The organism is Actinomyces sp. 432 (assembly GCF_009930875.1).
GTDB lineage: Bacteria > Actinomycetota > Actinomycetes > Actinomycetales > Actinomycetaceae > Actinomyces.
Window position 1 is genome coordinate 1,152,473 of the sequence record NZ_CP025249.1, and the last position, 57,671, is coordinate 1,210,143.

General features: G+C 68.4%; 44 protein-coding genes, 3 rRNA genes and 3 pseudogenes (2 of these 50 running past the window's edge). 39 read left to right on the top strand and 11 right to left on the bottom strand.

The features are described from left to right. The 18 genes and pseudogenes from gatA to CWT12_RS04795 form a co-directional block, all read left to right on the top strand. Window positions 1-1,180, top strand: partial view of an Asp-tRNA(Asn)/Glu-tRNA(Gln) amidotransferase subunit GatA gene (gene gatA / locus CWT12_RS04715; protein ID WP_161925300.1) — the 3' portion only. Its footprint begins 344 nt before the window's first position; the window shows 1,180 of its 1,524 coding nt (coding positions 345-1,524); its start codon lies beyond the left edge, outside the window; it ends in the stop codon at window positions 1,178-1,180. A 1-nt stretch (window position 1,181) separates the two neighbouring features. After that, complete coding sequence (gatB, locus tag CWT12_RS04720; RefSeq protein ID WP_161923898.1) at window positions 1,182-2,678, top strand: Asp-tRNA(Asn)/Glu-tRNA(Gln) amidotransferase subunit GatB; 1,497 nt, start codon at window positions 1,182-1,184, stop codon at window positions 2,676-2,678. Between the two features lie 201 nt (window positions 2,679-2,879). Further along, window positions 2,880-4,265 (top strand): NAD-dependent malic enzyme, encoded by a 1,386-nt coding sequence (locus tag CWT12_RS04725; protein ID WP_161923899.1) that lies wholly within the window; start codon window positions 2,880-2,882, stop codon window positions 4,263-4,265. 658 nt (window positions 4,266-4,923) lie between these two features. Beyond that, window positions 4,924-6,489: ribosomal RNA gene (locus CWT12_RS04730) — 16S ribosomal RNA — on the top strand. A gap of 420 nt (window positions 6,490-6,909) precedes the next feature. Next, window positions 6,910-10,154: ribosomal RNA gene (locus CWT12_RS04735) — 23S ribosomal RNA — on the top strand. Between the two features lie 374 nt (window positions 10,155-10,528). Further along, a 5S ribosomal RNA gene (gene rrf, locus CWT12_RS04740) occupies window positions 10,529-10,647 on the top strand. Together the 16S, 23S and 5S rRNA genes form the textbook arrangement of a ribosomal RNA operon. Window positions 10,648-11,020: 373 nt before the next feature. Further along, window positions 11,021-11,875 carry a hypothetical protein gene (locus CWT12_RS04745; protein ID WP_442862547.1) on the top strand — a complete coding sequence of 285 codons (855 nt, stop codon included), beginning with the start codon at window positions 11,021-11,023 and terminating at the stop codon, window positions 11,873-11,875. Then, the gene (locus CWT12_RS04750) at window positions 11,868-12,956 is read left to right on the top strand and encodes an HAD-IIA family hydrolase (RefSeq protein WP_161923900.1); all 1,089 of its coding nucleotides are present in this window, start codon (window positions 11,868-11,870) and stop codon (window positions 12,954-12,956) included. Before CWT12_RS04745 ends, CWT12_RS04750 begins: the two co-directional genes overlap by 8 nt. A gap of 288 nt (window positions 12,957-13,244) precedes the next feature. After that, a pseudogene (locus CWT12_RS04755) lies at window positions 13,245-14,152 on the top strand (TlyA family RNA methyltransferase). Window positions 14,153-14,249: 97 nt separating this feature from the next. After that, complete coding sequence (locus CWT12_RS04760) at window positions 14,250-15,134, top strand: NAD kinase (protein WP_161925301.1); 885 nt, start codon at window positions 14,250-14,252, stop codon at window positions 15,132-15,134. Then, a pseudogene (gene recN, locus CWT12_RS04765) lies at window positions 15,131-16,950 on the top strand (DNA repair protein RecN). The gene CWT12_RS04760 and the pseudogene recN overlap by 4 nt, the downstream one beginning before the upstream one ends. After that, window positions 16,947-18,260: a putative cytokinetic ring protein SteA gene (gene steA, locus CWT12_RS04770; RefSeq protein WP_161923901.1), complete on the top strand. Its 1,314-nt coding sequence runs from the start codon at window positions 16,947-16,949 to the stop codon at window positions 18,258-18,260. The pseudogene recN and the gene steA overlap by 4 nt, the downstream one beginning before the upstream one ends. A gap of 18 nt (window positions 18,261-18,278) precedes the next feature. Beyond that, window positions 18,279-19,201, top strand: a pseudogene (locus CWT12_RS04775) (copper transporter). Window positions 19,202-19,221: 20 nt separating this feature from the next. Beyond that, window positions 19,222-20,145 carry a hypothetical protein gene (locus CWT12_RS04780; protein WP_202616279.1) on the top strand — a complete coding sequence of 308 codons (924 nt, stop codon included), beginning with the start codon at window positions 19,222-19,224 and terminating at the stop codon, window positions 20,143-20,145. 47 nt (window positions 20,146-20,192) lie between these two features. After that, window positions 20,193-21,227 carry a murein biosynthesis integral membrane protein MurJ gene (murJ, locus tag CWT12_RS14530; protein WP_337247910.1) on the top strand — a complete coding sequence of 345 codons (1,035 nt, stop codon included), beginning with the start codon at window positions 20,193-20,195 and terminating at the stop codon, window positions 21,225-21,227. A 26-nt stretch (window positions 21,228-21,253) separates the two neighbouring features. Beyond that, the gene (locus CWT12_RS14535; protein ID WP_337247911.1) at window positions 21,254-21,877 is read left to right on the top strand and encodes a hypothetical protein; all 624 of its coding nucleotides are present in this window, start codon (window positions 21,254-21,256) and stop codon (window positions 21,875-21,877) included. After that, on the top strand, window positions 21,874-23,025 hold the full coding sequence (locus CWT12_RS04790; RefSeq protein ID WP_161923902.1) for a glycosyltransferase family 4 protein: 1,152 nt from the start codon (window positions 21,874-21,876) through the stop codon (window positions 23,023-23,025). Before CWT12_RS14535 ends, CWT12_RS04790 begins: the two co-directional genes overlap by 4 nt. A 29-nt stretch (window positions 23,026-23,054) precedes the next feature. Continuing rightward, entirely contained in the window at window positions 23,055-23,726 is a 672-nt protein-coding gene (locus tag CWT12_RS04795; protein WP_161923903.1) for an NUDIX domain-containing protein, read from the top strand. 8 nt (window positions 23,727-23,734) lie between these two features. On the opposite strand, the gene CWT12_RS04800 is transcribed toward CWT12_RS04795, so the two are convergent. From CWT12_RS04800 to CWT12_RS04830, 7 genes are all read right to left on the bottom strand, one after another. Further along, the gene (locus CWT12_RS04800) at window positions 23,735-24,307 is read right to left on the bottom strand and encodes a beta-sandwich lipoprotein (protein WP_202616280.1); all 573 of its coding nucleotides are present in this window, start codon (window positions 24,305-24,307) and stop codon (window positions 23,735-23,737) included. Between the two features lie 453 nt (window positions 24,308-24,760). Continuing rightward, on the bottom strand, window positions 24,761-25,423 hold the full coding sequence (locus CWT12_RS13845) for a hypothetical protein (RefSeq protein ID WP_237564312.1): 663 nt from the start codon (window positions 25,421-25,423) through the stop codon (window positions 24,761-24,763). A gap of 143 nt (window positions 25,424-25,566) precedes the next feature. Continuing rightward, window positions 25,567-27,723: a DUF6571 family protein gene (locus CWT12_RS04810; protein ID WP_161923904.1), complete on the bottom strand. Its 2,157-nt coding sequence runs from the start codon at window positions 27,721-27,723 to the stop codon at window positions 25,567-25,569. After that, the gene (locus CWT12_RS04815) at window positions 27,720-28,010 is read right to left on the bottom strand and encodes a hypothetical protein (RefSeq protein WP_161923905.1); all 291 of its coding nucleotides are present in this window, start codon (window positions 28,008-28,010) and stop codon (window positions 27,720-27,722) included. Before CWT12_RS04815 ends, CWT12_RS04810 begins: the two co-directional genes overlap by 4 nt. Window positions 28,011-28,200: 190 nt before the next feature. Further along, complete coding sequence (locus CWT12_RS04820) at window positions 28,201-28,896, bottom strand: hypothetical protein (protein WP_237564313.1); 696 nt, start codon at window positions 28,894-28,896, stop codon at window positions 28,201-28,203. A 372-nt stretch (window positions 28,897-29,268) separates the two neighbouring features. Further along, window positions 29,269-30,012: a hypothetical protein gene (locus CWT12_RS04825; protein ID WP_161923906.1), complete on the bottom strand. Its 744-nt coding sequence runs from the start codon at window positions 30,010-30,012 to the stop codon at window positions 29,269-29,271. A 143-nt stretch (window positions 30,013-30,155) separates the two neighbouring features. After that, complete coding sequence (locus CWT12_RS04830) at window positions 30,156-30,461, bottom strand: hypothetical protein (RefSeq protein WP_237564314.1); 306 nt, start codon at window positions 30,459-30,461, stop codon at window positions 30,156-30,158. A gap of 332 nt (window positions 30,462-30,793) precedes the next feature. On the opposite strand from CWT12_RS04830, the gene CWT12_RS04835 reads away from it, so the two are divergent. Genes CWT12_RS04835 through CWT12_RS04890 form a run of 12 tightly spaced genes read left to right on the top strand, consistent with a single transcriptional unit; the run spans window position 30,794 to window position 44,294 of the window. Next, on the top strand, window positions 30,794-31,504 hold the full coding sequence (locus CWT12_RS04835) for an SAF domain-containing protein (RefSeq protein WP_161923907.1): 711 nt from the start codon (window positions 30,794-30,796) through the stop codon (window positions 31,502-31,504). Continuing rightward, on the top strand, window positions 31,504-32,253 hold the full coding sequence (locus CWT12_RS04840; RefSeq protein ID WP_161923908.1) for a hypothetical protein: 750 nt from the start codon (window positions 31,504-31,506) through the stop codon (window positions 32,251-32,253). The genes CWT12_RS04835 and CWT12_RS04840 overlap by 1 nt, the downstream gene beginning before the upstream one ends. Next, window positions 32,250-33,578 carry a CpaF family protein gene (locus CWT12_RS04845; protein WP_161923909.1) on the top strand — a complete coding sequence of 443 codons (1,329 nt, stop codon included), beginning with the start codon at window positions 32,250-32,252 and terminating at the stop codon, window positions 33,576-33,578. The genes CWT12_RS04840 and CWT12_RS04845 overlap by 4 nt, the downstream gene beginning before the upstream one ends. Then, window positions 33,575-34,444 (top strand): type II secretion system F family protein, encoded by an 870-nt coding sequence (locus CWT12_RS04850; protein WP_161923910.1) that lies wholly within the window; start codon window positions 33,575-33,577, stop codon window positions 34,442-34,444. Before CWT12_RS04845 ends, CWT12_RS04850 begins: the two co-directional genes overlap by 4 nt. Then, window positions 34,441-35,364, top strand: coding sequence for a type II secretion system F family protein (locus CWT12_RS04855; protein WP_161923911.1), 924 nt, complete (start codon window positions 34,441-34,443; stop codon window positions 35,362-35,364). The genes CWT12_RS04850 and CWT12_RS04855 overlap by 4 nt, the downstream gene beginning before the upstream one ends. 55 nt (window positions 35,365-35,419) lie before the next feature. Continuing rightward, window positions 35,420-35,638 carry a hypothetical protein gene (locus CWT12_RS04860; protein ID WP_161923912.1) on the top strand — a complete coding sequence of 73 codons (219 nt, stop codon included), beginning with the start codon at window positions 35,420-35,422 and terminating at the stop codon, window positions 35,636-35,638. Window positions 35,639-35,642: 4 nt separating this feature from the next. Further along, complete coding sequence (locus tag CWT12_RS04865) at window positions 35,643-36,059, top strand: TadE family protein (protein WP_161923913.1); 417 nt, start codon at window positions 35,643-35,645, stop codon at window positions 36,057-36,059. Continuing rightward, window positions 36,056-36,496: a TadE/TadG family type IV pilus assembly protein gene (locus CWT12_RS04870; protein ID WP_237564315.1), complete on the top strand. Its 441-nt coding sequence runs from the start codon at window positions 36,056-36,058 to the stop codon at window positions 36,494-36,496. Before CWT12_RS04865 ends, CWT12_RS04870 begins: the two co-directional genes overlap by 4 nt. Beyond that, complete coding sequence (locus CWT12_RS04875) at window positions 36,493-36,921, top strand: TadE/TadG family type IV pilus assembly protein (RefSeq protein ID WP_161923914.1); 429 nt, start codon at window positions 36,493-36,495, stop codon at window positions 36,919-36,921. Before CWT12_RS04870 ends, CWT12_RS04875 begins: the two co-directional genes overlap by 4 nt. After that, window positions 36,918-37,928: a LysM peptidoglycan-binding domain-containing protein gene (locus CWT12_RS04880; RefSeq protein WP_161923915.1), complete on the top strand. Its 1,011-nt coding sequence runs from the start codon at window positions 36,918-36,920 to the stop codon at window positions 37,926-37,928. The genes CWT12_RS04875 and CWT12_RS04880 overlap by 4 nt, the downstream gene beginning before the upstream one ends. 8 nt (window positions 37,929-37,936) lie before the next feature. Continuing rightward, window positions 37,937-39,637, top strand: a complete 1,701-nt coding sequence (locus tag CWT12_RS04885) for a hypothetical protein (RefSeq protein WP_161923916.1) — start codon at window positions 37,937-37,939, stop codon at window positions 39,635-39,637. A gap of 16 nt (window positions 39,638-39,653) precedes the next feature. Beyond that, entirely contained in the window at window positions 39,654-44,294 is a 4,641-nt protein-coding gene (locus tag CWT12_RS04890; protein ID WP_161923917.1) for an FtsK/SpoIIIE domain-containing protein, read from the top strand. Here the strand turns inward: CWT12_RS04890 and CWT12_RS04895 are convergent. Then, a complete protein-coding gene (locus CWT12_RS04895; RefSeq protein ID WP_161923918.1) occupies window positions 44,291-46,834 on the bottom strand; it encodes a DNA gyrase/topoisomerase IV subunit A in 2,544 nt (847 codons plus the stop codon). The two genes, CWT12_RS04890 and CWT12_RS04895, sit on opposite strands and share 4 nt — an antisense overlap. Before the next feature lie 81 nt (window positions 46,835-46,915). Here CWT12_RS04895 and CWT12_RS04900 point away from each other — a divergent pair, with 81 nt between their 5' ends. Further along, the gene (locus CWT12_RS04900; protein WP_161923919.1) at window positions 46,916-47,518 is read left to right on the top strand and encodes a DUF5998 family protein; all 603 of its coding nucleotides are present in this window, start codon (window positions 46,916-46,918) and stop codon (window positions 47,516-47,518) included. Further along, window positions 47,515-48,759 carry an alkaline phosphatase family protein gene (locus tag CWT12_RS04905; RefSeq protein WP_161923920.1) on the top strand — a complete coding sequence of 415 codons (1,245 nt, stop codon included), beginning with the start codon at window positions 47,515-47,517 and terminating at the stop codon, window positions 48,757-48,759. The genes CWT12_RS04900 and CWT12_RS04905 overlap by 4 nt, the downstream gene beginning before the upstream one ends. A 27-nt stretch (window positions 48,760-48,786) precedes the next feature. Here CWT12_RS04905 and sepH read toward each other — a convergent pair whose 3' ends face one another. Continuing rightward, window positions 48,787-49,860, bottom strand: coding sequence for a septation protein SepH (gene sepH, locus CWT12_RS04910; protein ID WP_161923921.1), 1,074 nt, complete (start codon window positions 49,858-49,860; stop codon window positions 48,787-48,789). A gap of 319 nt (window positions 49,861-50,179) precedes the next feature. Between sepH and CWT12_RS04915 the strand changes: the two genes are divergently transcribed. The 4 genes from CWT12_RS04915 to CWT12_RS04930 are packed head-to-tail and all read left to right on the top strand — an operon-like array spanning window position 50,180 to window position 52,405. Then, entirely contained in the window at window positions 50,180-50,485 is a 306-nt protein-coding gene (locus tag CWT12_RS04915; protein ID WP_161923922.1) for a DUF4193 domain-containing protein, read from the top strand. Between the two features lie 41 nt (window positions 50,486-50,526). Beyond that, window positions 50,527-51,264 carry a DUF3710 domain-containing protein gene (locus CWT12_RS04920; protein ID WP_161923923.1) on the top strand — a complete coding sequence of 246 codons (738 nt, stop codon included), beginning with the start codon at window positions 50,527-50,529 and terminating at the stop codon, window positions 51,262-51,264. Next, window positions 51,261-51,662, top strand: a complete 402-nt coding sequence (locus CWT12_RS04925; protein ID WP_161923924.1) for an OB-fold nucleic acid binding domain-containing protein — start codon at window positions 51,261-51,263, stop codon at window positions 51,660-51,662. The genes CWT12_RS04920 and CWT12_RS04925 overlap by 4 nt, the downstream gene beginning before the upstream one ends. Further along, window positions 51,659-52,405, top strand: coding sequence for a DUF3159 domain-containing protein (locus CWT12_RS04930; RefSeq protein ID WP_161923925.1), 747 nt, complete (start codon window positions 51,659-51,661; stop codon window positions 52,403-52,405). The genes CWT12_RS04925 and CWT12_RS04930 overlap by 4 nt, the downstream gene beginning before the upstream one ends. On the opposite strand, the gene CWT12_RS04935 is transcribed toward CWT12_RS04930, so the two are convergent. Then, a complete protein-coding gene (locus CWT12_RS04935; protein ID WP_161923926.1) occupies window positions 52,354-53,082 on the bottom strand; it encodes a potassium channel family protein in 729 nt (242 codons plus the stop codon). The genes CWT12_RS04930 and CWT12_RS04935 overlap by 52 nt on opposite strands. 2 nt (window positions 53,083-53,084) lie before the next feature. Continuing rightward, window positions 53,085-53,750, bottom strand: coding sequence for a potassium channel family protein (locus CWT12_RS04940; protein ID WP_161923927.1), 666 nt, complete (start codon window positions 53,748-53,750; stop codon window positions 53,085-53,087). A 95-nt stretch (window positions 53,751-53,845) separates the two neighbouring features. On the opposite strand from CWT12_RS04940, the gene CWT12_RS04945 reads away from it, so the two are divergent. From CWT12_RS04945 to acnA, 3 genes are all read left to right on the top strand, one after another. Beyond that, window positions 53,846-55,897 (top strand): APC family permease, encoded by a 2,052-nt coding sequence (locus CWT12_RS04945; RefSeq protein WP_161923928.1) that lies wholly within the window; start codon window positions 53,846-53,848, stop codon window positions 55,895-55,897. Beyond that, window positions 55,894-57,363 (top strand): class I SAM-dependent RNA methyltransferase, encoded by a 1,470-nt coding sequence (locus CWT12_RS04950; RefSeq protein WP_161923929.1) that lies wholly within the window; start codon window positions 55,894-55,896, stop codon window positions 57,361-57,363. Before CWT12_RS04945 ends, CWT12_RS04950 begins: the two co-directional genes overlap by 4 nt. Window positions 57,364-57,562: 199 nt before the next feature. After that, window positions 57,563-57,671, top strand: the beginning of a protein-coding gene (gene acnA, locus CWT12_RS04955; RefSeq protein WP_161923930.1) for an aconitate hydratase AcnA. Its footprint extends 2,588 nt past the window's final position; only the first 109 of its 2,697 coding nucleotides appear in the window; it begins with the start codon at window positions 57,563-57,565; its stop codon lies beyond the right edge, outside the window.

The window sequence follows — 57,671 nt, forward strand, 5'->3', positions numbered from 1 at the left end:
GCGGGCGGCCCATCTCCCGATTCTGGGCAAGACCAACCTGGACGAGTTCGCCATGGGTGGCTCCACCGAGTACTCGGCCTTCGGCCGTACCGCCAATCCCTGGGACCTGGGCCGCATCCCGGGCGGCTCCTCGGGTGGTTCTGCGGCCGCCGTCGGCGCCTTCGAGGCTCCAGTCGCCGTCGGCACCGACACGGGTGGCTCCATCCGGCAGCCGGCCGCCGTTACCGGCACCGTAGGCGTCAAGCCGACCTACGGCACGGTCTCGCGCTTCGGCGTGATTGCCATGGCCTCCTCCCTGGACACGCCCGGTCCCATGGCGCGCACCGTGCTCGACGCTGCGCTCCTGCACGACGTCATTGCCTCGTACGACCCGCTCGATTCCACGTCGCTGCCGGACGCTCCGCGCGGCATGGCAGACGTGGTGCGCGCTGCCCGGGAAGGGGCTGATTTGAGCGGGCTACGCGTTGGCGTCGTCGCCGAGCTCGACGGCGGCGAGGGCTACCACGCCGGCGTAGTCGACTCTTTCCACCAGGCCCTGGCCCTGCTGGAGGAGGCGGGCGCCGTGGTTGAGACCGTCTCCCTGCCCCACCTGGAGTACGCACTGGACGCCTACTACCTGATCATGCCGGCGGAGGCGTCCTCCAACCTCGCCCGTTATGACGGCATGCGCTACGGCCTGCGCGTAGAGCCCACCAAGGGCCCGGTAACTGCCGAGACCGTCATGTCCGCCACGCGCGGCGCCGGGTTTGGCGATGAGGTCAAGCGGCGCATAATCCTGGGCACGCACGTGCTGTCCGCCGGCTATTACGACGCGTACTACGGCTCCGCCCAGAAGGTTCGTACCCTGGTGCAGCGTGACTTCACCGCGGCCTGGCAGCAGGCGGACGTGCTCGTGTCCCCGACGGCGCCGGTCACGGCCTACCGCTTCGGTGAGAAGGACGACCCACTGGCCATGTACAAGTTGGACGTGACCACCATTCCAGCCAATCTTGCCGGCGTGCCGGCCATGAGCCTGCCCTCGGGGCTGAGCGATGACGGGCTGCCTGTCGGTTTCCAGATCCTGGCGCCGCAGCGCGCCGATGACCGTCTCTACCGAGTCGGCGCGGTGCTGGAGGAGATGTTGGAGAAGAAGTGGGGCGGTCACCTGCTTGCCCAGGCCCCCGAGCTGGAGGTGAAGTGACGTGAGTGATGAACTGATGGACTTTGAGGAGGCCGTGCGCCGCTACGACCCGGTGATCGGCCTGGAGGTGCACGTGGAGCTCGGAACGGCCACCAAGATGTTCGACGCCGCGCCCAACGTCTTCGGGGCGCAGCCGAACACCATGGTGACTCCGACGAGTGCTGGTCTTCCGGGCTCACTGCCGGTGGTCAACGGCAAGGGTGTGGAGTACGCCATTCGGATCGGCCTGGCCCTGGGGTGCGAGATCGCTGAGACCTGCCGCTTCGCCCGGAAGAATTACTTCTACCCGGATCTGTGCAAGGACTTCCAGACCTCCCAGTCGGACGAACCGATCGCCTACGACGGTGCCGTCCCGGTGGAGCTGGAGGACGGCACGGTGTTCACGGTGCCGATTGAGCGGGCTCACATGGAGGAGGACGCCGGCAAGAACATCCACATCGGCGGTACTGATGGCCGCATCGAGGGTGCCGACCACTCCTTGGTGGACTACAACCGTGCCGGGGTGCCACTGGTGGAAATCGTCACCCGCCCGATCGAGGGCGCCGGCGCCAGGGCCCCGGAGGTCGCCGCGACCTATGTGCGCACGCTGCGGGACATCTTCCGGGCGCTGGGCGTGTCCGAGGCCCGGATGGAGCGGGGCAATGTGCGCGCGGACGTCAACGTCTCCTTGCGTGAGAGTCCTGACTCGCCTATGGGCACGCGCACCGAGACCAAGAACGTCAACACCTTCCGCGGAATTGACGCCGTCGTGCGCTACGAGATCAGCCGCCAGGCGGCGATCCTCGCCGCCGGCGGTACGGTGCAGCAGGAGACCCGGCACGGGCAGGCCGACGGCACCACCCGCGCCGGGCGTATCAAGTCCGACGCCGACGACTACCGCTATTTCCCCGAACCCGACCTGGTACCGCTCGCGCCCAGTCGTGAGTGGGTTGAGGAGATCCGGGCGGGTCTGCCGGAGATGCCGGCGGCAAAGCGACGCCGTCTGAAGGCTGAGTGGAACCTGGCCGACGACGAGATGCGCGACGTCGTCAACGCGGGCGCGCTCGAGCTGATTGAGGCCACGGCTCTGGCCGGCACGACCGGCCAGGCCGCGCGGAAGTGGTGGATGGGGGAGTTGGCCCGAGCTGCCAAGGAGCAGGAGGTCGCCCTGGAGGACCTGCCCATCACCCCCGCGCAGGTGGCCCAGCTGCAGAATCTGGTTGACTCCGGTCGGCTGACGGACAAGCTCGCGCGTCAGGTGCTGGAGGGCGTGCTGGCGGGTGAGGGCGATCCCGAGGCAGTGGTGGAGGCCCGCGGACTCGAGGTCGTCTCCGATGAGGGCGCACTGCTGGCTGCGGTCGACGAGGCCCTGGCCGCCAACCCCGATGTCGCCGAGAAGATTCGCGGCGGCAAGGTCAAGGCGGCGGGTGCCATCGTCGGTGCGGTTATGAAGGCCACTAAGGGCCAGGCTGACGCGCGCCGAGTGCGCGAGCTGGTTATGGAGCGCGTGGGCGCGTGAACGCTGCTCGCGGAGGGCGGCGCAGCACTCGCGGTCGCGCTGGTGCATGACGGGATCTGGCTGTCTCATGGTTCACAACCATGAGACAGCCAGATCCTTGCTCGCCGTGAGGGGATAGGCTCGGATCAGCAGATTCAGCTTTGAAGACCGGCGACCGTCGTTGGTCTGTCCAAGATTTCCACAACGGAGGAACACGCCCCCATGGCACAGCCGAGTCCCAGCTACACCGTCGCTCTCCACCTCGAGGTCCCTGCCTCTCAGAAGGCCGTCACCACGCTCGTTGACACTGCCTCTGCGACCGGGGCCATCGTCAACGGCGTGGACGTCGCCGATACCGACGGAGACACACTGATCGTTGACCTGACTGCCGACACGCGCGATTCCAAGCACCGGGCCGAGCTGGTTGACGCGCTTAAGAAACTCAGCGGCGTCATCGTCCACAATGTCGGCGACTCCACCTTCCTTGCCCACGTGGGCGGAAAGGTTGAGGTTGCCCCCCGTACTCCCATTCACAACCGCCGGGACCTGGCCCGGGTGTACACCCCCGGGGTCGCCCGCGTGTGCAAGGCAATCCATGACCACCCCGAGCGTGCGCGTCAGCTAACCATCAAGAAGAACACGGTTGCGGTCGTCACGGACGGGACCGCGGTGCTCGGCCTGGGGGACATCGGCCCCGAGGCAGCCATGCCGGTTATGGAGGGCAAGGCCGTGCTGTTCAAGCAGTTCGGCGACGTCGATGCCTGGCCGGTTGCGCTGGACACCAAGGATCCCGAGGAGATCATCAAGATCGTCAAGGCGATCGCCCCTGCCTACGGCGGCATCAACCTTGAGGACATCGCCGCACCCAAGTGCTTCGACATCGAGGCGCGCCTGCGCGAGGAACTCGACATCCCGGTCTTCCACGATGACCAGCACGGTACCGCCATCGTCACTCTCGCAGCGCTGATCAACGCGCTCAAGGTCGTCGGCAAGAACATTGAGGACGTGCGTATTGTCCTGTCGGGGGTGGGCGCGGCCGGTTCCGCCATTGCCAAGCTGCTCATGGCTCACGGCGCCACCGACATCGTCGGCTATGGCCGCTCGGGCGCGCTCAACAGCGAGCACACCGAGGGTATGAACGAGCACCGCAAGTGGCTGGCGGAGAACACCAACCCGCGCCACGTGTCCGGCCCCCTCAAGGAGGGACTCAAGGGTGCCGACGTGTTCATCGGCGTCTCTAGCGGGAACCTGCTTGAGCCGAAGGACCTCGCAGCGATGAATGAGGGCGCGATCGTCTTCGCGATGGCGAATCCGACGCCAGAAGTGGATCCCGTGGGAGCAGCCGACTACGCGGCGGTGGTCGCGACCGGACGCAGTGACTTCCCGAACCAGATCAACAACGTGCTGGCGTTCCCGGGCCTGTTCCGCGGGCTGCTGGACACCGGAATCACCGAAATCTCCGTGGAGCTGCTGCGCGCTGCGGCTACCGGGATCGCCGATGTGATTGCAGACGAGGAGTTGAGCCCCGTCTATGTCATCCCCGGTGCGTTCGACAAGCGGGTCGCCGCCGCGGTTGCGAAGGCCGTGCGCAAGTTCGCAGCCGTGTAGGCACCGCGCTTCGCCCCTATGAGGTGAACAAGCGGACTGCGGCGAGGACGAGTCCGGCTTGCCGGTAAGCGGAGCATCAGCAATACAGGCCCGCACAGGGCCGTCGAGGAGGCTGTTGGCAGCGCCCGCAGGGGGTGGCGCCAACAGCCTCCTACCGCATTTACCGCCCGCTAGCACCGCTGCCTGCACGTGTTGGCGCGCTGCACGTAGCGGAGACACAGCCGGGCACAGGAGGTCCACGGAATCGATACCCGGGCCCTGCCTCTGTCCGCGGCCGGGATGCGGTGACAGAGGCGTGGATGCTGCAGGAGTCTTCTTGCAGCAACGTGCTTAGTGGCCTGATTCATAGGCGTCCAGTTTGACTGGTACCGGTATGAAGGCGCTAGAGTACAGCTCGCCGCGTCGGGCTAGCGCTCGAAAAAGCACGGACCGCGCGGCTCCGTGATCGCGAGGGATCGGCTGTGATCGGGGACATGATCCCCGAACTTGACAGTCGAATGTGAACCTCATAAGATAGCGGATGCTGCTCGTCGGAGCGGAGGGTGTCCTAAGGACCTCTCGAGCGCCGAATGGGTGTGTTGTTTGGGATCTCGATAGTGTGTCGTGTTTGTTTGTTTGGTTGGTGTTTTTTGTTGGTTTCTTTGTTTGGTTTTTGTTTTGTTTGGAGAGTTTGATCCTGGCTCAGGACGAACGCTGGCGGCGTGCTTAACACATGCAAGTCGAACGGGCTGGCTCTGGTTTTTGCTGGGGCTGGTTAGTGGCGAACGGGTGAGTAACACGTGAGTGACCTGCCCTCTTCTCCTGGATAACTGCTTGAAAGGGCGGCTAATACGGGGTGGTCTGGCCTGCCTGCATGGGTGGGTTGGTATAGGTTCAATCGTTTGGTTGTTCTGGTGGGGGATGGGCTCGCGGCCTATCAGCTTGTTGGTGGGGTGATGGCTTACCAAGGCTTTGACGGGTAGCCGGCCTGAGAGGGTGGACGGCCACACTGGGACTGAGATACGGCCCAGACTCCTGCGGGAGGCAGCAGTGGGGAATATTGCACAATGGGCGGAAGCCTGATGCAGCGACGCCGCGTGAGGGATGGAGGCCTTCGGGTTGTGAACCTCTTTTTCCGGTGGTGAAGGCCTGCTCCTTTGTGGGTGGGCTGACGGTAGCCGGGTTAGGAAGCGCCGGCTAACTACGTGCCAGCAGCCGCGGTAATACGTAGGGCGCGAGCGTTGTCCGGAATTACTGGGCGTAAAGGGCTTGTAGGCGGCTGGTCGCGTCTGCCGTGAAATTCCCTGGCTTAACTGGGGGCTTGCGGTGGGTACGGGCTGGCTTGAGCGCAGTAGGGGAGGCTGGAACTCCTGGTGTAGCGGTGGAATGCGCAGATATCAGGAGGAACACCGGTGGCGAAGGCGGGTCTCTGGGCTGTTGCTGACGCTGAGGAGCGAAAGCGTGGGGAGCGAACAGGATTAGATACCCTGGTAGTCCACGCCGTAAACGTTGGGCACTGGGTGTGGGGGTCCTTTTCCGGGGCGTCCGCGCCGTAGCTAACGCGTTAAGTGCCCCGCCTGGGGAGTACGGCCGCAAGGCTAAAACTCAAAGGAATTGACGGGGGCCCGCACAAGCGGCGGAGCATGCGGATTAATTCGATGCAACGCGAAGAACCTTACCAAGGCTTGACATGGGCTGGTTGCTGCCGGAGACGGTGGTTCCCCTGCTGCTTGTTGTGGCTGGGGCCGGCCTGCAGGTGGTGCATGGTTGTCGTCAGCTCGTGTCGTGAGATGTTGGGTTAAGTCCCGCAACGAGCGCAACCCCTGTCTCGTGTTGCCAGCACTTCGGGTGGGGACTCGCGGGAGACTGCCGGGGTGAACTCGGAGGAGGGTGGGGATGACGTCAAATCATCATGCCCCTTATGTCTTGGGCTTCACGCATGCTACAATGGCCGGTACAGTGGGTTGCGATGCCGTGAGGCGGGGCGAATCCCTTAAAGCCGGTCTCAGTTCGGATCGGTGCCTGCAACTCGGCACCGTGAAGTTGGAGTCGCTAGTAATCGCGGATCAGCAACGCCGCGGTGAATACGTTCTCGGGCCTTGTACACACCGCCCGTCACGTCATGAAAGCCGGTGACGCCCGAAGCCCGTGGCCCTGTGGGGAGCGGTCGAAGGCGGGGCTGGTGATTGGGACGAAGTCGTAACAAGGTAGCCGTACCGGAAGGTGCGGCTGGATCACCTCCTTTCTAGGGAGTCTTCTTGGCGCCGGCCGGGCAGGCAAGCATCCTTCCTGTGGCTCGTCGTTGTCGTGCTTGGGGTCTTGCTGGGCTGGTGCCTGGTGGGGCCTGGTGGCGGCGGCGGGCTGGGGGTGGGGCTCCTTGGCTGCTTCTTGTCTCCCTGTGCTGGGGGGTGGGGGTGGCTGGGGGTGGCATGCTGTCGGGTTCCGGGGCTGCGCGCCCTGGTTGTGCCTGGGTCCTGCTGGTGCCGGCTTGGCTGGTGGTGGTGGGGCTGTGGGCTGGCTGGTTGTGAACTGTATAGCGGACGCGAGTGTTTCGAGTGTTTGCTTGTTTTGTTTTGTCTTGCTTTTGTGGTTGCTGTGTTTTGCTGTGGCTCGCGTGCGGTCCTGGTGGCGCCGTCTGGTGCTGGCGGGGGTGCGCGGGTGGTTTTGTGTTGTTTTTATGGGCGTTCGGTGGATGCCTTGGCACCAGGGGCCGATGAAGGACGTGGCGGCCTGCGATATGCCTCGGGGAGCCGGCTTGCGGGCTGTGATCCGAGGGTTTCCGAATGGGGGTACCCGGCACGGGTTGTGCCGTGTCACTCGTTCCTGAATTCATAGGGGGCGGGGGGTTACGCGGGGAAGTGAAACATCTCAGTACCCGTAGGAGAAGATATTCCGTTAGTAGTGGCGAGCGAAGGCGGATGAGGCTAAACCGTGGTCGTGTGACTACCCGGCAGGGGTTGCGGCTGCGGGGTTGTGGGGCGTGCCTGGGGCCTGCTGCCGTGGGCCCGCGTGCTTTGCTGGTGGGTAGCCGGATCCTCTGGGAAGGGGGGCCGTAGAGGGTGATAGCCCCGTAGGCTGAACCTGCTGGTGGCGCGTGGGGCGTGTTTTTCCCCTTTTTTGTAGCGTGGGGTCCGTGGAGTCCTGCGTGAGTCTGCCAGGACCACCTGGCTGCCTAAATACTTCCTGGTGACCGATAGCGGATCAGTACCGTGAGGGAATGGTGAAAAGTACCCCGGGAGGGGAGTGAAATAGTACCTGAAACCGGGCGCCTGCAAGCCGTCAGGGCCTGTCCCGCCGCTCTTTTGGGCGTGTGGGGCGGGTGGTGGCGTGCCTTTTGAAGAATGAGCCTGCGAGTCAGGGCGTGTCGCGAGGTTAACCCGTTGTGGGGGAGCCGTAGCGAGGGCGAGTCCTAGGTTGGGCGTTTAGTGGCGCGTTCTGGACCCGAAGCGGGGTGATCTACCCATGGCCAGGTTGAGGCACGTGTAAGAGCGTGTGGAGGACCGAACCCACCTCGGTTGAAAACGGGGGGGATGAGCTGTGGGTAGGGGTGAAAGGCCAATCAGACTCCGTGATAGCTGGTTCTCCCCGAAATGCATTTAGGTGCAGCGTCGCGTGTTCCCGTGCGGAGGTAGAGCACTGGTTGGCTGAGGGGCCTTACTGGGTTACTGATGCCAGTCAAACTCCGAATGCCGTTTTGGGGGTCAGCGCGGCAGTGAGACTGCGGGGGATAAGCTTCGTGGTCGAGGGGGAAACAGCCCAGATCGCCGGCTAAGGCCCCTAAGTGTACGCTAAGTGGGAAAGGATGTGCGGTCGCGGTGACAGCCAGGAGGTTGGCTCAGAAGCAGCCATCCTTGAAAGAGTGCGTAATAGCTCACTGGTCGAGTGGTCGTGCGCCGACAATGTAGCGGGGCTCAAGCGTACCGCCGAAGCCGCGGGCCCGGGTGCCGCTGTTGCGTGGTGCCTGGGCGGTAGGGGAGCGTCCTGCGCCGGGTGAAGCCCGGGGGTGACCGTTCGGGTGGACGGCGTGGGAGTGAGAATGCAGGCATGAGTAGCGAGACCGGGGTGGGATTCCCCGGCGCCGTATGACCAAGGGTTCCAGGGGCAGGTTCGTCCTCCCTGGGTGAGTCGGGGCCTAAGGCGAGGCCGACAGGCGTAGTCGATGGATGACGGGTTGATATTCCCGTACCGGCGGTCCACCGCCAGTGCTGACGCGCGGGTGCTAACCCACGCCCTTGCGTCCCCTGCTTTTTTCCTGCTGCCGGGTGGCTGGTCCTTCGGGGCCGGCCGGCCGGGGCGGGTGTGGGGGGTGGTTTGGGGTCTGGGGGTCCTCCGTGCTGGTAGGCAAGCGTGTTAACAGGGGTGACGCACTAGGGTAGCCCGGCGGGGCTTATGGCTTGTCCGTTCAAGCGTGTGGCCCGGCGCCCAGGTAAATCCGGGCGCCGCGCCCTGCCTCCCTGTTGTGGGGGTGGGGCTGGGTGAGGCGTGATGGTGACCCTGCCTGTTGGGGTGGGGGATAGTGGGGTGATCCTGTGGTGCCTAGAAAAGCCTCGGCGCGAGGTGGTCCGCCGCCCGTACCCAATAACCGACACAGGTGGTCGGGCAGAGTATGCCCAGGCGGGCGAGTTAATCGTGGTTAAGGAACTCGGCAAAATGCCCCCGTAACTTCGGGAGAAGGGGGGCCCGGGCCCTGAAGCCCCGTTGCGGGCTAGGGGTGAGGGTCGCAGTGACCAGGGAGGAGCGACTGTTTACTAAAAACACAGGTCCGTGCGAAGCCGTAAGGCGATGTATACGGACTGACGCCTGCCCGGTGCTGGAAGGTTAAGGGGATCCGTCAGCGCCACGTCCTCGTGGTGTGAAGCGGTGAGCCCAAGCCCCAGTAAACGGCGGTGGTAACTATAACCATCCTAAGGTAGCGAAATTCCTTGTCGGGTAAGTTCCGACCTGCACGAATGGCGTAACGACTCCTCCACTGTCTCAACCACGAGCTCGGCGAAATTGCATTACGAGTAAAGATGCTCGTTACGCGCAGAAGGACGGAAAGACCCCGGGACCTTTACTATAGCTTGGTATTGGCGCCCGCCATGGCTTGTGCAGGATAGGTGGGAGACTGTGAGGCCGGCACGCTAGTGCTGGTGGAGTCGCTGTTGGGATACCACTCTGGCTGTGGCGTGCGCCTGAACCTCGGCCCGTGATCCGGGCCAGGGACAGTGCCTGGTGGGTAGTTTAACTGGGGCGGTTGCCTCCTAAAGAGTAACGGAGGCGCTCAAAGGTTCTCTCAGCCTGGTCGGCAACCAGGTGTTGAGTGCAAGCGCACAAGAGGGCCTGACTGCGAGACCGACGGGTCGAGCAGGCACGAAAGTGGGAGCTAGTGATCCGGCGATCCCGTGTGGGTGGGTCGTCGCTCAACGGATAAAAGGTACCCCGGGGATAACAGGCTGATCCTGCCCAAGAGTCCATATCGACGGCATGGTTTGGCACCTCGATGTCGGCTCGTCGCATCCTGGGGCTGGAGCAGGTCCCAAGGGTTGGGCTGTTCGCCCATTAAAGCGGTACGCGAGCTGGGTTTAGAACGTCGTGAGACAGTTCGGTCCCTATCCTCTGCGCGCGCAGGAGACTTGAGGAGGCCTGTCCCTAGTACGAGAGGACCGGGACGGACGAACCTCTGGTGCGCCAGTTGTCCCGCCAGGGGCACGGCTGGTTGGCTACGTTCGGGCCGGGTAACCGCTGAAGGCATCTAAGCGGGAAACCGTCTCCAAGATAAGGTCTCCGCGCGCCCCCCGCCCGGGGGGCGCGGAAGGCTCCCAGTAGACTACTGGGTCGATAGGCCAGGCGTGGAAGCAGGCAGCCCCACCAAGCGGGTGAACCTGCTGCGAGCTGACTGGTACTAACAACAGCCGAACACAACACAAAAAACCAACCCCACACAAGCAGGCCACGTGCAGGGCAGGCAGCACAAGCACGCACGCACACGCACTCAACCCACCCCCCATGCCCGGGGGGCGTCCGCTGTACGGTCCACGACCAGCCAAGCCCACCACGCCGGGCACAACACACGCCACAACCGAGGCACCCCCAAACCCCCGACAGCAACGGGGTACCCGGGGGGGTGCGGGGGGTGGCGGGACACGAGCATAGAGGAACCACGACACCCAGCAACCAGCCACCCGGCCACCACCACGGCACGGGGGGATGCTGGCTGGGGTACGACACCGGACCCAAACCACCCCGCACAGCGGGGGGCAGGCACGCAGGCTAGTGCGTGTGGCTGGGGGCGGGCGGGTCGTGCCGGTGGTCACAGCGGGGGAGACAACGCCCGGACCCATTTCCGAACCCGGAAGCTAAGCCCCCAGCGCCAATGGTACTGCCCCCGACAGGCGGGCGGGAGAGTAGGACGCCGCCGGCACACCCACCCACCCACAACCACACACACAACCGATACCGCCACCAGGTAGGCTGTTGGAGAGTCGACAGACGTAACAGCACTTGGTGTACGGGTAGAAAGCAGAAGCATGGCTTACGACAGGCGTGATGGACGCTCCGGTCAGCGGGGCTCACACGGTAGGGGCGAGGACCGACACGGGTTCCGCAGGCGCGATGATGAGCGCTCAGGCAACGGTCGCGCAGGCTCCAGCCGATCGGGTAGGCGGGACCACTCACGCAGGGATGAGCACAGCCTCGGCGTTGGGCGCCGCGGTAGCGGGCGCAGGTTCGGCTCGGACCGGGCCGGGGCCGAGCGTCGGCGGGGCGCAGACTCTCGTCCTCCGCAACGTACGCGCGTGCCTGAGCCTCCGGTGTCGGCAGAGGTACAGCCGCAAAACCTGGAGGCGTCCGCGCGGCGCGAGCTGCGCGCGCTAGGCCGGGCGAACGCGGAGAACGTCGCAAGGCACCTGGTCATGGTGCAGCGCCTACTGGATTCGGATCCCGAGCTGGCCTATCAGCATGCCCGTTATGCGGCGTCTCACGCCGGCAGGGTCGCGGTGGTGCGCGAGTCCGCTGGTATCGCCGCGTACCTGGCCGGCCACTACAACGACGCGCTGCGGGAAATCCGGGCCGCCAGGAGACTGTCTGGCCTGGACCTGCACCGCGCGATAGAGGCCGACTGCGAGCGTGCGCTCGGCCGCTACAACCAGGCGCTGAAGGTTGCGCAGCAAGCCGATCCCAAGCAGCTCGACGACCTGGAAGAGGCGGAGATCGCCATGGTGGTCTCGGGGATCCGCCACGACATGGGGCAGAGCGAGCTCGGGCTCGTCGTGATCGAAGAGGCGATCATGATGTTCCGTGGTGACCGTGAGACTCTGCGTCGACTGCACTCCGTACGCGCAGATCGCCTGGAGGAGCTCGGCCGTACAGAGGAGGCGGACAAGATCCGGGAGCGCATCGGACTGAAGGATGATGAAGCGCCGGTCGAGCCGGTCGAGGTCTACGACATCGAGGACGACTACGAGCAGGAGTCCCGTGCCGCAGAACCGACTTCGCCCGATGCCGGGCTGGAGACGAGCCCGGAGGATCGGGACGGTAATGACGACGGCACCCCGGCGGAGTCCGCCGGTCAGGTCGGCGCGGCGCAGGCAGCGTCCAGTAGCCTCACGGACGACGCGCAGGTCGATAACTGGACGGAGCAGCATGGCTAACCAGTCCACCACCAGCGCTGAAGGCAGCCATCCCGCTTTTATGAGCGGCTGTGACCAGCCCTTGGCCGCGGCCTTCGATGTAGCCCTACTGGACCTTGACGGAGTCTGCTTCGCCGGGGACGCCCGGATCCCCCATGCAGCGGAAGGCGCCAACGGTGCGCGTGGGCTAGGGATGCAACTCGTCTTTGTGACGAACAATGCCTCCCGCGCCCCACAAGCGGTGGTGGACAAGCTCGCGGCGAATGATATCGACGCCTCACCCGGTGAGGTGTTCTCCGCAGCGATGGACGCCGCGGCCCTGCTACATGAGCACGTGTCCGACGGCGCCCCGGTATTCGTCATCGGCGGAGAGGGTCTGCGACAGGCACTGACTGATGAGGGATTCACGGTTGTCGCCGGCGCACAGGACTCCCCGGCGGCCGTCGTACAGGGCTGGGACGCCGCCGTGGACTGGGCGATGATGTCAGAGGGACTGTACGCGATCACAAACGGGGCACTGCACGTCGCCACGAACTTAGATGCGACTCTGCCAACCGAGCGCGGCTTCGCGCTCGGCAACGGCAGCCTCGTCGCAGCGGTCGCCAATGCATCGGGGCAGGAGCCACTGGCAGGAGGCAAGCCCTTCCCCGGCATCTACCAACGAGCGCTGCGCCGGGCAGGCGGATCCAGGCCGCTTGCAGTGGGGGACCGCCTCAACACCGACCACGTCGGAGCCCGGGCGGCGGAAATCCCCGGACTGCATGTGCTCACAGGAGTCAGCACAGCTCGCGACGTGCTGCTGGCAGCGCCCGAGGAGCGTCCCACCTTCCTGCACACTGACCTGCGCGGACTGCTGCAGCCCCATCCCGAGCCAAAGCGCACCGTCATTGACGGCGAGGCCTGGTGGCAGGTCGGGGAGCAGTGGTGGCACGTGACCTCCGCGGGCGCGGAGGGCCAGGGAGTCGGATTCCTGGACGCCGACTCCGCCACGGTCAGCCTTGACGCCTACCGAGCCCTCGCCTGCGCGTTCTGGGAGTACACCGATGCACACTCGGGCCGCGCCGACGGCTTGAACGTGCCGGAGCTTAACGTCACCGCTTAGGAACACGATTCGCGCGAACTATTTCTAGCGTAAGTCGCACAGAATTAAAAGACTGAACAATTAGGAAGAACAACGTCTGGTAAGAGTCTCCCGAAAGCGGCCACACCCAAGCCGGGGCCGCAGCCCGTGCAGGCGCCTGGTCCCGCGCCGGACTTGGCGGCACACCTGGAGGCGCTCGCCGGCCTGCCGCTTGAAGAGCGCGCGGCCGGACTGGCAGCTATCCACGATGGGCTCGCCGGCCAATTGCGCCAGACCCAGATCTGAGAGCAGAACCGGGATCCTCACGGCATGGCACGACTTATCCGCATCGACTCCGAGCTGGTCCGGCGAGGACTGGCGCATTCACGTGCCCACGCCGCCCGCCTAATTGCTGACGGCCGAGTGAGTGTCGACGGCGTGCCCGTGCTCAAACCCGCCCGTCAGGTCAATCCGGCGCAGGCGATCGAGGTGACCGCCCCGGACGGGGATGACTACGTATCACGCGGCGCCTACAAGCTCGCAGGCGCACTCGACTCCCTCGCCGAGCGCGGACTGGCGCCGCCTATCGCCGGTCGTCGGTGCCTTGACGCCGGCGCCTCCACCGGAGGCTTCACGGATGTGCTGCTGCGCCGGGGTGCCGCGCATGTGGTTGCGGTGGATGTCGGTTACGGTCAGCTCGCCTGGTCCCTACGCAACGATCCGCGTGTCACTGTGCTGGAACGCACAAATGTGCGCACACTCGACCCGGGGGCGGTTGCCCCGGCGCCCGCACTCGTCGTCGGCGACCTGTCCTTCATCTCGCTGACCACAGTGCTGCCCGCGCTGGTTGCCGCAGCCGCGCCTGACGCGGACCTGCTGCTAATGGTCAAGCCCCAGTTCGAGGTCGGCAGACAGCGCCTCGGCCACGGGGAGTGGTCCGCGACCCCGACCTACACATCGAGTCGGTGCTGAATGTGTGCAGCTGCGCCCACCGCCTGGGACTCGGAATCGATGCGGTCACCGCGTCGCCGCTACCCGGGCCGGCGGGCAATGTCGAGTACTTTGTGAACATGCATGCCGGGCAAGCCGACTCGTCGGCGGACCTGGCGGGAGCTGCGCTAAGGCACGAGGTGCGTCAGGCAGTCGAGGCAGGACCCGCAGGACGCAGCAGCGACCGCAGCCGACGCACGGAAGGAGGCGAACATGAAGACCCGAGTCATCCCCGGGACGACCGCTGACTCAGGCGCTGGCGGCTCCGCCGCACTCCCCGCCTCACCCACGGACGGGCCCGCCGCAGTCGGCGCCGCAGCGGACCAGCCGCGCCTACGGCGCGTCATGGTCCTACAGCGTGACCTCAACGACAAACCGGTACCGCCCCATCGCAGGGCCGCGCCCACCGCCACCGCGGTAGCGCGGGCGGAGGCGGCTTTGCGTGCGCACGGCGTCGAACCCGTCGAGCCCGGATTCGAGGGCGACGTCGACCTGGTGCTGGTCATGGGTGGAGACGGCACCATTCTGCGTGCCAGCGAGGTCGCCCGTGAGCGCGACGTGCCGCTGCTCGGTATCAACACCGGGCACGTGGGTTTTCTCGCCGAGGCCGATCCCGACGCCGTCGAGCAGGTAGTGGCGGATCTCGTGGCCGGCAGGTACGTGGTTGATACCCGGATGACCATTGAGGTGGAGGTGCAGGCCCCCGACGGATCGGTGAGCCGGGACTGGGCCCTGAATGAGGCGGCCTTGGAGAAGCGGGACCGCGCCCGCATGGTCGAGGTAGCCGTCGGGGTTGACGGCCAGGCCGTCTCCTCCTTCGGCTGCGACGGACTGGTGATGGCCACGCCCACCGGATCCACCGCTTACGCATACTCCGGCGGCGGCCCGGTCATCTGGCCCGAAGTCGAGGCGCTCCTGCTGGTGCCGCTGTCCGCGCACGCACTATTCACCCGACCGCTCGTGGTGAGTCCCAACTCACGCCTGGAGGTGGTCATCTACCACGCCGGGTTCGGTGGAGCAGAAGTGTGGTGCGATGGGCGCCGCTGCCTCGATGCTCCGACGGGATCACGCATCAGCGTCACTCGTGCGGACCGCCCGGTGCGCTTGGCACGCTTGAACACCGCACCCTTCGCCACGCGCCTGGTACGCAAATTCGATCTGCCCGTCCAGGGGTGGCGTACCGCGGAGGTCCCGGCAACGCTCCCCGGGCAGGACGGCGATACGCAGTGATTGAATCCCTGCACATTGAGAACCTCGGTGTCATAGAGACGGCCGACCTCCAGCTCAGCCCGGGACTGACCGCCCTGACCGGGGAGACTGGCGCCGGAAAAACGATGGTGCTCACCTCGCTGGGACTGCTACTGGGGCAGCGCGCGGAGGCGACCGTGGTCCGCGTCGGCGCCGACCGGGCCCTGGTCGAGGGAGCGTTTGTCCTCTCGCCGTACTCGCGTGCCGCATCACGTGCGGCGGACGCCGGCGCGGAAATCGACGACGACTTGCTGCTTGCCTCGCGTACCGTTCCCGCCTCGGGCCGCTCGCGTGCCCACCTCGGCGGCCGGGCAGTACCCTCGACCGTGCTGGCAGATGTTGGTGCGCGTCTGGTCTCCGTGCACGGGCAAGCGGATCAGTTGCGGCTGCGCTCTGCCTCCGCCGGGCGTGCGGCGCTCGATGGCCTCGGCGGCCCCCGCCACGCTGCCCTGTGCCGCCGCTACGCCGAGGCCTATCAGGCCAGAAATGCTGCGGCAGCCGCCTTGGAGCAGTGGCATGCCGGAGCTCAGGCACGCCGCGCCGAGGCCGAGGACCTGCGCCGTTGGTTGGAGCAGTTGGAAAAGCTCGCCCCACAGCCGGGGAGGACACCGCCCTGACCGCTGAGGCCGAACGCCTGGACCATGCGGAGGACCTGCGCCGTGCCGCCGCCATTACCCGCACCGCCCTGGCCGGCGATGAGGATACGGCTAGTCCCGAGGTTGCTGACGTGACGGCTCTGATCGCCGCTGCCGAACGGGCCCTGGCCCGGGTCGCCGACGTCGACCCGGCCCTCACGCAGATCGGTCAGCGCCTGCATCGGTTGGGCATCGTTAGCGCGGATCTTGCCGGGGAGCTGTCCGCATACCTTGCCTCGCTCGACGCCGACCCGGCCCGCCTGGCGTGGGTGCAGGAACGCCGCGCAGAACTCGCGCGTGCCTGCCGTGAGATCGGCGGTCCCAGTGCTGCTCTCGACGACGTGGACTCCATGCTCGCCTGGGGCGAGGCCGCCGCCGCCCGCCTGGAGGAGCTAGAAGGATCACATAGTGCCGCTACCGAGCTGACCGAGGACCTCGCCGGTGCGCAAGCTGTGCTGGAGGACCTTGCCACCGAGCTCTCAGGCGCTCGGCATGGCCTGGCCGAGCGCCTGCAGCAGGCAGTCAATGCGGAGCTGGCGGGGCTGGAGATGAAGGATGCGCGGCTCGTAGTCGACTTGAAGCCGCTAGAGGAGCTCGGTCCCACCGGCGCTGAAACCGTTTCCCTGCTGCTCGTCTCCCACCCCGGTGCACCGGAACTGCCTTTGGGCAAGGGCGCTTCCGGGGGTGAGCTGTCCCGGATCATGCTGGCCCTGGAAGTGGTCCTCGCCGAGGCCGCCTTAGATGAGGCGGAGCACGATGACCCGGCCAGGGACTCGGCGCATCACCGCCGTACCTTCATATTCGATGAAATTGATGCCGGCGTGGGTGGCCGCGCAGCCAGGGAGATAGGACGCCGCCTTGCCAGGCTCGCCCGTAGCCACCAGGTGGTGGTAGTAACTCACTTGGCCCAGGTTGCTGCATGGGCGGATACGCAACTCGTGGTACGCAAGGAGAGGGGCCCCGATGCTGCGGGAGACGCTCCCGCACCTCAGCATGCCGGGGACGACCTGCCGACGGTACGAACCCGCGTCCTGGCTGTCACCGGGGACGCCAGGGTCCGGGAGCTCGCCCGCATGCTCTCCGGCCATGATGACTCGGAATCCGCTCTTCGGCATGCCGCTGAGCTGATCGACGAGGCCCGCGTGGCACAATCCCAGTCGTGAGGCTCCCGTTTTCGCTCCGCAAGCAGGCCCAGCCGGCGCCGGACCGTCCCAGCGGCATGGTCCGGGTGGACGCGCGCACCAAGAAACTCACCAAACGGCTCCAGCCCGGTGAGATCGCCGTGATCGACCATGTTGACCTAGACCGGGTGGCGGCCGAGGCGCTGGTGGAGTGCAAGCCAATGGCCGTCCTGAACGCAGCCCCCTCAGTGTCCGGCCGCTACCCCAACCTCGGCCCGGGCATTCTCATCGATGCGGGCATCCCGCTGATCGACGACCTTGGTCCGGACATCATGCGGCTACATGACGGGCAGCGTGTCACCGTTGACCTGGACGCCGACTCCGAGCACGCGGGCAGCGTTCAGGTGGAGGGACGCGCTCACCACCGGCGCGGCCACGGGCACGGCAACGAGGCAGGCGGGGCCGGCAAGTCCGGCAGTGCGGACAAGCCCGATCACGCCGCTGCCCTTGCCGAGGGCACCATTCAGACGCGGGAGAGCATCGACGCGCTCATGGAGGCCGCCCGGGAGGGGCTTGCGGTGCAGCTGGAGGCCTTCGCCGCCAACACCATGGAGTACATGCGGGGTGAACGCGACCTGCTCCTCAACGGGGTGGGTATGCCGGACATACGCACGGCAATCAGCGGCAAGCACGTGCTCGTCGTCGTTCGCGGCTACTCCTACAAAGAGGACCTCAAGGCGCTCAAGCCCTACATTCGCGAGTACAAGCCCGTCATCATCGGCGTGGACGGCGGTGCCGACGCGGTCCTTGAAGCGGGTCTCAAGCCCGACATGATCGTCGGTGACATGGATTCCGTGTCTGACAAGGCCCTGGAATCCGGTGCCGAGGTCATTGTCCACGCCTACCGGGACGGACGCGCGCCGGGCCTGAAACGCGTTGAGGACCTGGGGGTGGAGCACACCGTGTTCGCCGCCACCGGCACCAGCGAGGACATCGCCATGCTGATCGCCGACGAGGCCGGTGCCGAGCTCATCGTCGCCCTGGGTACGCACGCAACCTTGCTGGAATTCCTCGACAAGGGACGCGCCGGCATGTCCTCCACCTTCCTGACCCGGCTGAAGGTGGGCGGGCGCCTGATCGACGCCAAGGGCGTGTCCCGCTTGTACCGGGCGCGTATCTCCGGCTGGCAACTGGGGCTGCTGGCCCTGGCTGGGCTGGTTGCCCTGCTCGTGGCCCTCGCCTCCACCCCGGGGGGCCAGACCTTCCTCGGGCTGTCGGGGGCAGTCTGGGACGACCTGGTCAACTTCTTCCGGTCCCTGGTGGGACTTACCCCTAGCACACCCTCCGTCTGAGCAAGTACAGGACTCTTCATGATCGACTTCCGTTACCACCTGGTCTCGCTCATCTCCGTCTTCCTCGCCCTCGCCGTAGGAGTCGTTCTGGGGGCCGGACCGCTGCAGAACTCACTCGGTACCGCCCTGAATGACCAGGTCACCTCCCTACGGGCAGATCGGAATGACCTCCAATCCCGGCTGGAGCAGACGGAGACGGCCGTAAACGACCGCGACGAGTACATCACGGCCGTCGGTGAGTCCCTGCTCCCCGACACCTTGAAGGACCAGCGCGTGGCCATGGTGGTCATGCCTGGTGCTGAGGGCGGAGACATTGACGACATCATCACCGAGATCGAGACCGCCGGCGCCACGGTTACGGGCCGGGTCACCCTAACTGCGGCGTGGGCCGAAGTCTCCCGGGAGTCCTTCCGCTCGACCTACTCCGGCCAGTTCGCTCCCTACCTGGAGAGCACTGCGGCAGACGGCAATGCCGTCCTCGGCCAGGGCCTGGCCGAGGCACTGACCACCGAGGGAGACAACGCCACCGCCCTGATGGAACTGCTGACAGCATCCGACACCCCCTGGTCACCGTGGATGCGCAGCTGTCCGGCGCGGCCAGCATGATCGTTGTTGTAGGTCCGCGTACTGCTGCCTCCCCCGACGGGAGCGAGCCGACTGCCGCAGCCACGGCCGAGCAGGACTCCGCCGCCTGGACCGCAGCACTGACAGGGGTGGCGTCCGCAGCCACGACCGTCGTCGTCGGCGCGGCCGACGCGCAGGCGGACATCGTCTCCGTTTTGCGCACCGCGCAGTCTCCCGTGACCACGGTGGACTCCGTGGGCCAGGCCACTGCCGCAGTGTCTACCCCGCTTGCGCTCGCCGCCACAGCCGCGGGAACCGTGGGGAATTACGGGTTCGACGCCGGCGCCGACGCGATTATCCCGCCCGTCTCCCGCTGACGCCGACTAGGCTTGCAGCCATGACGCCCATCGTGCCGCCGGGAAGCGCTGCCACAGCCCGCAGCGCGGTGGTGGCATCCCTGGCTTCCGCGCTTGCCGCTGCGGCGGCCTCCGCGGCCCTGGGACGCGCGGACCGCCGGGAGCGGCGCCTTGAACGCACGAACTTCCACGGCCGCGCCGTCAGCCTGCGCGGAGGCGTCGGCGTTGCAGTCGGAGCCACGGCCGCAGGCGCCTGCTCAGAGCGGCTCCTGCGCCGGCCCACCGAGCCGGTGGGAGCCAATGCCGCGATTGCGGCCGTCACGGCGGTGACGGCCGCGGGCGCCGCCGGCCTGATTGACGACTTAGATGCTGGTGCTCACGACGGCGGCACACCCGCCAAAGGGCTGAAGGGGCACCTGACAGCCCTGCGTCGCGGCCACCTGACCACCGGCGTGTTGAAGGTAGCCATTATCGGCGGCGGCGCACTGGTAGCCGGCGGGCTGCTAGCCACCACCAGGAAGCATGCGGATACAGCGCAGGCGGTGGCTGACGCGGCTAACAGCGCCGTCGTGATCGCCTCCTGGGCCAATCTTCACAACCTGCTGGATCTGCGTCCCGGGCGCGCACTCAAGGCAGCGGTACTGGCCAGCGCACCGCTGCTGGCCGATGAGCGCCGGGAGGCTGCCTCCAGCCGTGTTTTCGCCGCGGGTGCCCTGGGCGCGGCTGCTGCGGCACTGCCGGGAGACCTGGGAGAGGTCACCATGCTGGGCGACACCGGCGCCAACGCGCTGGGAGCCCTGGTGGGAACCGCCCTGGCCGCGCACCCGAGCCGCACCCTGCGCGTAGTGGCCGCGATTACCGGGACAGGGCTGGTTCTGGCCAGTGAGAAGGTCTCCTTCACGCGGGTCATCGAGGGCAACCGCATCCTTGCCGCCGTTGACCGTATCGGGCGCCGTGCTCCGTGAACCGCCCGGCCCCCGTGACGCCTCCGTCCGCATCAGCCTCCGCGACCGTGCCCACCACAGTGCGTAATGACTCCGGGGCCCGACGATCCGACACGTCCGGTAGCAGGGGACATGCAGCCCTGGGGGCGGCCGGCGGCGTTGCCGGACTGACCCTGGTTTCGCGGGCGCTCGGCTTCCTGCGCTGGATCGTACAGGCCACCACCGTAGGCGCCGGGACCGTAGCCGGCGCCTACGCCACCGCCAACCAGATACCCAACGTACTGTACGAGGTGGTGGTTGGCGGGGCGCTGGCCGCCACAGTGGTTCCCCTTCTGGCCGGCCCGGTTGGTGCACACCGCGAAGGCGAGGTCTCACGCACCACCTCCGCACTGCTGGGGCTGGTGCTGGTGGTACTTACTCCGCTGGCGCTCTTCCTGGCGGTTTGTGCCGACACGCTTGCCGGTTGGTTCCCGGCCTCGCAGGGTGTGGATCCCGGTATTCAGCGCGACCTGGTGGCGTCCTTCCTGCGCATGTTCGCCCTACAGGTTCCTCTTTACGGGATCGGCGTGGTACTCACCGGTGTGCTCCAGGCGCACGGCCGCTTCACCTGGCCAGCGCTCACGCCCGTTCTTTCCAGCCTGGTGGTTATGGCCACCTACGCTGTGTACGGGTTGCTGAGCACCGGCGCGGATACGGGCTCCCCGGTGGCCCTGCAGGTGCTTGGTTGGGGGACGACGCTCGGGGTTGCGGCCCTGTCACTGCCTTTGTTGTGGCCCGTGCACCGGCTGGGGGTGCGGCTGCGGCCAACCCTGCGCCTGGGGCGCGGGACCGCCGCGAAGGCACTGCGCCTGGGCAGCGCCGGGGTATGGACTCTGCTCGCCCAGCAGCTGAGCGTCGTGGCGGTACTTGCACTCGCCCGGGCGGGCGGGAGCACCGGGACAGTGGCCGTATACCAGTACACGCAGGCTGTCTACGTGTTGCCGTACGCTGTGCTGGTGGTGCCAGTGGCCACCGTGATCTACCCCCGGCTCGCCGCTGCCTTCACGCGGGCGGGGGGGATGACGACGCCCGCCTGCTTACGGCCCGCTCTACCGCGCTGGTGACGGGCGTGGCCGTGGGAGGGGCCGGAATGCTATTCGCCGCGGCGGACAGTGCCGAACGCTTCTTCTCCCTGCTGGCGGACGTCGAAGGCATGGGCACCGCTCTGGCCCTGCTGGCGCCGGGCCTGGTGGGTTATGCACTCATCTATCAGGTCACTCGTGCGCTGTACGCCGCGGATCGGGCCCGGGGAGCTGCCTGCGCCGCTGCCGCCGGCTGGATCACGGTCGCCCTCGCATCATGGGTAGCGGTGCGGCTGCTCGCTCCGCACGGCGGCGACGGGGTGGCCACGCTCAAGGGGCTGGCCCTGGGCACGACTGCCGGGATGTGCGTGGCCGGGGCCGGGCTGCTGGTGGCACTGGCGGGTCGCATGGAAATACGGGTGCTGGCGCCGACGGCGCGTGTACTGGCGGTAACGGTGCCAGTGGCCGCCGTGCTCGGAGGGGCCTGCAACTGGCTCAGCCGTCAGCCGGCAGGTGTTGTCGGCGGGGTGGCGGCGGGAGCCGCCGGGGCGGTGGTGACTGCCGCCGCCACCGGTGCCGCCATACTTGTGGCGGACCGGGAGATGCTGACGGCACTGCGGCGTCGGCGTGCTCGTCCCAGGGCGCACGGCCGCGCCGCTGCGGGCGAGCAAGAGTCACAGGAGATGAGATGAACTCATACGTGGAAGACGCCGAGCGGCCAGGAGCACGGGCCAACTCGGACCGCTTGCGCATCATGGAGGTGTCGGGCAGCGCTGCTGGCGGCATGCGCGCCCACGTAGCCGAGTGCGCCCGAATCCTGGCCCAGGCGGGCCATGACGTGATTGTGGAGGCTCCTGCTGAGGTGATCGCCGGAGCCGACTTCGGGTGTGCCCGCACCGAGCCCCTCACGATCGGAGCTCGTCCCACTCCCGGCGACGGAGCGGTAATTGCCAGGCTGCGTCGGCTCGGGCGCCGCGCTGATGTCATCCACGCTCACGGGGTGCGTGCCGGGGCCCTGGCCGGGCTGGCCCTGGGTAGGCGCCGCCCGGGCCGTGCCCGCCTGGTGGTGACCATCCATAACCAGCCGATCGGCGGACGGCTCACTACCGCCGTCGGCAACCGGCTGGAGCAGCTGGTGGCAGCGCGCGCTGACCACATTCTTGCGGTCAGTCCGGATCTGGCCGAACGCCAGCGCAACCGCGGAGCCGAGCGGGTCGAGCTCGCTGTCATACCTGCGCCGAGGCGAGACGAACAGAACCTGGCACCGCGCGCCTCCTCCGTCGAATCGGCCTGGCGGGGCGCCCCCAGGCGCATACTGACCGTCGCCCGGCTGGCGCCCCAGAAGGGCTTGGAGCTGCTGCTGGATGCCGCGGCGCTGGTGGCCGCCCAGGCCGCGGATGGCTCCGGCAGGACGCCGGACCTGGCCTGGGCGGTTGCCGGTGAGGGACCAGGACGGGCCGCGGCCGAGGCCCGTATCGGCGCCGAGTCGCTGCCGGTAAACCTGCTGGGGCGGCGAGAGGATGTGCCCGCGCTCATGGAGGCAGCCGACGTCGTCGTGCAAACCAGCCTTTGGGAGGGCCAGCCGATCGCCCTCCAGGAGGCCCTGCAGGCAGGCGCAGCAATCGTGGCTACCGATGTTGGCGGCACCGCCGCCACCGCCCGTGGGGGCGCCATTCTGGTGCCCCCGCAGCCGCAGGCGCTTGCGGACGCGATTACTGGGCTGCTGCGAGATGCACAGGCCCGTGACCGCGTGCGGGAACGCGCCCGGCGTGCGGCCGAGCGGCTGCCGCACGGCACCGACCTGGCCGCCCAACTGGAGGCCGTCGTCGCCCACCGCTGAAACAAACCGAATCGTAAGGAGAGAAACCAGTGAATCAGCCGAGTCGGCTCAGGGATGTCCACGACCTGACGCGTCGCGTCGTCAGTCATGAGCGCGCCTGGTCAGGGCCGATCTTCACGGTGGACGATGACGCCGTGATACTCGCAGACGGGCTCGCCCCGGTGCGGCGTCAGACGGTTGCGCACCATGACGCCGTGAACGTCGTGGCACTGCGGGAGGGAAGTGAATCCTCCCAGGCGGATGCGGCCGCCGAGATCCTCATGGTGCGCCAGTACCGTCACCCCGTGCGGGCCATGCTGTGGGAGATTCCAACCGGGCTGCTTGACGTGCCTGGGGAGTCACCGCTGGCGGCAGCGCAGCGTGAGCTGGCCGAGGAAACCGACTACATGGCGGCGCGCTGGGACGTGCTGGTCGACTCCTACGCCTCGCCGGGGTTCACGACCGAGGGGGCACGCACCTTCCTGGCCCGCGAGCTGACTCTGCTGCCGGAGGACGCGCGGACCGTCCGCGAGGCCGAGGAGGCGGAGTTCGAGCCCACCTGGGTGCGCTTCGACGACGCCGTGGAGGCAGTCATGCGCGGCCTGCTGCACAACCCCTCAACCGTGATCGGTATTCTCGCCGCGGCACGCGTGCGCGACCGCGGCTACACGGGTCTGCGCCCCGCCGATGCCGTTTGGCTGCGCAGTCCCGAGAGCCTGTGAGGCGCCTGTTAGTCCTCGTCATCTGGCGCGGTCACATCGCCGTCGCGGTCCAGGGTCGAGTCCTGGGTGGCGCCCCCGGTCGGGTTGGATGCTGACTCCTCCCCGCCCTCGGTCACTGACGCAGCGTCAGCAGCATCGTCACCAGAAGCAGAGGTGTTACCACCCGAGGTCTGGAAGTCGATGTCCGGGATGATCGTCTCGGGACGGTACACCACACGGTAGTGGAACGGGTCCGCAGCCGAGGCGTCGGTCTGCTCGACGAAGTAGGTGACGTTGTCAGACAGACCCAGGAAGTGCTTCTTGAACAGGTAGCCGCCGTCCTCGTCCTTGCCGACCAGGCAGATGACCTCCAGTTGGCTGTCTTCGCTGTCGGCGGTGATGGAGCAGTACCCTTCTATCTCGAGAAGGTACTTGTCCGTGATGCCGTTGAAGAAGACGATGCGACGGTTGATCTCGAAGTTGTCTGATGCCTTGGAGATGTTGTTGGACGCGGTCTCGGCTGCGTCGGAGCAGGCTGCCAGCCCTGCTGAGGCTACGGCGAGTAGGGGCAGGACGGCGAGTTTGCGGATAACGTTCTTCACTTGTCTTCCTTCTTGGAATGGCTCGCCAGAGTGCTGGCGCTGCAGTCTTGGATCTGTTGGATGAGTGCGGGGACGCGATAGGTGATACGTACCGCGCGGGTGTCCTATCGTGCCACGCTTAGGTGCCCCTGATTTCACTGCCCGCATCGTGTCCCGCTGGATAGCCTCCCATGTGCGCCATCATGCGGCTCTTCCGCGGCAGCGTACCGCCACACCTGGGCTCAGGTGGTTATGCCGCTGCGCCGGGAGGTAGAGGCAGCCGGTGTGGCTGTCATCGCCAGCGATGCTGGGGTCTCGCATGCCGGGTATTAGTCATGAGGCCCCTAGGCCCCTGGACGTCGCACAGTACGCAGCGAGCTTGTGGTGGGGCGGGTTGGTCGTGGGCGCTTGGGGACGCATATTGGGTGGTATCTCTTGGCGGATTGGTTGCACTGGTTGTCTGGGCTAGTGGTGTCAGTTGTTTGGGGTGCTTGTGGGGGTGGGTGAGGGTAGGGGTGTGGGGTAGGCGTAGTAGGGGCGGGCTTGTTCCATGGTTTTGTCTAGTCCGGGGATGGGTTGGTTCTGGCAGAGCCAGGGGAGGGCTGATTGGGTCAGGGCGATGAGGTTTTCTCGCATGTCGCCTGCCATGACCGAGGCGTGGTCGATGCGCAGGGCGAGGTAGTGGTCCCCGCAGGTGAACGCGGTGCTGCCGTAGTCGGTTTCGGCGCCGGGGCTGGAGGTGCGGGCCTCGCCTTCCCCGTCTATGCCTTCGAAGGTGAAGGATGACACCTCCGGCCCCCAGGCTAGTGATCCGTGGTCCCATGGGCCGCGTTCGTCGTAGATGTACCAGAACGCAGAGTAGAAGACCATTCTGTCCCGGCCTGGATGATATGCGCGGCACTCGGAGGCGGTGGTTATGTTCTTGTCTGAGGCGGTGATGGTGATGTTTGGGCCGAACATGGCGTGCAGGGCTGTGTTGGGGATGCCGGGGCAGGTGTATTTCTCGTCTTCTCCGGTGGGGGCGGTGGTTGGGACTACTGCTGTTGCCGGGGCCGCGGAGGGCGAGGCCTGGTTGCTTCCGGGTATTAGGGAGCAGCCGACTAGTGCCAGGCACGCTGCCGTAAGCGCTGTGAGCATCGTAGGGGCAGCGCGGTGTGCTAGGAGACGGCGCCGCTTGCCGTTTGCGGGCCTGCGCCTGTGGTGGTTGGTGGGTGTTGGAAGCATGGCTTGGTTTTCTCCGCTGGTGGTTGCGACGTGGCGCTAGTTGTGGTGGGGCTCTGTTAGTCCTCGTCGTCCTGCGCGTCCGTCTCGCCCTCGCCCCATGTGTGGCTAGGCGCGGTGCTGCTGTCGGGGTTAGCGGTGCCCCAGCCGTCGTCGAACCCGTCTTTTCTGGTTTTGGTTAGGTTGTTGAGATCCGGGTTTGTGGAGCTTTGGAGGTTGTTGCCGACCTCGGAAAGGCCGATGCGGGTGTTGGAGTCGGCCAGCTGCTCGGGGGTCATGTTCTGGGTGAGGTTGTTTCCGTCCTGATCGATGATAATGTCCAGGACGTAACCGAGGTTGTCGGCGCGTTCTAGGACGGCTTTAAGGTCCTCTTCGTTGTACAGGCCGGAGTTGAGCAGCGCCAGGGTGAGCTGGCGGTTGTTGGCGGCAGCCGCAGTGCTCTCGATCTTTTCGGCCTGGTTGCGGGCCTGGTCGGTGTTGTCGGTACCGAAGGGCTTGCCCAGGTCGACGCCGAGGGACAGCACTGAGCCGGCCACGGGTATGAGACCGGCCAGGAACGAAGTGACGGAGTTTGCGTCGTCGTGGGCGGAGTCAGTCTGCTCTGCCATGGCCACCAGCTGGTGGGCCGCGGCCCCGGCGAAGAAGGCGTTGGTGCGACTCTGAGACCTGACGGCCTCCTGGAGGGCGGCAGCGTCGCCGGTGTTGTTGTACCGGTTGACGGCGTCCTGGAGCTGCTGGGTGTGGTAGTCGGTCATGGCGCCGCCCAGGGTGGTGGAGGCCCACTCATCCAGGGAAACCTGGCCGATGAGATTGGTCAGCGCCCGGTCGGTGAACAGCGGGTAGTAGCTGGTCCCTCCGTCAGAGCCGGAGCCGATGCCCAGTGGCGCGCCCTCGTTGCCTTTCTCGGTGGAAGCGTCTACGCCTTGGGGGTGGCGGGCCATGACCGCGGCGACGGACCGGCGGGCGTCGGGGGACAGGCTCAGAGGGTCCTCTCCGGAGCCGAGGCCGTTGAGGATGCCGGAGGTGGCGGTGGCGCGGGCGGACTCCTTGTACTGCCTGGCAGGGTCTGCCATGCTGGGGGAGGAGAGCCGGTCGATCCGGTCGGCGAGCATCGCCCAGTCGGTAGTCCATTTCTGATTCTGAAGCCGACCCTGTTCTATGAGTTGCTGTATGCGCTTGGCGTGCTTAATAGAGTCGTTCGCGCTTACTGGGGTGGTGGTGCCGTCCGGGTTGGGGACCAGCCACTCGGTGGCAGCGTCGAGGTTGCCGGTCATGGCATGCACCACCCCGGCCAGCGGATTATCTGTTGGGCCTATGGGGAACTCTTTGTTGTAAGCGTCCCGACCCTGGGGCTGAAAGCTCCCAGGATCGGGGCTGTAGTCCTCCAGTCGGCTGGCCAGGGTGACAAGGAACACGTCGTTGTAGTCCAGGCCGATTTCCTCAGGGGTGCCGTCGGAGTCGATGTCGGCCTGTCGGGAAGCGGCGAGCATCTGGTTCAGCGCACCGATGCGCAGGTTCTTGCCCTTCTCCTCGGCATAGTCCACCAGCCGGTTGGCGTAGGCCTCGGCCTTCGCATCGTCCCAGGTCCTGGAGGCAGTAGCCAGCATGTGGCCCAGAGCGTCGGCCAGATCCTCACCCGCATCAGGCCGTTCAGTGGTGCTGATGCCCTGTGGGTGAGTGAAGGTCAATTGGTCCTGGATGTCGGCGGGTAGGTCCAGCAGGCGGCCGGGTCCGATGTTGGCCAGGATGGTGTTGGCGTAGACCGCGTCATCCTGGTTGGCCTGGACGCGCCCGATGAGCTCGTCCCACTCCTCGGGGGTGCAGCCGTTGATGGAGTAGTCCACCATCTTCTCGGCGTCGGCGCGGGCCTGGTTGACCTTGTCCACCTGGTTGTGCGTTTTGACGTTGTCGTCGGTGTCCTCGGTGCCTTCGGGCAGCCAGTAGGCGATAGTGCCGTCATCAGCAGTGGTAGTGATACCGCCCTCGTTAGCGGCCTTGGCCGCAGCCAGGCGGGCCTTGAGGGACTTGACCTCGTCATCCAGGGCGTCAGCGTGGTTGCCAGCGGTGTTGGAGCGTCCGGCCAGCGACGCGGGATAGTCCTGCATCCGGTTGGTGCTGGTTACCGTCTCCCAGCTGGTCTCGGACTGGTTCTTGTAGTCGGTCAGCTTGTCGATGATGTCCTGGACGCCGTCGGCGTCAAGCGAAACGTAAGTCATTGCTCACTGCCCCACTTTGCACGGTAGTCGTCCTCGTCAACATAGGTAGGCTCGCCCTCCCAGTCTCTGCTGACTTCTACGGTGGCCTTACGCACGTTGGAGATCATGGAGTCGATGACCCCCACCAGCGTGTCGTGCATGGTGTCGGCCAGCGGGGACTGCCACACGGAGTCCTCTCCGCCCAGGCCCTGGGTCAGCAGGGTGGACTTGGGAGTCATACCCTCGGTGGCCGGATCCGCATCCAGATCATCCTGAGCCTGCTCAAGCGCGTCAACCACCCTCTTCAAAGCGATCTTCTTGTAGTTATAGTCTTCACCATCCCCCGGTGGTGTCGTGGGCAACTGATCCACCGGGAAGGGCGCAGGCCCTGGCGACGGGCTGGGGGTCGGACCAGACATTGACAAACATTCCTTTCAAAACTCATTCGACCTAGCGATAGCGACTCTCTGGAAGCCTTTGTAACCTGTCCGAGAATAGCTAGGGTTGTTTGGTTGGTTGAGTGTTGAGGGTTTGGATCTCGGCTACCGGTATGGTGGTGGTTGTGGATGTGGTGTGGGTGTCCATGGTTCCGGTGGCCCCGTCGCTGGCGGTGTAGCTGATCGCGTACGACACCTTGACATCCACCGGAGTGGTGCCTTCCTTGAAGTGGGCGCTGGAGCGGTTGAAGACGATCTTGCAGTCCGTGCCCCTAGAGTCATTGTCCTGGCTCCACGGGACCCCGAACCCCGTGCACTTAGCAGTCCCGTCCTTGGGCTGCAAAGTCAGCATCGAGGCAGTGCCAGTGATGGTGGCGGTTACTGGGCCTGCGGTCGCGGTCACGGTCACCTCCTTGGGGGTGTCGCCCGTGGCCCACACCCAGGTATCCCAGCCCACGATGGTGGCCTGCATGTCCCCGTATGTCGGGTTGTAAGCGATTGTGGCTGTGGGGATGGTTACTGCGTCCCAGGCAGCCCGTGCCAGGGTCGTTCCATCGACCACGGGGTCCGGGGGAGTCCCGCCGGCAGGAACCCACACCGGGCTGTTGTTCGCGAAGAAGTCATCAGCTATGGGTGAAAATACCTTGAGATCATTATTTGGGACGCGGCCCGAAGAGCAGATCGGGAAATACCAGTGTCCCTCGGTGTCGTCGGCGTGGGACTCATAGTCCGGATAGCGTGCGATATGTTCGTCCATTTCTTTGTTGTCGGGATGCATGCCATACTGGTTTGTGATAGTGCGCTGCATGTTGCCGGAGTCAATCCACTCCGCCAGCTCTTCGCCGGTCATCCCTTCGGTGTGCCAACACACAGGAAGAACCGTAGTTGTCACCGTCTGCGACGACACTGCTATTCCGCCTGCCCCAGAGCCATCCGATGCCGCGGGCGTGTACTGTGCGGTAACCGATATTTGCACCGAGCCGTCCTCGCCCGAAGACGCCGAACCAGACGATGAGCTCGCATCGCGCCCATAATCGGCTTGTGCTATTGGCGTGGTCGCCAGAGCCGTGACCAGGCACAGTGTCGCAGCCCAAAAAATTGATGTTGCCCAGTTTGTAGACCGCATCCTTCACGCCACGCATTCGTTGGATGAAATTAGCTCTTCGTTGGAGTCCTTCCAGCTGCCGTGCTCGTATACCATAGTAAAAATGTATTCGTAACGGCCCTGGAGGGTTTCAGGGTTGCTGACGTCATTGCCGTTGGCGTCATATGCGACCAGGTCGGAATGATCGCTACAGACTCGTACTTCTGCATGCTTGTTGGCCGGGTCTGGTGCGGTTACGGCCACCGAGGTAATCGCCACTCGCAGGCTTCCTTCAACGGTTTCGTCCGAGATAGGCTCGTAGTTGTCTTTGAGAGTCTGATATGCCTCTGCGGTCATGAGTGGTTGGGCGTTCTCGACGCCGGTGCCGGTGAACCAGATGTTCCAGGTGACCTGGTCGTAGTTGATGAAGGCCTTGAGTACCTCGGTCTGCTGGGCGTCCAGGTCCTCGGGAATGGAGGTCACTATGTAGCGGTCGGTGGACAGTGACTCCGCGGTCACCACACCCGCCGCCTCCGCCGAGGCCGCAGCAGAGGAGGATGCCGCGGCGGCAGCGGCCGACTCCGAGGCCCTTGCTGAGGCCGCAGCGACCGGATCATAGGCAGGAATGCCCGGGCTGCTCTCGTCCGAGCCCGAGGAACAAGCCGCCAGCGGCGTGCAGCCCAAGAGGATGACTAGTAGGCCTGTTGCTAAGCGGTGGTGACGGCGAGCGTTGGTTGATGGCGGCTGGGTGCCTGTCCCGCCGACTTTGCCGGGGTGGCTTGACATCATTGAGAGCTCCGCAGGGTGAGGGTATGGATCACAAGGAGTGCATGGTGCAGACCTTGAGAAGGGGCCGTTGAGGTGGGGCGGCCGACGCGCCGGACCGTGCAATCCGAGCGTCGGCCACCCCGCGCCTTGGCTCGCCGACAGCCTTAGGCGTCGTAGGAGGCGACGTCCGCGAGGTCTGTAGCGTCCGTCACGCCGTTGGCGGCGGCGATGTTGTTGTGGTTGCGCGCCACGTCGGTCGCGGCGTCTGCCAGCACGGCCTCGAAGGCGGTCAGCTTGGGCTTGAACTCCTCCCAGGCCTCACGGAAGGACTGCGCGTTGGGGCTCTCCCAGTTGGCGTTGTTCAGCGCGGTGTCCGTGTCCGAGTGGATCGAGTGGGCGGACTCCACATCGGCCTTTAGGGTGTTGTAGAGCGCCTCGAGGGTGTCCAGGTCTGCGGTCGTAGTTGCCACTGGATAACTCCTAGGGTTCAGGTGCGGATACATCACTGTCTCACTGTTTTGACAGAGATGGGTACGTGACGAAGCTCGCGTACCGGCGCGCCTTAGACTTCCACGGTTGGCCCTGCGGCGCAAGCTGCCTGGGTAGAACTACCCATATGCGGGCGCTTGTCGGCCCTGTGTCTGATCCGAGGGTACGGCTGGATTCTGCGGATCCACGGGTGTCCGCTCGCTAGAGATGTTGGCATTGCCTCAAAAATTCCTGGAAAGATGCCGTGGCGTAACCGGCGGTCTCGGGAGTACCGTACGGCTGTCCAGCAGTTCTTACTCACGAGGTTCCACAGATGTCTCAACCCCAGGATGGACGCGTCGCCCGGCGCCGCGACCGTGATGCGCGCGGTTCGTCGTCCACCCGCGCCCGGCGGGAGCAGGCGGCGTCGCGCCTGCCCTCCGCGCCCCGTGAACGGCGTCCGCTGCTGGCCGCGCTGGCAGTGCTGCTCATCGTAGGTGGGGCACTACTCGCCGGCCTGCTGGCTACTCGTGCGGACCACCGAGTCGAGGTCCTGGTTGCCGCTCGCACGGTACGCGCGGGGCAAGTGATTACCGACGAGGACCTCGCATCGACTCCGGTGTCTTCCACGCTCGGCACGCTTATTCAGGCGACTCAGGCGGAGCAGGTGATCGGGCACACCGCCCGCGTTGAAATAGCCGAGGGGCAACTGCTCGACACCTCCCAGCTGCTTACGTCGCCGCTACCGGGGGCCGGCAGCCAAGTTGTAGGCGTCTCGCTCGAGAGCGGGCGCTTCCCGGCCGGAGGGCTGGCTGCCGGGGATGTGGTGGACGTCGTTGACATCAACGGCGGCTCAATCACGGTGGGTAGTGCTCAGGTGCTGACTGCGGTCTCCAGCTCCGGCTCGAGCAACGACTGGACATCCGGGTGCGTGCTGTCGCTTATTGTCAGCAGTGCCGATGCGCCGAAGCTTGCGGCCGCTAACGCAAGCGGGAGTATTGCCGTGGTCCTTACCGCTTCCGATCAGCCGATCGGGGAGAGCTAATGCTGCTGTCCGTCGCCTCCGCCAAGGGCTCGCCCGGTGCCACTACCGCCGCACACGTGCTAGCAGCCGTGTGGCCGCGTGATGTACGACTTGCCGAGCTGGACCCGGCCGGCTCCGACCTCATGTACCGGCTGCGTACCCAGTCCGGCCAGCCCATCGACTCCTCGCGGGGACTAGTGTCGCTGGCCGCTGCGGTTCGGCGAGAGTCAGCGGCGTCATTGGAGGAGCACCTGACTACCGTTGACGGTGGGCTGGAGGTGCTGGTCGGCTTGGCGCGTCCCGACCAGGCAGCGGCGATTGGCGCTGCCTGGTCGGCAGTCGCACAGAGCCTGCGCGGCCCGGTAGATGTCATTGCCGATGCGGGACGACTGACCCCCGGTACGCCCAGCCTGGGCGCAGCACTGGCCTCCGATCGCCTCATCCTGGTCACGCGCCCCGGAGTGGACCAGTACGGGCACCTCCGGGAGCGTCTGCGGTGGATCGTCGATGAGACGGCCCACCGTGCCGAGCGGCCCGACCTCGGAGTCCTACTGGTCACGCCCTGGAAGGAGCGCCACGAGGCAGGTGCCCTGAACCGGCTACTGCACTCCGGAGGCCTCGACGTCCCAGTGACGGGGGTGCTCGCCCACGACGACGGAGCGGCGGACGCGCTGGCGGGGCGGCGGCCCCGACCGCTGGACCGCAGCCTGCTGGTGCGCTCCGCCCGAGAACTGGCTGCCGAGCTGGCAGGAGCGGAGGAGTCGCAGTGAGCGTTGACCAGAACATTGTGCGCACCATGCGTGAGGAGGTCGCCGACCTGCTCGCCAAGCAGCGGCATGACGATGCCGCCTCCGGCATCCCGCCCATGACGCCCGAGGACGAACGGCAATTCGCCCGGGCCCTGATTGGACGGGTGCTGGAGCAGTATGCCCGCACGGAGATCGCCGCCGGCCGCAGCCCCCTGGACGCCCAGGCCGAGGAGGAGGTCTCCCAGGGCATCCACGCCGCCCTGTTCGGGGTCGGCCGCCTGCAGCCCCTGCTGGAGGACCCCGACGTCGAGAACGTGGACATCAACGGCTATGACAACGTCTTCATCCAATACGCAGACGGGCGTGAGGAGCGTGGGGCACCGGTTGCCGATTCCGATGACGAGCTCGTCGAGCTAGTCCAGGTGCTCGGCTCCTACTCCGGTCTCGCCTCCCGCCCCTTCGACTCCGCCAACCCCCAGCTCGACCTGCGGCTGCCGGACGGCTCCCGTCTCTCTGCCGTCATGGACGTGTGCTCCCGTCCCGCGGTGTCGGTGCGCCGCGCCCGCCTGGACAAGGTGGGACTGGATGAGCTGGTGGGCCTGGGAACCCTCAGCCCCCGGCTGGCGGCCTTCTGCTCGGCGGCGGTGCGCGCTCGTAAGAACATCATGATCGCCGGCGCCACCAACGCCGGTAAGACCACCTTCCTGCGCGCGCTGGCAAACGAGATACCGCCGTCCGAACGGCTGATCACCGTGGAGCGCGCACTTGAGCTCGGGCTCGGCGAGTTCTCCGACCTGCATCCCAACGTGGTGGCCTTCGAGGAGCGCCTGCCCAACGCCGAGGGTGTCGGCGCCATCACCATGGCCGACCTGGTGCGGCGCTCGCTGCGTATGAACCCCTCGCGCGTGATCGTTGGCGAGGTACTGGGAGACGAGATCGTCACCATGCTCAACGCCATGAGCCAGGGCAATGACGGCTCGCTGTCCACAATCCACGCCAACTCCTCGGCGGAGGTGTTCAACCGCATCGCTACCTACGCCATCCAGTCCGCGGAGCACCTGCCGCAGGACGCCACCAACCTGCTGATCGCGGGCGCCGTCGACTTCGTAATCTTCCTCACCCGCGAGAACCGGTTCTCCGAGGGTGGTTCCATGCGCCGTTACGTGGCCTCCGTGCGCGAGGTGAACGGGGTCGACGGGCGCGTGCTGTCCAGTGAGGTATTCGCCGACGACGGCTCCGGACAGGCGCAGCCCGCTGCCCCAATCGAATGCGTCGAGGATCTGATCGAGGCCGGCTACGACCCTGCCGCCGCCTATGCCGTCCCCAATGCGCGGAGGTCCCGATGAACAGTTCTACCGCCATGGCCGCTGTGCTGGCCGGTGCCCTTATCGGCGCCGGACTGTTCCTGCTGCTCGCCTTCGCCCTGGGCGCAGACCCTCTCCCCGGCCGCGTACCGGGCGCCGGCGGCGGTCGGCAGCTGCTCGCCGGTCGACCGCTGTGGCGGCTCGCCCTGGCCGGCGGCATCGCCGTCGCCTTGCTGGTACTGACTCGCTGGCTCGTGCTGGCGGCGGCCGGCGGTGTGCTGGTGGTCGTATGGCCGCTGCTGTTCGGCGGTGCCCGACAGGAGCGGGAGGCAGCAGCCAGAATCGAGGCGCTGGCGACCTGGGCGGAGTCGCTGCGCGACACGATCGCCGGAGCCGTCGGCCTGGAGCAGGCCATCCCCGCCACCGTCTACGCCGCCGCACCGATTATTCGCGAGGACCTCGCACTACTGGCCGACCGGATGCGCGTGCGGGTGCCGCTCGCCACCGCACTGCGCCAGTTCGCCGACGACCTGGACGACCCAACCGCAGACCTGATCGTGTCCGCACTGATTATGAACTCGCGGCTGCGCGGCCCCGGGCTGCGCCAGCTGCTGGGCTCGCTAGCCGAAACGGCCCGCGCCGAGCTGGACATGCGCCAGCGCGTCTCCGCCTCCCGCGCCGGGACCCGGCGCTCGGCCCAGATCGTCGTCGTGTTCTCAGTGATCGTCATGCTGGGACTCGCGCTATTCAACCGCAGCTTCGTGGAGCCCTACGCCAGCGCGCAGGGTCAGCTGGTCCTGCTGGTGGTGGCCGGGCTGTTCGCCGTCGGCCTGATGTGGATGCGGCGCCTTGCCGGCGTGGTGCTACCGCGCCGTTTCCTGACCGTCACGAACGGGGACGCCGCATGAGCATCTGGATCCTGGTCGGCGGAGCCGTCAGCGGTGCCGGGGTGCTACTGCTGACGCTGCTCATCGCTCCTCCGCGCGTACAGCCCGCACCGGCACTGGCCGAGCTGGACACGCTGCGGGACGAGAGCAGGCTGCGCCGCGACGCCCGGCGCCTCAACCCCGCTGAACGCGCCCTGCCCGACTGGATCGACGTGGTCGGCTTCCGAGCGGCGGCGCTGCTGCGGCGCACTGGAGTCGACCTGGGCTCCCTGAGCGCTGACCTGGCCGTCATGGGAAGGTCCCTGGAGCGGCACCTGGTGACGTCGCTGCTGTACGGGCTGGTCGCGTTCACCGCACCACTGGCCCTGGTGGGTGCCGCAACCGCGCTCGGCGCTATCACCTCCTGGGAGACTCCGGTCCTGGTGTGCACCGTGCTCGGCCTGCTGGCCCTGGTCCTGCCCACTGTCCGCCTGCGCGGGCAGGCCGACGAGGCGCGCCGTGACTTCCGGCACGTGGTGGGCTCCTACCTGGACCTGGTGTCAATGTCCCTGGCTGCCGGCCGGGGTGTGCCCGAGGCCCTCGACGCGGCCTCGACCCTGTCTGACGACCCGGCCATGGTGCGCATCCGCGACGCCCTGGCCGCAGCCCGCCTACGCGGCGAGACCCCCTGGGCCGCCATGGGCGGCCTCGGGGACCGGCTGCGGATTGACGAGCTGCGCGACCTGTCGGCCGCACTCGGGCTCGTAGCCGAGGACGGGGCCAAGATCCGTGAATCCCTGGCCGCCCGGGCCACCAGCATGCGGCGGCGCGAACTGGCCGACGCGGAGGGCAAGGCTGGGGAAAGCTCCGAATCCATGCTGGTGGCCCAGCTCATCATCGCCATGGGCTTCATCGTGTTCCTCGTATACCCGGCCCTCGCCGGGATCATTGGCGGCACGTGAGGCTCTCGGCATGACCCGATCCGTCCGGAAAACAACCCTGTAGAAAGGAACGAACATGCTCCGCCTGATCTGCACACTTCAAGTCATCGCTGGTGACCTCACCACCACGGTCCGAGACCGGCTCAACTCCCACGACGGGGAGAAGGGCGCATCCACGGTCGAGTGGGTCATCATCACCGGATTCCTCATCGTGCTGGCCGCACTCGTCGGACGCGCCGTCTACAGCCTCGTCCAGGACGCCGCATCCAACCTCAAGGCGCCGGGCCTGGGCTGAGCGCATGACTTCGTCGGCAGCGCCGCTTACGCGGCTCCGGGAGGAGACCGGCGCGTCCTCGGTGGAGCTCCTGGTCTTCTTCCCTCTGCTCATGCTCATCATCCTCGTCACCGTGCAGGTCGCCCTGTCCTGGTACGGCAATGAGGTGGCCATCGCCACCGCCCGGGAAACGGCCCGGGTGGTGCGCGAGGGCGGCACTACGGCGGCGGAGCTCGCTCAGGCAGAGGCCGACGGCGCCCAGTACGCCACCCGGGTGGGCGGTGGCCGCGCACTCACCCACGTCAACGTGCACATCGCCGCCGACGGCGACCAGGCGCGGATCACGGTTACCGGCACCTCCATGGACATCATCGGCGGGCTCGCCCCCGGCATTGAGGCAACCGTCACCGCACCGATCGAGACTTTCCGGGAGGATACGTGACAGGCGCTCCTTTTACCCCTTCCGCGCGTCGGCACGCCCGACGACGCGGCGAGCGCGGCACCATGTCGGTGGAGATGGTCGTGATTGCTCCGGCCCTGCTCATGATCGTCATGCTCGTTGTGGCTGCAGGGCGCTGGGTCTCCGCCGAGGGCATGACTCAGGCCGCGGCGCGTGACGCTGCTCGCGCAGCCTCCATGGAGCGCTCCGCCGGCATGGCGGCCAGCGCGGCCGCGGCCAGCCTGGCGGTTGCTGACACCGCCAACGCCGAGTGCAGCTCGGCCACCGACGTGTCCGGCTTCTCCCGGGGAGGCTCGGTGAAGGTCACCGTCAGCTGCCGAGTGCGGCTGGCTGACCTCGGCCTGGTGTTCCTGCCCGGCACCACCACCGTTACCTCCAGCTCGATCTCGCCGGTCGACACCTGGAGGGGAACCCGATGAGGACACGCCCCCACGAGCGTGGCTCGACATCGGTATTCGCCGTGATCGTCGCCGCGGTACTTATGGCGCTGGCCGGGCTGTGCATTGACGGCGGCAAGGTCCTCAACGCCCGCGCCACCCTCACCGACACCGCCGAGCAGGCCGCCCGCGCAGGCGCCCAGGAGATCTCCTCCGGCTCCATGCGCGGCGCTACCCGCTTCAGCCTCGACGCGGCGGCCGCGCGCACGGCCGCCGGCAGGCACCTGGCCGCCTCGGGCATCAGTGTCGACAGCTTCACTGTCTCCACGACCGGCCAGGATGTGGTGGTCAGCGTCGAGGAGGAGGTGCCCACCACCATGCTTCGCATCGTGGGCGTGGATTCCGTGCACGTGAGCGCTACCGGCACAGCCCACGCCGCAATCGGCATCAACCAGGAGGAATCGTGACCCCGACGCTTCAGCGGACAACACCGGGCCCGGCCCGCTTCCGCTCCCTGACGCCGGAGCAGCGCGAGCCCGCGTGGCGCTCCGTCCTGTCCGCCCTCGTGCTCGCCGCCGTGATCCTCGGCCTTCCCTGCCTCATGCTGTGGCAGGTGGGGCCGCCGCCCCTGCCGCGGCAGCTGGACGTCTCCCTGCTGACGCGTGCGGTCACCGGTCAGACCGTGCTCGGTGTACTTACCTGGGTGGTGTGGCTCGCATGGCTGCAGTTCACGGTATGCACCGTGGTCGAGGTTGCCTCCGCGCTGCGCGGACGCGGCCTGCCCGCGCACGTGCCGCTGTCAGGCGGCACCCAGGCGCTCGTGCGCCGACTGGTTACCTCTGCGCTCGTGCTGGGCGCCGTCGCCGCCCCCGCCGCCGCGGCGGCACCGGTCACCGCCCCGGAGCCCGCCCCGGTCGCGGCCGTGCAGGCACAGGTCGCCCAGGACGCGGCCCCCGCCTCGCTAGGCCGGGACGCGGCCCCCGCCGCAAGCGGGCCAGACGCGCGCACGCAGGCGGAAACTCAGGGTGACCAGGCCCAGACGGTGCGCTACATGCTCGGTGACATCGAGCTGCCGGCCGATGTCGGGGCCGAGCTCGTCGGCCAGCGGGTCTACGTGGTCCAGCCCCCGGAGGGCCGCTACCACGACAACATGTGGGACATCGCCGAGCGCACCCTGGGTGACGGCCGTGCCTACCGGCAGATCTACGACCTCAACGTCGGCAGGGTCCAGCCCGACGGGCGCTCCCTCGAGCTCGCCCGGCTCATCCAGCCCGGCTGGTACCTCATCGTGCCCGAATCCGCGCAGGACGTTGACCGTGTCGTCGCCATCGCGGGCGATGACGGCGCGCAGGCGGATACGACCACCGGAAGCGATACGGCGCCGGGAGACGCCGACGCGTCCTCAACCTCCATGGCCCCAGCAGCGCCGTGGCCACGGTGCCGGACGTCCCCCCGGCGCAAATGCCCGCCATAGGTGCGCTCATGGCCGCCGTACTCACTGCGGCCCTTGCCGAGCGGAGACGACGTGCTACGCCGACGGCGCCAGGAGATGAAGCCCTTGAGCTCGCCCGACTCATGCGGGTGGGTGCAGATCCGCGGCGCGCCGACCGCCTGAATCGGATTCTGCACAGCCTCCACGGCCTGCCCGGGCGCCCCGTGCCGTACGCCGTGGTCGTTGACGACGACGCCTGCAGACTCCTCCTGCCGCGCCCGCTCCCACAGGCTCCGCACCCATGGACGACCAACGACGACGGCTCCACCTGGACCCTGCCGGCAGGGGCGGAACCCGCCCCGCCCAGCGACGTTGCGGCCGCCGCGACCTCCGACTGCTCGGGACTGGTAACCATGGGCCGCGACGAGCAGGGGGCCGATATCCTCATCAACCTGGGGGCGGTCGACGGAGACGTGGTGGTCGGAGGAGAGCCGACCATGGCCGCCGAACTCATCGCCGCACTGGCGCTGGAGCTGTGCACCAACCCGTGGTCTCAGGGCAACTCGGTGATCACGGTGGGACTGCCAGGAAGTCTGCAACGCATTGCCGGCGAGCGGATGCAAACCGCCATGGAACTCGACGACGTCATGGACGCCCACCCGGCTGCGGCCGAGGACGTCCTGTCCGGGCATCGCCGCGGTGAGCAGGTCTTCGTCCTGGCCGCCGGCCAGGAGACAGCGCAGGCGAAACACGACTTCAACCTCATCAGGACGGGCCGGGCTGAAGGCGCTCGCTGGAGGATCGATCTCGACGCCTCCGGCACCGCGCGCATTGATCCGCTGGGAGTGACCGTGACCGCTACGCGGGCGACCGAGTCCGAATTGGACGGGCTGGTTGGGCTGCTCGCGCCCGCCGCCCCCGCACCCCCGGGAGACGATTCGCGTCCTCCCGTGCCGGATCCGCCGGAACCACCGCTCTCCACCGCGGCCTTGCGGGCGGCATCGGTCCGGATCCTGGTGCTGGGGCCGGCTGCCGTCCACGCTCCCGCACCCGCCGAGCCGGAGCGCCTCGACCTGCTGACCGAGGCGGCGGTCTGCCTTGCCCTGCACCCCGAAGGCATCAGGCCCGGTGCGTTCGGAGCTATGCTCTGGCCGCTCGGCGTCACTAGTGATGTGATCGCCGCCACGGTGCAGCGGTTGCGTGACTGGCTCGGCACCGACTCGCAAGGCGTGCCGCACGTGCGTCAGGACGCCGAGGGGCGGCTGACGCTCGGGCCGGAAGTGGTTTGCGACTGGGACGTACTGCGCTCCCTGCTATCCGCATCCCGGCACAGTGAGATACACCGCGAGGCCGAGCTTCTGCTCGAAGCCCTGCGGCTGGTGCGCGGTCCTGTGGGTGAGGCGTCCCGGACGGAACGCTATAGCTGGCTGGCCCGCGTGCGCACGGCCCGTCAGGCCGATGCGCTGATCACCGACGCCGCTCACCGAGCGGCCCAGATCCTGCACGACACCGACCCTGAAGGGGCGGCGCTCGCGGTGGACACCGGCCTGAAGGTGGTCGACCTGGACCAGCGGCTGTGGCGCGACCGTCTGCGGCTCGCGGCCGACCGAGGCCGTGACGAGCTGATCGCCTGCACTAACAGCCTGCTGGACCTCACCGGCGTGGAGGACGTCTCGCACGTGGACCCGGCTACCGCGGCTCTGGTCGAGGAACTGGCTCCCGGAGCGTCGATCCGCCGGGCCACCGCCTGAGGCGGGCGGAAAGCTCATGCGCGTGCTGCTAAGCGTTCAGCCGTCCGCCGCCGATGTGCGGCGCACACGCGACTTCATCGTCACCGCCCAGGCGGAGTCCACTGTCGGTGAGCTCGCCGACGCACTCGCCGACGTGCTGCCCGGCACGCCCGATGGGATGCCCACCGAGCAGCCGCTCACGCTCGTGGTCGACCGGCCCGCAACCAGCGAAGCGGGCTCCGTGCCCCCGTCCCTGTGGCATGGCGCCACCCGCCTGAACCCGCAGGAGCGGCTCGGGCAGGGGGCAGTACACGACGGCATGGTGCTGGGGCTGGGAGGCCCTATTGCCGATGCGGACGAGCCCGACGGCCTGGTCGAGCTGCGGATCATTTCCGGGGCCGGGGCCGGCACGGTGCGCAGGCTGGGCCTGGGGCGATACACGATCGGCGGCGCCGACGCCGATATCTGCTTGGAGCTGCAGGACGCCGACGTGCTGGCCGATCTGGTCGTGTTCTCGGGCGGCCGGGCCGTGTTGAGCCCGCGCGACGACGCCGCAGATCGCCTCATGCGCCCCGCGCCCGCCCGGAGGTACGCCCTGCCGGGACCACTCGTCCTCGGGCTGAAGCAGGAGCCCGTGCCCTCCAAGAAGCGGCGTCGGCGACGCAAGGCCCGCGCACAGGACGATGACACCGCCGCACCGACCCTGGAGGAGCAGGAACCGGACGCGCCCCGCAGGCTCGTGGAACTGGATCGGCGTCCCCTGCAACCCGACACCAGCTGGGAGGAGGGGGCGGTGCTGACCGTCGGACACACCCAGCTGACGATCGGCCAGGTACCGCCTGCCGACGCGGTGGCCACTCCCACTCCCGGCGCGCCCACCATCGACTTCAATAGGCCACCGCGCCTGGCCCGCCCCACACGAGAGCGGGTGTTCACCCTGCCGCGCGAGCCGCAGCAGCCACGCAAGCAGCCCTTCCCACTGGCCCTGCTCCTGTCACCACTGATCATGGGTGGTGGGATGTACCTCCTCACTCACAGGGCGGCGACACTGCTGTTCTTGGTGCTGTCCCCGATCATGATGCTGGCCAATCGCATGCAGGGCCGTTCCACCCGAAAGCGCAGCTACCGCGAGGATCTGCGGCGCTACCGCCGGCAGAAGGCCGACACCGAGGCTGCTGCGCACCGGGCCCTGCTGGACGAGCGCGGACTGCGGCGCCTGGACTACCCGGACCCGGCCGAGATCCTGCTGCGAGCCACAGGCCCGCGTTCGGGACTGTGGGAGCGCCGTCCCGGAGACCCGGACTGGCTGGACCTTCGGGTTGGCAGCGCGGACGTGCCCAGCGAGGTGGTGGTTCAGGATCCCACGCGCGCCTCCTATGAGGAGCCGCTGCGGTGGACCGTCCCCGACGTACCTGCGACGGTGGGGCTGGGCCGACTCGGCGTCATCGGCATAGCCGGGGAGGAACGCCAACGGGTGGCCGCGTCGCTGGTGGCGCAGGCCGCCGCACTGCACTCCCCGGCGGAGCTGAACCTGGTCATACTCGCCGACCCGGAGCGGGCCGACCCCTCCCGGTCGGACTGGGACTGGGCACGCTGGCTGCCCCACCTGCGCAACCCCGAGGGAGTCGGGGCGCGCGCCCGCGTCGGGCTTGATGCGCAGACGGTCCCGCGCCGCATCAACGAGCTGCTGGACCTGATCGACTCCCGGCAGGGAGCCGGCGGCGGGCAAACCTCCGTCATGGTGGTGCTGGACGGGTCCCGAGCGCTGCGGCTGCTACCCGGAGTGGTGCGCATCCTGCGGGAGGGGCCGCAGCTGGGCCTCCACCTGTTGTGCCTCGACGTAGACCGGACGGCACTGCCGGAGGAGTGCCGGGCAGTGGTCAACACCGGCCCCGGACCGGTCACGATCGCCGAAACCGGCCGTGACGAGATCGAGCAGGTCGTACTCGATCTGGTCCCCGCTGGTTGGTGCGAGCGGGTGGCCCGCGCCCTGGCTCCGATTCGGGACGTATCCGCCGCGGGCGCGGAGGGCTCCATCCCGACCAGCTCCAGATTCCTAGACGCAGTCGGCATGGCCGAGCCCACACCCCAGGGGGTGCTGCAGGCGTGGCGGCAGACCGGCCGTACCACCCGGGCCGTTATCGGCGAGGATGAGGAGGGGCTGTTCGCGGTGGACATCCGTGCCGACGGGCCGCACGCGCTGGTTGCAGGCACCACGGGCTCGGGCAAGTCGGAGCTGCTGCAGACCCTCATTGCCTCCCTGTGCGTGGGCAACTCACCCGATGACATGACCTTCGTCCTGGTCGATTACAAGGGCGGCGCCGCCTTCAAGGACTGCTCACGTCTGCCGCACACCGTGGGCATGGTTACCGACCTCGACGGGCATCTCACCGCCCGCGCACTCGAGTCCCTGGGCGCCGAGCTGCGCCGACGCGAACTACAGCTCGCCCGCGCCGATGCCAAGGACATCGAGGACTACGTGGCGGCCATGTCCCCCGGCGACGAGCCCATGCCGCGGCTGATGCTCATCATCGACGAGTTTGCGGCGCTGGTAGCCGAGCTTCCGGACTTCGTCACCGGGCTGGTTGACATCGCGCGCCGGGGCCGCTCGCTGGGAGTGCATCTGGTCCTGGCCACGCAGCGTCCGGCCGGAGTGGTGTCCGCCGAGATCAAGTCCAATACCAACCTACGTATCGCCCTGCGCGTCACCGACGAGGCGGACTCGAACGACGTCATCGAATCGGCAGCCTCCGCCCAGATCCCGCCTTCCATCCCCGGCCGTGCCTACGCCCGGCTGGGGCACGCCAGCCTGCGTCAGTTCCAGGCCGCTCGCGTAGGCGGGCGTCCCCGCGGCGCCGCCCCACAGGCACCGCTGCGCACTAGTCCCTTGACCCTGGCGGAGATGTCACGACCCGAGCCGGCCCCGCCCCAGCTGGAGGAGGACGTCTCCATCCCCACTGACCTGGCCACTCTCGTGGACGCCATGAACCAGGCTCACGCCGAGACCGGGCGGCCCGACCCGCACAGCCCGTGGCTGGCACCGCTGCCGGAGAACGTGACACTCGACGCGCTGGAGGAGCGCCAGGAACCCGAGCAGCCGACCGAGGCAGCGGAAGCGGCCTCGCCGCCAACTGGGGCCGAGGTCCTGGAACAGGGCTGGTTGCCCCCGCTGATCCTCGGACTGGAGGACATCCCCTCCGAGCAGGCCCAGCGGCTGATGACCTGGGACTACACCCGTGGCGGACATCTGGGCGTGGCGGGGGCGGCCCGCTCCGGCCGCTCCACACTGCTGCGCGCCCTGGCAGTGGCGGCCGCCCGCACGGCGTCCCCCGAGGATCTCCACATCTACGGCATTGACGCGGGCAGCGGCGGGCTGCTGCCGCTCGTCTCCCTCCCGCACACGGGCGCTGTCGTCACCCGCGACCAGCCCGACCGGATGCGGCGGCTCACCGACCTGCTCGGCACGGAGATCACCCGCCGCCAGCAGGCACTGGCAGTCGGCGGCTTCGCCTCAACCGCCGAGCAGCGGGCCGCGGTCCCGCCGTCCGAGCGCATGCCCTACCTGCTCCTGTTACTGGACCGCTGGGACGGTTTCAAGGCAGCCTTCGAGCAGGTCGACAGCGGTCTGCTCCTGGAACGGATGGAGACGCTGCTGCGTGAAGGGCCCGCAGCCGGACTGCGCGTCGTCATTGCCGGTGACCGCGGCACCTTCCGCGGGCGTATGGGCATGATGCTCGAGGACCGGATCGTGCTGCGCATGCCCGCCGCCGAGGACTTCGAGCTCGTCGGCATGCGCACCCGAGACGTGCCCCAGTCCATGCCTCCCGGACGCGCCTTCCGCAGCGGGACCAGCCCGCGGGAGGTACAGCTGGCACTGCTCGACGCCGACCCCTCCGGCACCGCGCAGGTGGCCGCAGTACACCGGGAGGGTGACGCGGCCAAACAGCGCTGGGGCGAGACCCCCGCAGCACGGCGGCCCCCGCGCGTGGACGAGCTTCCGCTGGCCATCTCCGCTGCCGAGGCCCTTGCCCTCGGACCGCGATTGCGCAAGGGAGAGCTTGCCCTCGCGGTGGGTGGCGACACCCTGTCCGTGCTCCCACTGCGCATGGAGGAAGTCGGCAACACCGTCCTGGTGACGGGGCCGCGGCGCTCGGGCAAGTCCACCGCCCTGTGCTTCGGGCTCCAGACCGCGCTGGAAGTCGGCACGCCGGTCATCCTCGTGCTGGCCCGCCGCTCCCCGCTGGAGGCCTACCGGAATCACTCCGGGATCATCGGCGCCCTGGACAGCTCCGCCAAGGCCGAAGACCTGCGCGAGCTGCTGAAGACTCACGGGACATCCACCCTAGTGGTGGTGGACGATTACGACGTGCTGGGCAATGACCACGCGCTCGTGGCGGTTCTCGAGGAGCACGTCAAGACGTGCCGTGACCAGCCCGGCGGCGTGCTGGTGGCCAGTGGCGTGGATGAGCTGACGGGGATGTACCGGGGCCTGATGACGCAGGTGAAGAGGAACCGGACCGGCCTTATCCTGGCGCCGCGGTCTCCGCAGGACGGCGACGCCCTGACCGCCCGGCTACCGCGCTCCGTGGGGCAGCCAGTGCCGCTGGGACGTGGCGTCCTGGTCAGGTCGGGCAGCTGGGCCTGGGTGCACGTGCCCCGCAGCGACGGCACGGCCTAGCCGATGCCGGCGATGGGAGCCGTCAGGGGAATGCCGGAGGCGTCGCGGCGCTCGTCGGGGGCCGGCAGGTCGACCGGCTGGCCCCTGCTGCCCACGGCACGGGCAGGGCCGACCCCCACCCAGGCAAGCGCCAGCTCGTCCTCGCCGCGCAGGAAGCGTTGCGCGCGCACGCCCCCGGTCGCCCTGCCCTTGGCCGGATAGCGGTCCAGCGGGGTGACCTTGACACTGCCCGAGCCGGTCCCGGGCAGTGCTCCCGCACCATCCGCGACCGTGACCACCACGGCCTCCGCCAGCAGGTCGGTGGGTACCGCCGCCCCGGCCACTACGCGCGCTCCCTCGTGCAGGGACACCCCCGCCATGCCGCCGGCGCCGCGTCCCTGCGGACGCACCCTGGCCGCCTCGAAGCGCAGCAGCCGGGCGTCGGAGGTGACCAGCGCCAGCATGTCGGAGTCCGCGGCCACCCCGGCGAAGACCACCCGGTCGCCGTCGGCCAGGGAGATGACCTCCCAGGCATCGCCTTGCTTGGGCTCGCTGCCCGGCTTGACGCGCTTAATGACCCCGCCGGCGGTGGCCAGCACAATCGGGGTGGCGGAGTCATCGCCGGGGGAGCCGATGGGCACCAGGCCCACAATCCGCTCGTCCGGCTCGATGTCCGCCAGCAGCCGTGCGGGCTGCCCGCCGGCCAGTGACGGCGCCCCCTCCAAGCGCGGCACCTCCGGGGTGGACAGCACCTCCATGCGCACCAGCCGACCCGCATCGGTGACCGCGCCGACGTGCCCGCGCGCCGTCGTCGCCACCTGGGAGACGAGCGCGTCATGGCGCTGGCGGCCACCCGAGCGCGGCACCGGCTCGGCCCCGCCCACGCGGGCCACCAGTCCGGTGGCGGACAGCAGCACCCGGCACGGGTCATCCGGCACCGTCAGCGGTACCTCGCCGGCCCCGGCCGCCAGACTGACCGCCGCGGCCTGCCGCATGGCCTGCGAGGCGCCGGCACCGGCGCCGCCGGGTGCGCCCACGCCGCCGCTGAGCGCCCCGGCGCTCGTCCCCGCCGCCTCCAGCAGCACCGTGCGCCGCGGCGTGCCGAACTCCTCCGCCACCGCAGCCAGCTCGCGGGACACCGTGGCCCGCAGCAGCGACTCGTCATTCAGGATCGCCTCCAGCTCGGCGATCTCGGCAGCCAGCTCGTCCCGTTCCTTCTCCAGCTCGATCACGGAGAACTTGGTCAGGCGCCGCAGCTGCAGCTCCAGGATGTAGTTGGCCTGCGGCTCGGACAGGTCGAACACCTGCATCAGGCGCCGGCGGGCCGTGGCCGCGTCCTCGCTGGAGCGAATCACCTGAATGACCTCGTCGATGTCGACGATCGCAATCAGCAGCCCCTCCACCAGGTGCTGGCGCTCGCGCCGCCTGCCCAGGCGGAAGCGGGTGCGCCGCTCCACCACCGTCAGGCGGTGGCGGACGAATACGTCCAGCAGCTCGCGCAGGCCGAGTGTGCGCGGCTGGCCGTCCACCAGGCACACGTTGTTGATGCCGAAGGAGTCCTCCAGCGGCGTGTACCGGTACAGCTGCGCCAGCACCGCCTCTGGGTTATAGCCGTTCTTGACCCCGATCACCAGGCGGGTGCCGTGCTTGCGGTCGGTCAGGTCCGCGACGTCGGTGATGCCCTGCAGCTTCTTGGACGCCACGGTCTCCTTGATGCGGGCGATAACCTTCTCCGGACCCACCAAGTAGGGCAGCTCAGTCACCACAATGCCCTTCTTGCGGGCGGTGATGTTCTCAATGCGGGCGGTGGCGCGCGTGGAGAACTTCCCGCGCCCGGTGCGGTAGGCCTCCCGGATCCCATCCAGACCCACGATCATGCCGCCGGCGGGCAGGTCCGGCCCGGGCACGAAGGCCATCAGCTCCTCCAGGGTGGCATCCGGGTGCGCCAGCAGGTGCCGGGCCGCCGCCACCACCTCGGTGAGATTGTGCGGCGGCATATTCGTCGCCATGCCCACCGCGATGCCCGAGGCGCCATTGACCAGCAGATTCGGGAATGCCGCCGGCAGCACCTCCGGCTCGGTGAGCGTGTAGTCGTAGTTGGGGGCGAAGTCGACCGTGTCCTCGTCGATGTCCGCCGTCAGCGCCAGGGCGGGGGCGGCCAGCCTCGCCTCGGTGTAGCGGGGGGCGGCCGGGCCGTCGTCCAGGGAACCGAAGTTGCCGTGGCCGTCCACCAGCGGCAGCCGCATGGTGAAGGGCTGCGCCAGCCGCACCAGTGCTTCATAGATGGCGACATCCCCGTGCGGGTGCAGCCGACCCATGACGTCGCCCACCACGCGGGAGGACTTCACATGCGGCCGGTCCGGGCGCAGCCCCATACGGTCCATCTGGAACAGGATGCGCCGCTGCACCGGCTTCAGGCCGTCCCGGGCATCCGGCAGGGCCCTTGCGTAGATGACCGAGTAGGCGTACTCCAGGAAGGAGCTGCGCATCTCCGTGGGCAGGTCCTGCTCCACGATGAGATGGTCGGCGGGCGGCGGCGTCGGCGGGGCGGACTTCGGCATGGCCGCATTGTGGCCCGCCGCGGCTTCGCCACGGGGGCAACGACACCCGGGGGTGACGGGAACGATGGCATGATCTGCCCCATGACGTGGACTGCGCAGGCTCGCCCCGGGGACGAGGTCCCCACCCCGACGTCGCTGGTCGACGAGGTCACCCGGGCCGGCTACTACCCCGAGCTCGTGCTCGGCACCCTCGACGTCGCCGTCGCGGGGGAGGAGGTGCTCGCGGACCTGGTCCAGGCCGAGACCGTGTTCGACGACGCCGTCCACCGGCACCTGACGGTACTGGCCCTGACTCCCAGCCGCCTGGTCATCGTCCACGTCGACGACGCTCCGCGCGAGGACGGGCTGCCGGGGGCGCTGGCCACTAGTGAGGCCGTGCCGATCTCCCGGATCAAGTCCGTGGGCCTGACACGCGGAGTGTCCGAGCCGGCCAACGGTGGGGGACGGTTGACGGAGATGACGATCGCGCTGGCCTGGGGCTCCGTGCGCCGCATCGACCTCGAGCCCGCCGCATGCGCCGATCCCGAATGCCAGGCAGACCACGGACTGACCGGCGTGTCCGTCCCGGACGACATCGTGGTGCGCGTAGCCGCAGGAGTGGAGGGGGATGCGGCCCTGGCACGCGCAGAGCGCTTCGCCCGGATCCTGTCCGGAGCGACAGCCCGGGCGGCGGCGCGCGCATGAGCACCCCGTACCTACGGCAGGTCCTGGCGGCGGCCGCCGCCGGTGCCGGCCTGGCGCTGCGCGACGGCCCGCCCGGGGCGGTCACGGCCGGCGAGGCCCGTGCGAAGGCAGCTGAATGGGGCCTGCTGGGACAGGACGGCGCTGCCAGACCCGCCGGGGTTGTCGTCGTCCTGGTGGACGGGCTCGGGATGCAGCTGCTTCAGGAGCGGCGTGGGCACGCTCCCACACTGCGCACCTGGATGGCCGACGCCGCCTCCGCCCCGGGCGGGGGCAGGGCCCGCACCTGCGTACCCTCCACGACGGCAGCCGCCCTGACCACCCTCGGCACCGGCGCGATGCCCGGGACTACCGGCATGGTCGGATACAGCGTGCTCAACCCGAGCCTGCGACGTCACCTGCGTGCCGGCACGATCCCGGACGCCGCCCAGAACCTGTGCCTGATTACCTGGCAGGATACGGCACTCGACCCGCGCCGATGGCAGGACGTGCCCACCGTCTTCGAGCGGAGCGCACCCGGGCCGCATGCCGGGGCCCGGGCCGCGGCGTCGGCGGTCACCATCGGTCCGGCGCGCTTCGCCGGCTCCGGCCTGACGGAGGCGGCTCTGCGCGGCGCCGTCCACTTGGGGGCGGACCGTATGGAGGACCGTCCGGGTCTGGCCGCCCGCGCCCTGCGGAGCGGCGTCCCCCTGGTGTACCTGTACGTCGGCGAGCTCGACCACGTCGGCCACCGCCACGGCTGGCGCTCAGAGAACTGGCTGATGCAGCTGGAGCGCCTGGACGGGATGCTGGCGGAGCTGATGCGCCTGGTCCCCGCGGGCACCCGCGTGCTCCTGACCGCCGACCACGGCATGGTCGACACCGACGCGGCCCACCGCATTGACCTGACCGACTACCCAGAACTCGCCCGTGACGTCGCAGCCGTAGCCGGGGAGCCGCGTTTCAGCCAGCTGTACGTGCCCCACTCCGACCCGGAGACGGCTGCCGCCGTCGCCGACCGCTGGCGGGCGGTGCTGGGGGAGCGGGCGCTCTGGGTGGGAACCCGCGCGCAGGCCGGCACCCGGATCGGCCCCGTTGGGGAGCGGGCTGAGAGCGTCCTGGGTGACGTGCTGGTGGCCATGGCCGACAACTGGGTCGTCGTCGACCCGCGCGTGCACTCCGCGGGAGCAATCGGCATGCCGGGCGTGCACGGCTCTCTCACGGATGCCGAGATGACGGTGCCGCTGCTGCTGGCCCGCGCCTGACCGGGACTGTAGCCGCCCGGCTACTCCTCACTCCGGCTTGGAGCCGAAGACGATCTCATCCCAGGAGGGCACGGAACGACGCGCCCGCCGCTTGGGCTTGGGTGCGGGCGCGGCCGGCATCTCCGGCAGCGCTTCCTGGGTGGCGTCGGCGTCGTTGGACGTCCCGTCCCGCTCGTCGCGGTCGGTGGCCGGCGCCGTAGCCTGGTGCAGTCGGCTTCCCGCCGGGTGATTACCGGTGTGGGCGCGGCGGCGCTCCGACATGGACACCACCTGCGCCTGCCCCTGTGGCTCCGTCTCGTCTCCCGGGGCGGCATCTTCCGCATCGGGTGCGGCCGCCTCGATGCGCCTGCCACGGTTGGAGGCCAGATCCGCCAGCAGCGCGTCCGTGGAGTCCACCGCGGAGTCCACTGCCGTGGGCGGCGCGCTGTCAGCGGCCGCCGGGGACTCGGGGACGGGCGGGGCCGCTGCCGGAGCGGATACCGAGGATGCTCCGGGAGCCGCGGAGTCCTGGTCGAAGACCGTGGGGCGGCGTCCCCCGCCGGCCTCCGTCAGCCAGCGGGCCTCATCATCCAGGGCGGATACCGAGCGTGCGGTCAGATCGAGCTCCCAGTGCGCCTGCTTCGCCTCCGCTCCCTGAACGAAGGTCAGCACGATCTGCCACGGCTCCCGGCCCTCCCGCAGCGCATCCCACTCCAGGCTGCCTGCCTCCACACCGCGGGTGGCCAGCCGGTCCACGGCAAGCTCGCCCAGGACGGGGGAGTCCTTCTCCCAGCCGATGCGACAGGCCTGCGCCTGTTGCACCGCCCACAGGCGTTCGGCGATAACGGGCCCCTCGAAGCGGCGCACGTGCTCAACGTCCAGGCCGGTGGCTGAAGCGACCTCTTCCGCGCTGGCGCCCGCTCGCATGAGCGCCTGCAGCTCCCGGGGGCGCACTGCCGCGCCGGGGGCGGGAGGCTCCGGGCTTGGAGACAGGGCTGCGGGGCGCGCCCTCCTCACGGCGGCGCGCAGGGCGTCGTCCACGACGATGCTGTAGCGCTCACCGCGTGAGTCGGTCATGACGATGGTGTCGCCGTTGGCCCCCAACAGCTCAAGCTCGATCATTGACGTGGGCCTCCTTACAGTCCCTTGCGCAACCCGAGATGGGCGGGCTGACACATGCCTCAGCGTGCCATCTAAGCCGCTCGGTGTCTGGGAGGCGGGGCCGCGTGGCACGCAAGAGCTCGCCGCCTGTTCGCCCTCAGCCTTTGCGCGTGGCCTGACCAGGCGGTTCCCGCCGCAGCGACGTGGTGCTATGGTGCGCGTGCCCTAGCTCGGAGGGGCGGCGCACATTCGCTGAGCAGGATGTTCGCCGTTCCCGGCAGCGCCCGCCGCTGCCCGAGAGCCCCAGCGAGAGCCGTCCATAAGAGAAAGTGACGAGGCCATGGCAACCGACTACGATGCCCCGCGCAAGAACGACGACGAGCCCGAAGCCGACTCGATCGAGGAACTCACCGCGCGTCAGAAGGATCAGTCCTCGGAGGCGATCGAGGAGGACGAGAACGAAGTCGCCGAGGGATTCGAGCTGCCCGGGGCGGACCTGTCCCGTGAAGAACTCAGTGTGCACGTCGTCCCGCAGCTCGAGGACGAGTTCACCTGCTCGGAGTGCTTCCTGGTGCACCACCGCTCCTCACTCGCCTATGTAGACGAGCAGACCGGCCTGCCGGTGTGCACGGACTGCGCCGGCTGACGGGGCCGACACACAGGCAGATCGAGAGGAGGAGAACCAGCATGGGCCTTTTCTCCCGCCGTCACCGTGACGACGGCATAGACGACGCCAGAGACGACGGCAGGGACGACGCAGCTGACGTCGCCGTCGGCCCGGGCGAGTCCACGCCGAGCAAGCCGGAGGATGTTGGCGTCGGCCCCTGGGATGCCGCCGACGCCCCGGACGAGACCGCCTTCGCCGGACTCGTTGATCTGGGCGCCCTGCGCGTGCCAGCCGTCGACGGCATGCAGATCCGCATGGAGCGCGCAGGACAGGGAGGCGAGGCCTCCGCAGTCGTCCTCATCCTGGGCGGCTCAACCATGGAGCTGCGCGCCTTCGCCGCTCCCCGCACCGCCGGCATCTGGGATGAGCTGCGCGCGGACATCACGGCACAGCTGACCCGCGCGAAGGCCACCTTCGAGCTGGTGGAGGGCGACTACGGCACCGAGATCATCGCGCAGCTCCCGGTGCGTACGCCGGAGGGCCGCACCGGGACCATGGCCGCCCGCTTCATCGGCGTCGACGGCCCGCGCTGGTTCCTGCGCGGCGTCCTCCAAGGGCGCGCAGCCACCGACCCCGACGCCGCCAGACAGCTACGTGAGGTCTTCGCAGGCACCGTGGTTGTGCGCGACGGCGTCGCCCGCCCGCCGCGCGAGATCCTGCCCCTACATGCCCCGGGCGCGACTGCGGCGCCCGAGGCCGAGGAACTGCCGGGACTGGACCCGCTGCAGCCAGGCCCCACCATCGCCGAGGTGCGATGAGCCGGCGCAGCGGGACGGTACGCGTCGCACGCCTGTTCAAGCGCCTGCGTCCCGCGCGCCGCCCCCGCCTGGACTCGGGCGCAGCCGCAGCCGTCGGCGCGCACGCCCCGTCCACGCGCCCCGGCGACATCCTGATCAAGGACCTGGCGCCCCGTCGGCGCGCCCACGTGTCCGGTGTGCTGCGGGCGGTCACCTACCGGCCTGCCTCTGCCAAGCCGGTGCTCGTCGGCCAGCTCGACGACGGCACCGGCGTGGTAAACCTGATCTGGATCGGTCGGCGCGCCATCGTCGGCATTGAGCCGGGCGCACGGCTGCGGGCCGAGGGCATGGTCGTATCCGGGCGCACCCGTCCAAGTATTTATAACCCGCTTTACGAGCTCCTCGGGGAGGACATATGACCGAGCGCCCCGCCGCGGCGGCACCGCCCGCCCGCGATGACGGGCGCAGCGGACTCGGCGCGCTGGACGCAGACCGCTTCGACGCGGCCGCAGCCGTCGGCGGGTGGCGCGGCATTCTGGAGTCCGCCGTGCCCACACTCGTGTTCATCTGCGTACTGGCAGCGCGCCCTCAGGCACTGGTGCCGGCACTGCTGGCGTCACTGGCGGTAAGCGCCCTCGCCCTGCTGGCCCGGCTACGCGGCCGCCAGCCGCTGACCCAGGTGCTCGGCGGTGCCGCCCTGGCGGCCATCAGCGCACTGTGGGCGTGGCGGACCGGAAGCGCCACGAACTTCTACGCCACCGGACTGGTTATCAATGCGCTGTGGCTGGCGGCCACCGGTGGCTCACTCCTGCTGCGCCGCCCCCTGGTGGGCGTCCTGCTGGGCGCATGGCATGCCGCGTCAGGGGGAGAGCAGATCGGCACGAGCAGTTCGGCCGGCTCCGCCGCCCGCCGCTACGCGGTGGCCACAGCGATCCTGGCCGGCATGTTCGCACTGCGGCTGGCGGTCGAAGTGCCCCTATACCTGGTCGGAGAGGCGGCCGTGAGTGTTCTGGGAATAGCCCGCCTCCTGCTGGGACTGCCCTTGTTCGCCGTGACTTTGTGGTTCGTGTGGCTGGTCATCGGCCCGGTTCTCAGGCAGCCGGAAACCAGTCAAGCCGACTCAGGCGACTCGTCCCCGGGGCTGGCCGAGCCGGTGTCCTGAGCCGTCTGCTGCGCGGCGGTGAATATCGCCGGCACCTGATCCAGGACCGCCTCACCGGCCTGGGCAGTAAGGAACAGCAGCTCGTCGCCCCGCTCGAAGCGGTCATCGGGACCCGGTCGAAGCGGCCGGAAGTCCCGCAGTATCGTGGCCAGCACCGTGTGCGGCGGCAGCTTCACCCCACTGACCAGCTCACCAATCACGGGCGAGTCATCCGGCAGCGTGAGCTCGTGCATGAGCACTCCGGACTGGTGGAAGGTGAACACTGGTACCAGCGAACCGACGCTTACCGCCTCCTCCACCAGCGCGGTCATGATTCGCGGGGTCGACACGGCCACGTCCACCCCCCAGGTGTCGTCGAACAGCCACTCGTTCTTCGGGTTGTTCACTCGTGCCACCGTGCGTGGAACCGCGTACTCGGTCTTGGCCAGCAGGGAGATGACCAGGTTGGCCTTGTCATCCCCGGTGGCGGAAACCACCACGTCACAGTCGCCGGCTCCCGCGTCGGCCAGGGAGCCCAGGTCGCAGGCATCCGCCAGCTGCCAGTCCGCCTCGGGCACGGAGGCGATACGCATTGCGTCGGGGGCGCGGTCCACCAGGGTCACATCGTGCCCGTGGCTGATGAGCTCGCGGGCGATCGAGCGTCCCACCGAGCCGGCTCCGGCAATCAGGATCTTCATGGCTATACCTCCTGTGCGGGCGGGCGGGAGAGGGCGCGTTGCAGGGCCCCGAGCTGCTGGGCGGTAGCGGCCACGTGCAGCCGGTCGTGCTCCTGGATACGGGTGTCCGGCTGTGGGATCACGGCCCCGGACCCGCGCGAGATCCAAGCGACCCGCACGCCGAGCCGTTCCTCCAGTGCGCCCACTGCGGTGCCGATCCATGCGGCGGACACGTCCGGCTGGACCAGCCCCACCGCCCCGGAGGGATCCATGAACTCCCGCGCGGTTCCACCGGGCAGCACGCGACGCATCATGTGCTCGGCGGTCTGCCGCACAGTCGCCACCGTGGGAATTCCGAGCCGCTCGTAGACATCGGCCCGAGTGGCGTCATAGATCCGGGCCACCACGTGCTCCACGCCGAACAACTCGCGCGCCACGCGCGCGGCGATGATGTTGGAGTTGTCCCCGTTGGAAACGGCGGCAAAGGCGTAGGCCTCGTCTATGCCGGCCTGCTCCAGGGCATCGCGGTCGAAGCCGATGCCCTTGATCTTGCGGCCGTTGAATGTCGACGGCAGTCGCCGGAAGGCGTCGGAGTTGCGGTCGATAACGGCCACCGAATGACCCATACGGTCCAGCTGGGTGGCCATGGAGGCCCCCACTCGGCCGCAGCCCATGATGACGAAGTGCACGGGGTGAACGGTACTCCGTCATCAGCGGGGAGGGGCGGGTGTCAGGCGTGCGGGAGGGTTGGCCCGATCAGGACGGGGACGTAGCATCATCGTTCGTGCGTGACTTCGCCGACCCCGTCAAGCGGCTCCCCGCTGGCTCCCCGGCACCCGGCCCGGCTCCGGGCGGCGCCCTGCTGCCCAAGCGCGTGGCCCTGCCGGCATTAGCCGCCCCGACCCTGTCCGGCGTCGGCTACGCACCGGATGCGATTCTCACAACGCTGGCAGTTGCGGGAGTAACCGCTACGGCAGCGTCGTCCTGGGTGATGCTCGCAGCTGTCGGCCTGCTCATCATTGTGGTCGTCTCATACCGGCAGATCGCTTACGCCTATCCCGGCAGCAGCGACTACGAGGTAGCCGCCTCGGGCCTCGGGCACCGGGCGGGCGTGGCAACCGCCGCGGCCATGCTCTGGGACTACGTGCTCATTGTCGCAGTCTCCACCTGTGCCGCCACCAGCTACCTGGCCTCCGTCGTCCCCGGGCTGGCCGCCCACAAGCAGGCCGGGGCGGTGGCGGTTACCACCGTCCTGGCCGTGATGAACCTGCGCGGAAAGCGACGACCGGGAGGCGCCTTCGCGCTGTGCACCTATGTGTACTTGGCGGCGGTGGCCGCCACGGCCGTGAGCGGCCTGATCCAGGAACTGGCCGGCAACCTGGGGCGGGCTCCCTCCGCGGGCTACGAGTTGGCCTCTCAGGACGGCTGGGAGCAGGGGCTGACCGGCCTGGCCGGCGTCCTGCTCATCCTGCGGGCCTGGGCCTTGGGCGGCGTCGCCCTGACCGGCGTGGGGGAGATCGTCAGAGCCGTGCCCGGCTTCCGCCGGCCCAAGTCCAGGAACGCCGCCACCACCTTGCTGATGCTCGGGCTCATCACCGGCGCCATGCTGCTGAGCGTGATGCACCTCGCAGGCGCCGTCGGCGTGCGTCTCGCCGCAGACCCCGCAACCGGGCTGCTGGACCATGGGGCGCCACTGGGCGCGGAGTACCACCAGGAGCCTGTACTGGCGCAGATCGCCGCCGCCGTGTTCGCCGGCTTCCCGCCCATGTTCTACCTCGTGAGCGTAACTACCGGCCTCGTTCTGGTTCTGGCGGCCGATACCGCATTCAGCGGCTTCCCCGCACTGGCCGGGGCGCTCGGCCGCGACCAGTTCCTGCCCCGCCGACTCTCGCGGCGCGGCGACCGTCCGGCCTATGCGCGGCGCGCCATCGTGCTGTGGGTCGGGGCAGTCGCCCTCATAGCCGGATGCCAGGCAAGCGTCAGCCGCCTCGTACAGCTATACATCGTCGGCCTGCTCATCTCCCTGACACTTGCGCAAATCGGCGTGGTGCGCCACTGGAACCAGCAGCTGGCCACGGCCACCGACCCCACCATCCGCCGCCGTGTGCGGCGCTCGCGGATCATCAACAGCGTTGGCGCGGTGTTAACCGGCGCTGCGCTGCTGCTGCTGGTGCCGACCAGCCTTGCCCAAGGCGCCTGGGCCGCCCCGGTCATCGCCTCGGCCGTACTGGTGGGCCTGTACCTGGCCATGAGTGGTATTCGCCGCCATTACCGGAGCTTCGACCGGGAGATTGCCATTAGCGGCCCGGATACCCCCCGGTTGACGCCCGCACGCCTACACGCCGTCGTCCTGGTCTCCCGCCTGCACCGGCCGGCCCTGAGAGCACTGAACTACGCCCTGTCCACGCAGCCGTCCTCCATCGAAGCCGTTACCGTGGATGTGGGCGACGGTGCCGCTGACCAGCTCCTGCGGGACTGGGCGGATGCCGGGCTGCCCGTTCCGCTCACGGTGCTCAACTCGCCGCTCCACGACGTTATCGACCCCGTGGTCTCCTATGTGCGCAGCGCGCGGGCGGACTCGCCCCGGGAACTGGTAGGAGTATTCCTGCCCGAGTACCGGCCGAGGCGCTGGTGGGAGCAGGCTCTGCACAACCGGACCGCGCAACGTCTGAGGGCGGCTCTGCGGCTCACCCCCGGAGTGGTGGTCGCCCCGGTGCCCTGGTGGCTGGGTGCGCCGTCGGACCGGGACAATACGCACGTTGCCATCGGCCGCAGACCCGCCGGCTCACGGGAACCGGAATTCCGCCACCAGTCCCAGACGCAGGAGAACGCATGACCCCCCGCCGCCGTAACGCCCCGCCCCGCCCGCCGGCCCCCGCGCCGACGACCCCGGAGTACCTGACCCTTGCCGTAGGGGCCCCAGCCCACGGCGGGCATTGCGTTGCCCGCCCGCTAGACGATCCCTCCGGGCACGTGGTGTTCGTCCGCCATGCCCTGCCCGGCGAGCAGGTGCGGGCGGTGATGACGGAGAAGAACTCCAAGATCTGGCGTGCCGACGCCGTAGAGGTACTGTCCGCCTCGCCCGATCGGGTGCGCCCGCTCTGGGCGGAGGCCGGCCCCGGGGGAGTTGGCGGTGGGGAGCTGTCGCACGTCGCCCTGCCCGCGCAACGCACCTGGAAGCGGTGGGTGCTGGCCGATTGCCTACGCCGCATCGGCGGCGCAGATGTCGTTGCCGCCGTATCCGCCCTGCCCGGTGCCGCCGGGGACGCCGTGCCGGTCGAGCCCATGCCCGGCGATGCGGCAGCCGAAGTGGACCCGAACCCGCGGGTGCGTGAACGCGCCGGTGCCGGCACCCGCACCCGTGTATCGCTGACCGTCACCGAGACCGGTGTGGCCGGCATGCACGGCTTCCGCAGCGGCAACGTCCTGCCGGTGCGGGAGCTGCCGCTGGCGGTGCGTGCCATCCAGGAACTCGGACTGACCGAGCGTGCCCTGTGGCGCAAGCACTTCCGCCCGGGAATGCGTATTGCCGCGGTGGCTCCCAGCGAGGGGGAGCCGCTGGTCCTGCTGGAGGAGAGCGGCCGCGCGGGGCGGCACGTGACCGTGCTGACCGGGGCCGGCCGGTCAACCCGCCGACGGCGCGTCGGCGAGGTCGTGGACGCCACGGGCCTGGGGCTGGGACAACTGCACTACTCGGTGCACGCTGACGGCTTCTGGCAGGCGCACCGTGAGGCCCCGAGCGTGCTCGTCGACCGGGTTGTGCGTGCCGCCCTCGCCGAGGATGCGACCGCCATGGGCTCCGGACCCACTGACGCACCACTGGATCCAGCAGGGGCGGCAGGCGTGCGCGTGCTCGAGCTGTACGCCGGGGCCGGGCTGTTCACCCTCCCACTGGCAGCGTTGACCGGCGCGGTGCACTCTCTGGAGGGCAGCTGGCAGGCCGTCGGCGACGCCCGGCGCGTCCTGCACGACTACGCGGGTGCGCAACTGACTGCCGGCCGCGTCACGCCCGCGGCGGTGGCGGAGCTGGGGCGCTTTGCAACGGGCGGTGCCGCGGCCGGGGAGACCGCCGACGTCGTAGTGCTCGATCCGCCCCGGCAGGGCGCCGGTCGCGGAATAGTCCAGGCGGTGGCGGACTTGAAGCCGCGCAGGGTCGTGTTGGTTGCCTGCGATCCAGCGGCGCTGGCGCGCGACCTGGGCGGCTTCATCAGCTCCGGTTATCGGCTGGCGGCGATGAGTGCCCTGGACATGTTCCCCCATACCCACCACTTCGAGACCATCGCCGTACTCCAGCGCGGCTGAACGCCACCCGGCCCGGGCGGGACGGGCGGACCTATTTCGTAACTCCCGCGTGGCGTATGCCGCGTGGGCGGGTTTTCGCAGTGGGCCGTCCTGCCGCAGGTTGCCGACGGATGAAACTTCGTCTACTACCGTGGCCGCCAGTCAACCCGCCTCAGTGCAGCCCGTGCGCAGGTGCGCACCAGGATGAACAGGAACGAACTTGACGAGTCTTGACACCTTCCACTCCCGCGCCGCCCTAGATGTGGACGGCCGCCCCTACGAGATCTTCCGGCTGGACGCCGTCGACGGCCTGGAACGGCTGCCGTACG

Coding starts and splice junctions, on each gene's coding strand:
- CWT12_RS04725 (WP_161923899.1), top strand. CDS start 2,880: ATGGCACAGCCGAGTCCCAGCTACACCGTCGCTCTCCACCTCGAGGTC.
- CWT12_RS04750 (WP_161923900.1), top strand. CDS start 11,868: ATGGCTAACCAGTCCACCACCAGCGCTGAAGGCAGCCATCCCGCTTTT.
- CWT12_RS04760 (WP_161925301.1), top strand. CDS start 14,250: ATGGTCCTACAGCGTGACCTCAACGACAAACCGGTACCGCCCCATCGC.
- CWT12_RS04780 (WP_202616279.1), top strand. CDS start 19,222: ATGACGCCCATCGTGCCGCCGGGAAGCGCTGCCACAGCCCGCAGCGCG.
- CWT12_RS14535 (WP_337247911.1), top strand. CDS start 21,254: ATGCTATTCGCCGCGGCGGACAGTGCCGAACGCTTCTTCTCCCTGCTG.
- CWT12_RS04790 (WP_161923902.1), top strand. CDS start 21,874: ATGAACTCATACGTGGAAGACGCCGAGCGGCCAGGAGCACGGGCCAAC.
- CWT12_RS13845 (WP_237564312.1), bottom strand. CDS start 25,423: ATGCTCACAGCGCTTACGGCAGCGTGCCTGGCACTAGTCGGCTGCTCC.
- CWT12_RS04810 (WP_161923904.1), bottom strand. CDS start 27,723: ATGACTTACGTTTCGCTTGACGCCGACGGCGTCCAGGACATCATCGAC.
- CWT12_RS04820 (WP_237564313.1), bottom strand. CDS start 28,896: ATGGACGAACATATCGCACGCTATCCGGACTATGAGTCCCACGCCGAC.
- CWT12_RS04825 (WP_161923906.1), bottom strand. CDS start 30,012: ATGATGTCAAGCCACCCCGGCAAAGTCGGCGGGACAGGCACCCAGCCG.
- CWT12_RS04835 (WP_161923907.1), top strand. CDS start 30,794: ATGTCTCAACCCCAGGATGGACGCGTCGCCCGGCGCCGCGACCGTGAT.
- CWT12_RS04840 (WP_161923908.1), top strand. CDS start 31,504: ATGCTGCTGTCCGTCGCCTCCGCCAAGGGCTCGCCCGGTGCCACTACC.
- CWT12_RS04850 (WP_161923910.1), top strand. CDS start 33,575: ATGAACAGTTCTACCGCCATGGCCGCTGTGCTGGCCGGTGCCCTTATC.
- CWT12_RS04855 (WP_161923911.1), top strand. CDS start 34,441: ATGAGCATCTGGATCCTGGTCGGCGGAGCCGTCAGCGGTGCCGGGGTG.
- CWT12_RS04860 (WP_161923912.1), top strand. CDS start 35,420: ATGCTCCGCCTGATCTGCACACTTCAAGTCATCGCTGGTGACCTCACC.
- CWT12_RS04865 (WP_161923913.1), top strand. CDS start 35,643: ATGACTTCGTCGGCAGCGCCGCTTACGCGGCTCCGGGAGGAGACCGGC.
- CWT12_RS04875 (WP_161923914.1), top strand. CDS start 36,493: ATGAGGACACGCCCCCACGAGCGTGGCTCGACATCGGTATTCGCCGTG.
- CWT12_RS04885 (WP_161923916.1), top strand. CDS start 37,937: ATGGCCGCCGTACTCACTGCGGCCCTTGCCGAGCGGAGACGACGTGCT.
- CWT12_RS04890 (WP_161923917.1), top strand. CDS start 39,654: ATGCGCGTGCTGCTAAGCGTTCAGCCGTCCGCCGCCGATGTGCGGCGC.
- CWT12_RS04895 (WP_161923918.1), bottom strand. CDS start 46,834: ATGCCGAAGTCCGCCCCGCCGACGCCGCCGCCCGCCGACCATCTCATC.
- CWT12_RS04900 (WP_161923919.1), top strand. CDS start 46,916: ATGACGTGGACTGCGCAGGCTCGCCCCGGGGACGAGGTCCCCACCCCG.
- CWT12_RS04905 (WP_161923920.1), top strand. CDS start 47,515: ATGAGCACCCCGTACCTACGGCAGGTCCTGGCGGCGGCCGCCGCCGGT.
- sepH (WP_161923921.1), bottom strand. CDS start 49,860: ATGATCGAGCTTGAGCTGTTGGGGGCCAACGGCGACACCATCGTCATG.
- CWT12_RS04915 (WP_161923922.1), top strand. CDS start 50,180: ATGGCAACCGACTACGATGCCCCGCGCAAGAACGACGACGAGCCCGAA.
- CWT12_RS04920 (WP_161923923.1), top strand. CDS start 50,527: ATGGGCCTTTTCTCCCGCCGTCACCGTGACGACGGCATAGACGACGCC.
- CWT12_RS04925 (WP_161923924.1), top strand. CDS start 51,261: ATGAGCCGGCGCAGCGGGACGGTACGCGTCGCACGCCTGTTCAAGCGC.
- CWT12_RS04930 (WP_161923925.1), top strand. CDS start 51,659: ATGACCGAGCGCCCCGCCGCGGCGGCACCGCCCGCCCGCGATGACGGG.
- CWT12_RS04935 (WP_161923926.1), bottom strand. CDS start 53,082: ATGAAGATCCTGATTGCCGGAGCCGGCTCGGTGGGACGCTCGATCGCC.
- CWT12_RS04950 (WP_161923929.1), top strand. CDS start 55,894: ATGACCCCCCGCCGCCGTAACGCCCCGCCCCGCCCGCCGGCCCCCGCG.